At 67.1% G+C, this 57,313-nt stretch carries 51 protein-coding genes (2 of these 51 cut by a window edge); 29 read left to right on the plus strand and 22 right to left on the minus strand.

Annotated elements, in window-relative coordinates:
- The 3 genes in view from BOS5A_RS04410 to BOS5A_RS04420 are tightly spaced (at most 27 nt apart) and all read left to right on the plus strand, a layout consistent with a single transcriptional unit that may run on beyond the window.
- A protein-coding gene (locus tag BOS5A_RS04410) for a beta-glucosidase family protein (RefSeq protein ID WP_151953974.1) crosses the window boundary here: on the plus strand, window positions 1-1,735 show its 3' portion. It extends 530 nt beyond the left edge of the window; 1,735 of the gene's 2,265 nt are visible here — the last part of the coding sequence; its start codon lies off the left edge, out of view; the stop codon is at window positions 1,733-1,735.
- Window positions 1,732-3,123, plus strand: a complete 1,392-nt coding sequence (locus BOS5A_RS04415; RefSeq protein ID WP_151953975.1) for a glycoside hydrolase family 30 protein — start codon at window positions 1,732-1,734, stop codon at window positions 3,121-3,123. The genes BOS5A_RS04410 and BOS5A_RS04415 overlap by 4 nt, the downstream gene beginning before the upstream one ends.
- 27 nt (window positions 3,124-3,150) lie before the next feature.
- Window positions 3,151-3,990, plus strand: coding sequence for a glycoside hydrolase family 16 protein (locus BOS5A_RS04420; RefSeq protein ID WP_151953976.1), 840 nt, complete (start codon window positions 3,151-3,153; stop codon window positions 3,988-3,990).
- A gap of 27 nt (window positions 3,991-4,017) precedes the next feature.
- Here BOS5A_RS04420 and BOS5A_RS04425 read toward each other — a convergent pair whose 3' ends face one another.
- Window positions 4,018-5,253: an MFS transporter gene (locus BOS5A_RS04425; protein ID WP_151953977.1), complete on the minus strand. Its 1,236-nt coding sequence runs from the start codon at window positions 5,251-5,253 to the stop codon at window positions 4,018-4,020.
- 51 nt (window positions 5,254-5,304) lie between these two features.
- Window positions 5,305-7,563 carry a beta-glucosidase gene (locus BOS5A_RS04430; RefSeq protein WP_151953978.1) on the minus strand — a complete coding sequence of 753 codons (2,259 nt, stop codon included), beginning with the start codon at window positions 7,561-7,563 and terminating at the stop codon, window positions 5,305-5,307.
- A 196-nt stretch (window positions 7,564-7,759) separates the two neighbouring features.
- Between BOS5A_RS04430 and BOS5A_RS04435 the strand changes: the two genes are divergently transcribed.
- From BOS5A_RS04435 to BOS5A_RS04470, 8 genes are all read left to right on the plus strand, one after another.
- Entirely contained in the window at window positions 7,760-10,783 is a 3,024-nt protein-coding gene (locus tag BOS5A_RS04435) for a TonB-dependent receptor (protein ID WP_151953979.1), read from the plus strand.
- A gap of 86 nt (window positions 10,784-10,869) precedes the next feature.
- Window positions 10,870-12,435 carry a tryptophan halogenase family protein gene (locus BOS5A_RS04440; protein WP_234419197.1) on the plus strand — a complete coding sequence of 522 codons (1,566 nt, stop codon included), beginning with the start codon at window positions 10,870-10,872 and terminating at the stop codon, window positions 12,433-12,435.
- Window positions 12,432-13,148, plus strand: coding sequence for a SapC family protein (locus BOS5A_RS04445; protein WP_151953980.1), 717 nt, complete (start codon window positions 12,432-12,434; stop codon window positions 13,146-13,148). Before BOS5A_RS04440 ends, BOS5A_RS04445 begins: the two co-directional genes overlap by 4 nt.
- On the plus strand, window positions 13,141-14,172 hold the full coding sequence (locus BOS5A_RS04450) for a cupin-like domain-containing protein (protein WP_151953981.1): 1,032 nt from the start codon (window positions 13,141-13,143) through the stop codon (window positions 14,170-14,172). Before BOS5A_RS04445 ends, BOS5A_RS04450 begins: the two co-directional genes overlap by 8 nt.
- A complete protein-coding gene (locus BOS5A_RS04455) occupies window positions 14,169-15,659 on the plus strand; it encodes a tryptophan halogenase family protein (protein ID WP_151953982.1) in 1,491 nt (496 codons plus the stop codon). Before BOS5A_RS04450 ends, BOS5A_RS04455 begins: the two co-directional genes overlap by 4 nt.
- Window positions 15,660-15,667: 8 nt before the next feature.
- Entirely contained in the window at window positions 15,668-16,756 is a 1,089-nt protein-coding gene (locus BOS5A_RS04460) for a LacI family DNA-binding transcriptional regulator (RefSeq protein WP_151953983.1), read from the plus strand.
- Window positions 16,757-16,765: 9 nt separating this feature from the next.
- Window positions 16,766-17,248 carry a GAF domain-containing protein gene (locus BOS5A_RS04465; RefSeq protein ID WP_151953984.1) on the plus strand — a complete coding sequence of 161 codons (483 nt, stop codon included), beginning with the start codon at window positions 16,766-16,768 and terminating at the stop codon, window positions 17,246-17,248.
- Window positions 17,249-17,348: 100 nt separating this feature from the next.
- Window positions 17,349-18,113, plus strand: a complete 765-nt coding sequence (locus BOS5A_RS04470) for an RcnB family protein (RefSeq protein ID WP_151953985.1) — start codon at window positions 17,349-17,351, stop codon at window positions 18,111-18,113.
- Window positions 18,114-18,197: 84 nt separating this feature from the next.
- On the opposite strand, the gene BOS5A_RS04475 is transcribed toward BOS5A_RS04470, so the two are convergent.
- Window positions 18,198-18,359: a hypothetical protein gene (locus BOS5A_RS04475; protein WP_199857198.1), complete on the minus strand. Its 162-nt coding sequence runs from the start codon at window positions 18,357-18,359 to the stop codon at window positions 18,198-18,200.
- A gap of 18 nt (window positions 18,360-18,377) precedes the next feature.
- A complete protein-coding gene (locus tag BOS5A_RS04480; RefSeq protein ID WP_234419198.1) occupies window positions 18,378-18,791 on the minus strand; it encodes a DUF2147 domain-containing protein in 414 nt (137 codons plus the stop codon).
- 94 nt (window positions 18,792-18,885) lie between these two features.
- Here BOS5A_RS04480 and ubiA point away from each other — a divergent pair, with 94 nt between their 5' ends.
- The 3 genes from ubiA to BOS5A_RS04495 are packed head-to-tail and all read left to right on the plus strand — an operon-like array spanning window position 18,886 to window position 21,955.
- On the plus strand, window positions 18,886-19,800 hold the full coding sequence (gene ubiA, locus BOS5A_RS04485; protein ID WP_151953987.1) for a 4-hydroxybenzoate octaprenyltransferase: 915 nt from the start codon (window positions 18,886-18,888) through the stop codon (window positions 19,798-19,800).
- Between the two features lie 33 nt (window positions 19,801-19,833).
- Complete coding sequence (locus tag BOS5A_RS04490; protein WP_151953988.1) at window positions 19,834-21,180, plus strand: TldD/PmbA family protein; 1,347 nt, start codon at window positions 19,834-19,836, stop codon at window positions 21,178-21,180.
- A complete protein-coding gene (locus BOS5A_RS04495; RefSeq protein WP_151953989.1) occupies window positions 21,173-21,955 on the plus strand; it encodes a 3'(2'),5'-bisphosphate nucleotidase CysQ in 783 nt (260 codons plus the stop codon). Before BOS5A_RS04490 ends, BOS5A_RS04495 begins: the two co-directional genes overlap by 8 nt.
- Before the next feature lie 69 nt (window positions 21,956-22,024).
- Here the strand turns inward: BOS5A_RS04495 and BOS5A_RS04500 are convergent, their stop codons facing one another.
- The 5 genes from BOS5A_RS04500 to BOS5A_RS04520 form a co-directional block, all read right to left on the minus strand.
- Window positions 22,025-22,405 (minus strand): hypothetical protein, encoded by a 381-nt coding sequence (locus BOS5A_RS04500; RefSeq protein WP_151953990.1) that lies wholly within the window; start codon window positions 22,403-22,405, stop codon window positions 22,025-22,027.
- A 200-nt stretch (window positions 22,406-22,605) separates the two neighbouring features.
- Window positions 22,606-22,893: a type II toxin-antitoxin system RelE/ParE family toxin gene (locus BOS5A_RS04505; protein WP_151953991.1), complete on the minus strand. Its 288-nt coding sequence runs from the start codon at window positions 22,891-22,893 to the stop codon at window positions 22,606-22,608.
- Window positions 22,890-23,144: an antitoxin of toxin-antitoxin stability system gene (locus BOS5A_RS04510; protein ID WP_234419199.1), complete on the minus strand. Its 255-nt coding sequence runs from the start codon at window positions 23,142-23,144 to the stop codon at window positions 22,890-22,892. The genes BOS5A_RS04505 and BOS5A_RS04510 overlap by 4 nt, the downstream gene beginning before the upstream one ends.
- Window positions 23,145-23,238: 94 nt before the next feature.
- Window positions 23,239-23,958 (minus strand): hypothetical protein, encoded by a 720-nt coding sequence (locus BOS5A_RS04515; RefSeq protein WP_151953993.1) that lies wholly within the window; start codon window positions 23,956-23,958, stop codon window positions 23,239-23,241.
- A 9-nt stretch (window positions 23,959-23,967) separates the two neighbouring features.
- The gene (locus BOS5A_RS04520) at window positions 23,968-25,188 is read right to left on the minus strand and encodes a toxic anion resistance protein (RefSeq protein ID WP_151953994.1); all 1,221 of its coding nucleotides are present in this window, start codon (window positions 25,186-25,188) and stop codon (window positions 23,968-23,970) included.
- 192 nt (window positions 25,189-25,380) lie between these two features.
- Between BOS5A_RS04520 and BOS5A_RS04525 the strand changes: the two genes are divergently transcribed.
- From BOS5A_RS04525 to BOS5A_RS04545, 5 genes are all read left to right on the plus strand, one after another.
- Window positions 25,381-27,771 carry a TonB-dependent receptor gene (locus tag BOS5A_RS04525; protein ID WP_151953995.1) on the plus strand — a complete coding sequence of 797 codons (2,391 nt, stop codon included), beginning with the start codon at window positions 25,381-25,383 and terminating at the stop codon, window positions 27,769-27,771.
- A gap of 75 nt (window positions 27,772-27,846) precedes the next feature.
- Window positions 27,847-28,083 (plus strand): antitoxin, encoded by a 237-nt coding sequence (locus BOS5A_RS04530; protein ID WP_199857199.1) that lies wholly within the window; start codon window positions 27,847-27,849, stop codon window positions 28,081-28,083.
- On the plus strand, window positions 28,083-28,475 hold the full coding sequence (locus tag BOS5A_RS04535) for a type II toxin-antitoxin system VapC family toxin (RefSeq protein ID WP_151953997.1): 393 nt from the start codon (window positions 28,083-28,085) through the stop codon (window positions 28,473-28,475). The genes BOS5A_RS04530 and BOS5A_RS04535 overlap by 1 nt, the downstream gene beginning before the upstream one ends.
- A gap of 68 nt (window positions 28,476-28,543) precedes the next feature.
- Window positions 28,544-30,382 (plus strand): translational GTPase TypA, encoded by a 1,839-nt coding sequence (typA, locus tag BOS5A_RS04540; RefSeq protein ID WP_151953998.1) that lies wholly within the window; start codon window positions 28,544-28,546, stop codon window positions 30,380-30,382.
- 15 nt (window positions 30,383-30,397) lie between these two features.
- Window positions 30,398-31,345, plus strand: a complete 948-nt coding sequence (locus tag BOS5A_RS04545; protein WP_234419201.1) for an ATP-grasp fold amidoligase family protein — start codon at window positions 30,398-30,400, stop codon at window positions 31,343-31,345.
- Between the two features lie 177 nt (window positions 31,346-31,522).
- Here the strand turns inward: BOS5A_RS04545 and BOS5A_RS04550 are convergent, their stop codons facing one another.
- On the minus strand, window positions 31,523-31,924 hold the full coding sequence (locus BOS5A_RS04550) for an EVE domain-containing protein (RefSeq protein WP_151953999.1): 402 nt from the start codon (window positions 31,922-31,924) through the stop codon (window positions 31,523-31,525).
- Window positions 31,925-32,058: 134 nt separating this feature from the next.
- Between BOS5A_RS04550 and BOS5A_RS04555 the strand changes: the two genes are divergently transcribed.
- The 4 genes from BOS5A_RS04555 to BOS5A_RS04570 all read left to right on the plus strand — a co-directional run bounded on the left by BOS5A_RS04555 (window position 32,059) and on the right by BOS5A_RS04570 (window position 34,321).
- Window positions 32,059-32,418: a hypothetical protein gene (locus tag BOS5A_RS04555; protein ID WP_151954000.1), complete on the plus strand. Its 360-nt coding sequence runs from the start codon at window positions 32,059-32,061 to the stop codon at window positions 32,416-32,418.
- A 96-nt stretch (window positions 32,419-32,514) separates the two neighbouring features.
- Window positions 32,515-32,799: a DUF3297 family protein gene (locus BOS5A_RS04560; protein ID WP_151954001.1), complete on the plus strand. Its 285-nt coding sequence runs from the start codon at window positions 32,515-32,517 to the stop codon at window positions 32,797-32,799.
- Window positions 32,800-32,869: 70 nt separating this feature from the next.
- Window positions 32,870-33,226: a PilZ domain-containing protein gene (locus BOS5A_RS04565; protein ID WP_151954002.1), complete on the plus strand. Its 357-nt coding sequence runs from the start codon at window positions 32,870-32,872 to the stop codon at window positions 33,224-33,226.
- A 168-nt stretch (window positions 33,227-33,394) separates the two neighbouring features.
- Window positions 33,395-34,321, plus strand: coding sequence for an alpha/beta hydrolase family esterase (locus BOS5A_RS04570; RefSeq protein WP_199857200.1), 927 nt, complete (start codon window positions 33,395-33,397; stop codon window positions 34,319-34,321).
- A gap of 7 nt (window positions 34,322-34,328) precedes the next feature.
- Here the strand turns inward: BOS5A_RS04570 and BOS5A_RS04575 are convergent, their stop codons facing one another.
- Window positions 34,329-36,203, minus strand: a complete 1,875-nt coding sequence (locus BOS5A_RS04575) for an ABC-F family ATP-binding cassette domain-containing protein (RefSeq protein ID WP_151954003.1) — start codon at window positions 36,201-36,203, stop codon at window positions 34,329-34,331.
- A gap of 278 nt (window positions 36,204-36,481) precedes the next feature.
- On the opposite strand from BOS5A_RS04575, the gene BOS5A_RS04580 reads away from it, so the two are divergent.
- A complete protein-coding gene (locus tag BOS5A_RS04580) occupies window positions 36,482-38,821 on the plus strand; it encodes a TonB-dependent receptor (RefSeq protein ID WP_442800507.1) in 2,340 nt (779 codons plus the stop codon).
- A gap of 21 nt (window positions 38,822-38,842) precedes the next feature.
- On the opposite strand, the gene BOS5A_RS04585 is transcribed toward BOS5A_RS04580, so the two are convergent.
- Window positions 38,843-39,520, minus strand: a complete 678-nt coding sequence (locus BOS5A_RS04585; protein ID WP_234419202.1) for a hypothetical protein — start codon at window positions 39,518-39,520, stop codon at window positions 38,843-38,845.
- A 163-nt stretch (window positions 39,521-39,683) separates the two neighbouring features.
- On the opposite strand from BOS5A_RS04585, the gene chrA reads away from it, so the two are divergent.
- Window positions 39,684-41,003, plus strand: coding sequence for a chromate efflux transporter (gene chrA / locus BOS5A_RS04590; RefSeq protein ID WP_151954006.1), 1,320 nt, complete (start codon window positions 39,684-39,686; stop codon window positions 41,001-41,003).
- Here chrA and BOS5A_RS04595 read toward each other — a convergent pair.
- Genes BOS5A_RS04595 through BOS5A_RS04605 form a run of 3 tightly spaced genes read right to left on the minus strand, consistent with a single transcriptional unit; the run spans window position 40,991 to window position 43,709 of the window.
- Window positions 40,991-41,740 (minus strand): isocitrate lyase/PEP mutase family protein, encoded by a 750-nt coding sequence (locus BOS5A_RS04595; RefSeq protein WP_234419203.1) that lies wholly within the window; start codon window positions 41,738-41,740, stop codon window positions 40,991-40,993. The two genes, chrA and BOS5A_RS04595, sit on opposite strands and share 13 nt — an antisense overlap.
- Complete coding sequence (locus tag BOS5A_RS04600; protein ID WP_151954008.1) at window positions 41,737-42,537, minus strand: LytR/AlgR family response regulator transcription factor; 801 nt, start codon at window positions 42,535-42,537, stop codon at window positions 41,737-41,739. The genes BOS5A_RS04595 and BOS5A_RS04600 overlap by 4 nt, the downstream gene beginning before the upstream one ends.
- Window positions 42,534-43,709 carry a sensor histidine kinase gene (locus BOS5A_RS04605; protein WP_151954009.1) on the minus strand — a complete coding sequence of 392 codons (1,176 nt, stop codon included), beginning with the start codon at window positions 43,707-43,709 and terminating at the stop codon, window positions 42,534-42,536. Before BOS5A_RS04605 ends, BOS5A_RS04600 begins: the two co-directional genes overlap by 4 nt.
- Window positions 43,710-43,787: 78 nt before the next feature.
- Here BOS5A_RS04605 and BOS5A_RS04610 point away from each other — a divergent pair, with 78 nt between their 5' ends.
- A complete protein-coding gene (locus tag BOS5A_RS04610) occupies window positions 43,788-44,402 on the plus strand; it encodes an HD domain-containing protein (protein ID WP_151954010.1) in 615 nt (204 codons plus the stop codon).
- A 97-nt stretch (window positions 44,403-44,499) separates the two neighbouring features.
- On the opposite strand, the gene BOS5A_RS04615 is transcribed toward BOS5A_RS04610, so the two are convergent.
- Together BOS5A_RS04615 and ligA are read right to left on the minus strand one after the other, a co-directional pair.
- Window positions 44,500-47,802: a TonB-dependent receptor gene (locus tag BOS5A_RS04615; protein WP_151954011.1), complete on the minus strand. Its 3,303-nt coding sequence runs from the start codon at window positions 47,800-47,802 to the stop codon at window positions 44,500-44,502.
- 190 nt (window positions 47,803-47,992) lie between these two features.
- Window positions 47,993-50,077: an NAD-dependent DNA ligase LigA gene (ligA, locus tag BOS5A_RS04620; RefSeq protein ID WP_151954012.1), complete on the minus strand. Its 2,085-nt coding sequence runs from the start codon at window positions 50,075-50,077 to the stop codon at window positions 47,993-47,995.
- A 50-nt stretch (window positions 50,078-50,127) separates the two neighbouring features.
- Between ligA and BOS5A_RS04625 the strand changes: the two genes are divergently transcribed.
- Window positions 50,128-50,979: an endonuclease/exonuclease/phosphatase family protein gene (locus tag BOS5A_RS04625; RefSeq protein WP_151954013.1), complete on the plus strand. Its 852-nt coding sequence runs from the start codon at window positions 50,128-50,130 to the stop codon at window positions 50,977-50,979.
- 36 nt (window positions 50,980-51,015) lie between these two features.
- Here the strand turns inward: BOS5A_RS04625 and BOS5A_RS04630 are convergent, their stop codons facing one another.
- The 3 genes from BOS5A_RS04630 to BOS5A_RS04640 form a co-directional block, all read right to left on the minus strand.
- Complete coding sequence (locus tag BOS5A_RS04630; protein ID WP_151954014.1) at window positions 51,016-51,336, minus strand: hypothetical protein; 321 nt, start codon at window positions 51,334-51,336, stop codon at window positions 51,016-51,018.
- Window positions 51,333-52,997: a DNA repair protein RecN gene (gene recN / locus BOS5A_RS04635; protein WP_151954015.1), complete on the minus strand. Its 1,665-nt coding sequence runs from the start codon at window positions 52,995-52,997 to the stop codon at window positions 51,333-51,335. Before recN ends, BOS5A_RS04630 begins: the two co-directional genes overlap by 4 nt.
- 246 nt (window positions 52,998-53,243) lie before the next feature.
- A complete protein-coding gene (locus BOS5A_RS04640; protein ID WP_151954016.1) occupies window positions 53,244-54,275 on the minus strand; it encodes an outer membrane protein assembly factor BamD in 1,032 nt (343 codons plus the stop codon).
- A gap of 109 nt (window positions 54,276-54,384) precedes the next feature.
- On the opposite strand from BOS5A_RS04640, the gene BOS5A_RS04645 reads away from it, so the two are divergent.
- Window positions 54,385-55,209: a class I mannose-6-phosphate isomerase gene (locus BOS5A_RS04645; protein ID WP_151954017.1), complete on the plus strand. Its 825-nt coding sequence runs from the start codon at window positions 54,385-54,387 to the stop codon at window positions 55,207-55,209.
- Between the two features lie 36 nt (window positions 55,210-55,245).
- On the opposite strand, the gene BOS5A_RS04650 is transcribed toward BOS5A_RS04645, so the two are convergent.
- Together BOS5A_RS04650 and BOS5A_RS04655 are read right to left on the minus strand one after the other, a co-directional pair.
- The gene (locus tag BOS5A_RS04650) at window positions 55,246-55,716 is read right to left on the minus strand and encodes an OsmC family protein (RefSeq protein ID WP_151954018.1); all 471 of its coding nucleotides are present in this window, start codon (window positions 55,714-55,716) and stop codon (window positions 55,246-55,248) included.
- A gap of 40 nt (window positions 55,717-55,756) precedes the next feature.
- The gene (locus BOS5A_RS04655; RefSeq protein ID WP_151954019.1) at window positions 55,757-56,053 is read right to left on the minus strand and encodes a hypothetical protein; all 297 of its coding nucleotides are present in this window, start codon (window positions 56,051-56,053) and stop codon (window positions 55,757-55,759) included.
- Between the two features lie 131 nt (window positions 56,054-56,184).
- Here BOS5A_RS04655 and BOS5A_RS04660 point away from each other — a divergent pair, with 131 nt between their 5' ends.
- Window positions 56,185-57,313 carry the 5' portion of a glycosyltransferase gene (locus BOS5A_RS04660; RefSeq protein ID WP_151954020.1) on the plus strand. Its footprint extends 104 nt past the window's final position, so 1,129 of the gene's 1,233 nt are visible here — the first part of the coding sequence; its start codon is at window positions 56,185-56,187; its stop codon lies off the right edge, out of view.

The raw sequence follows: 57,313 nt of genomic DNA on the forward strand, positions 1-57,313 counted from the left end.
CGCCGGCATCATGGCCGGGGAGTCGATCCGCGGCGTGCAGTCCAACCACATCGTCTCGACGGTGAAGCATTTCGCGCTCAACCCGCAGGAAACGCTGCGCACCACCACCGACGCGACAATCGGCGAGGCGGATCTGCGCGAGAGCGACCTGCTCGCCTTCCAGATCGCGATCGAGCGCGGCCAGCCCGGCTCGGTCATGTGCTCCTACAACAAGGTCGATGGCGACTGGGCGTGCGAGAACGACTTCCTGCTCAACAAGGTCCTGAAGCGCGACTGGGGCTATAAGGGCTGGGTAATGTCCGACTGGGGCGCGGTTCACTCGACGGTAAAGGCCGCGAATGCCGGGCTGGATCAGCAATCGGGACGCGAGCTCGACAAGGCGATGTTCTACGGCGCGTCGCTGGCGAAGGCGCTGGCCGATGGCAGCGTATCGGCCGCACGCCTCACCGACATGAACCGCCGCATCCTGTGGGGCGTCGTCTCGACCGGGCTGATCGACAACCCCGTCCCCACCACTGCGCCGCTGCCGATCGATTACGCCGCGCACGCCAAGGTCGCGCAGGAAGTCGCCGAGAAGGGCAGCGTGCTCCTGAAGAATGACGGCAATCTCCTGCCGCTCGCGAAGACCGCGAAGCGCATCGTCCTCATCGGCGCACATGCCGATGTCGGCGTGCTGTCGGGCGGCGGATCGAGCCAGGTCCGCTCGGTCGGCGGCGCGCCGGTCGAGATTCCGCTGACCGAGGGCGCGGCCTCCTCCTTCGCGCGGGTGACCTGGCATGCCTCCTCGCCACTCGCCGCGATCAGGGCGATGGCCCCGGGCGCAGAGGTCACCTACATCGACGGCCGCGATCCTGCCGCCGCCGCGCGCGCGGCCAAGGCCGCCGACCTCGCGATCGTCTTCGCCTGGCAGTGGCGCACCGAGGCGCAGGATATCGAGACGCTGTCGCTCCCCGACAATCAGGACGCGCTCATCGACGCGGTCGCCGCCGCCAACAAGCGCGCGGTGGTGGTGCTGGAAACCGGCGGCCCGGTCCTGATGCCGTGGCTCGCGAAGGTCCCCGCGGTCCTCCAGGCCTGGTATCCCGGCCAGCGCGGCGGGCCAGCGATCGCGAACATCCTCTTCGGCGCGGTCAACCCCTCGGGCAAGCTGCCGATGACCTTCCCCGCCAGCGCCGCCCAGGCCCCGCGCGCGACCATCCCGGGCCTCGCCGACATGAAAGCGGTCGATGCGCGCCGGAAAGCGGGCAGTACCTACGGCATGGTCGATCGCGACGCCGAGGTCACCGTGCCCTACACCGAAGGCGCGGCGGTCGGTTACCGCGGCTATCTCAAATCGGGCACGAAGCCGCTCTTCCCCTTCGGCTACGGCCTCTCCTACACCAACTTCCGCTATGCCGGATTGAAGGTGGAGGGCGGCGATACGCTACGCGTCCGCTTCACCGTCACCAACACCGGCAAGGTCGCCGGCGCCGACTCGCCGCAGGTCTATGCGCTCGCGGGCAAGCGCGGCGGCGCGACGACCCGCCTTATCGGCTTCCAGCGCGTCGATCTCGCCCCCGGCGAGACGAAGGAGGTCAACGTCACCGTCGATTCCCGCGTCATCGCCGATTACGACCCGGCCCAACCCGGCTGGCACGTCGCCGCGGGCAACTACCCCATCACCGTCGGTCACTACGCCGGCGACGCCGCGCTGAAGGGCAGCGCCACGCTCACCGACATCCGGATGAAGCCATGAGGATCCTCGCCGCCGCCGCGCTCCTCGCGATCGGCGCTGCGCCCGCGCCGCGCACGGCAGAGGCGTGGCTTACCACGGGCGACGGCAAGCAGCGCCTCGCCCGCGTCGCGCTCACCCCGCCCGCCCCGAACGCACTGCGGATCGTCATCGACCCCAAGCAGCGCTTCCAGACGATGGTCGGCTTCGGCGCCGCGATCACCGACGCCTCCGGCATCCTCATCGCCAACATGAAGCCCGCCCAGCGCACCGCGCTGATGCGCGATCTGTTCGGCACCGCCCCCGGCCAGCTCGCGCTCGGCTTCACCCGCCTGACGATGGGCGCCTCGGACTTCTCGCCCACCCATTACAGCTTCGACGACATGCCCCCCGGCCAGCGCGACCCGGACCTGCGCCGCTTCTCGATTCAACCCAACCGCGCCAATGTCCTCCCCGTCGTCAAGCAAGCGCTCGCCATCAACCCCCGCCTCGTCGTCATGGCCAGCCCGTGGAGCCCGCCCGGCTGGATGAAGACCGGCGATGCGCTGATCGGCGGCACGCTGCGCCCCGACGCCTACGCCCCCTACGCCCGCTACTTCGTCCGCTACCTGCAGGCCTATGCGGCCGAGGGCGTGCCGATCCGCTACCTCACCATCCAGAACGAGCCCGATTTCTCGCCAGATAGCTATCCCGGCATGAAATGGCCCGCCGCCGACCGCGCGCGCTTCGTCGGCCGGCACCTCGGCCCCGCACTCGCCGAGGCGAAGATCGACACCGCGATCCTCGAATGGGACCATAATTGGGACCAGCCCCAGCAGCCCCTCACCGCACTCGCCGATCCCGCCGCCGCGCGTTTCCTGAAAGGCGTCGCCTGGCACTGCTACGGCGGCGATGTGTCCGCGCAAGCCAGGGTCCACGCCGCGCACCCCGACAAGGAAACGTTCTTCACCGAATGCTCCGGCGGCGGCTGGCGCCCCGGCTGGCAAGCGGGCTTCTCGGACGCGGTCCGCAACCTTATGATCGGATCGACCCGCAACTGGGCGAAGGGCGTCCTCCTCTGGAACCTCGCGCTCGACCCCGCAGGCGGACCCCACAAGGGCGGTTGCGGCAATTGCCGCGGGGTCGTCACGATCGATCCGAAGACCGGTGTGGTGACCCGCAATCTGGAATATTATGCGCTCGGCCATCTCAGCCGTTTCGTGGTGCCCGGCGCGGTGCGGATCGCGGCGACGACGGTGTCCGGCGTGGTCGAGACAGTCGCCTTCCGCAACCCGGACGGATCGACCGTGCTGCTCGCCTACAATCCCGGCAAGACGCCGCGTGCGCTTGCGGTTACGCTTGGCCGAAGCGCCGCCGGGCTGCGGCTGCCGGCGGGCGCCGCCGTGACGATCAGGATGGCGCCCGCGACCTGAGGCGGGAGAACGAACAGGAGGACGAGGATGCTGCTGATCCTGCTCGCGGCTCAGGCTGCGAACCCGCCCGCGACGCCGCCACCGACCCTGGGGGCGTCGGCGCACCATGTCGATCTGCCGATCGCGGCGCCGCGCGGTCGCCCAACCTTCGCGGACGAGTTTTCCGCGCCCACCATCGACCGCACGAAATGGCGCTTCGACACCTCACGCAATGCAACGGGGTGGGCGAACAACGAAAAGCAATATTACAGCGCCGCCAACGCGCGCACGAAGGACGGCGCGCTGGTGATCGAGGCGCGCGCGGAAGCGCTGTCCAAGGCGCGCGCGCCGGATTGGGGCGGGCAGGCCTACACGTCCGCGAAGCTCGTGAGCCGGCAGGCGCTGGGCTACGGCTTCTACGAAATCCGCGCGAAGGTGCCGTGCGGTCGCGGCACCTGGCCCGCAATCTGGATGCTGCCGTCCAGCGGCGACTGGCCGGCGATGGGCGAGATCGACATCATGGAGATGGTCGGCTGGGACCCCAACGTCGTCCACGCGACGCTGCATACCGAGGCGTTCAACCACGCCAAGGGCACCCAGCGCGGGGCGCAGGTGACGGTGCCGAGCGCGTGCACGCAGTTTCACCGCTACCAGCTCGACTGGCGACCCGACGCGATCCTGATCGGCATCGACGACCGCGCCTATATGCGCGTCGCCAACGACCAGCCCGGCGGCGCGGCGGCGTGGCCCTTCACCCGGCCGTTCCAGATGATTTTGAACGTGGCGGTCGGCGGCGACTGGGGCGGCGCGCGCGGCATCGACGACGCCGCGCTGCCGCAGCGTATGGCGGTCGACTATGTGCGGTTCTGGGAGCGGCGGGACCGGTAGCGCGGCCCGGCCGGATTCAGAGGCGCGCTACCGCCAGGCGCGCACGCCGAGCATCCCGAGCCCCCCGCATAGCGTCAGCCCGGCCAGCGCGACCATCACCGTGCCGAAGTCGCTCGGCGTCGCCAGCGTCCAGGCGAGCGCCGGGCCGACGAGCGACGGCAATGTGTTGGCGAGGTTGAACAGCCCGAGATCGCGCCCGCGCCATTCCGGGTCGGGCAGGAGCTGCATCGCGAAGGCCGAATGGAGCGCGGCGAACACCGCCGATCCCGCGGCATAGACGGTGAAGGCGATCGCCCCGCCGCGCCAGTCGGTCGCGACCGCCATGCCGATCAGCCCGGTCGCGGCGATCCCTGCGGCCAGCAGCAGGAACGGCTTGCGCCGCCCCGTGCGATCGGACAGCCGCCCCATCAGCAACGCGAGGGGCAGCGGGACGATGAAGGCGATGGTCAGCAGCTGCCCGACCTGCGCCGGCAGCGCGCGCCGGTCCGCAGCCGGCAGGATGCTTTCGAAATAATAGAGCAGATAGCCCTGCGCGACGACGCCAGCGATCTGGACGAGCAGGCGGGCGCACCCTGCGATGACGAGGTCGCGGCGCGGCGGCATGGGTGCGACGGCGAGCGGATCGGCGGCGACCGATCCGGCCACGATCGTGCGCCGCCGCGACAGGATCAGCGGCGTCACGCACACGCTCGCGATCAGCGCGACGATGGCGAAGCGCGACGCGTCGGGCAGGAAGGTCGCGGTGACGAGCGTGGCGGAGACGGCGGAGGCGGCGGGGCTTGCGAGCGCCAGAAGCCCTCCGGCGAGCCCCTTTTGCGCATCGGGAATTTCCTCCGCCATGATCGGCATCATAGGGGCAAGGAGCGCGTTGACCGCGAACTGGAACAGGACGACCGCGGCGACGATCTCGACCGGGGTGCGCGCGAGCTCGACGCCGGCGTAGCTGATTGCGGTCAGCACGACGCCGGCCGCCATCCAGCCGCGCCGCCCGCCGCCGCTGCGCACCGACCGGTCGCTCAGCCAGCCGAACAGGATATTGGACAGGCTCGCCGCCACCGCGCCCGCCGTCACGCATGCGCTGATGACACCGATGCGTGCGTCGCCGCTCAGCGCCTCGATGCGCAACGGCAGCAGCAGGGTCAGGAGCGGCATATAGGCGATGACCCCGCCGACATTGGCGAGTGCGAAGATCATCAGGAACGCGCCCGAGCGCAGCGACGGTCGTGCGGTCGGCGGGATGGAGGCGAGGGGGGCAAGGGTCATCGGCGCGCAGACCCTGCCCGCGATCCTCCCGCCCGGCAACCGCCCCTGCGATCAGGGCTTCATCGTCGTCCCGTCGAGCGTGACGTCCGACACCATCGTCCGGTCGGTCGCGTCGCGCGCGACTGCCACGCGGTAGCGACCGGGCGTGATGCGCCAGCCGGGCAGCTTCGCGTCATAATCGGCGACGATGCGCGGTTCGGCGGTCAGCGTCACACGCCGCGCTTCGCCGGGGTTCAGCGTCACGCGGGTGAAGGCGGCGAGCCGCATCGGCGCATCGCTCCCTTCGCGCGTGACGTAGATCTGCGGCACGTCGGTGCCGGCGCGCTTGCCGGTGTTCACCACCTCGACGCTGACGGTCAGGGACGCGCCTCCGGTGACGACCGGGTTGCGATAAGCAAAGTCGGTGTAGCTGAGGCCGTGGCCGAAGGCGAAGAGCGGCGTCTGGTGCTGGCGCTCGTACCAGCGATAGCCGACATCGGCGCCCTCGACATAGTCGATCGGGAAGCTCTTGAGTTCGAAGCTCGACGCATTGGCCGGGTTCGCCGCCGCCTGCACCTCCAGGCTGTTCAGCGTGTCGAGGCCGACCGGCGCGGCGCGCGGCGCCTGGCGGCGGTCGGCGGGGAAGGTGATCGGCAGGCGTCCCGAGGGATTGATCCGGCCGGTGAGCACGCCCGCGATCGCCTCGCCGCCGCGCTGCCCTGGGTACCAGGCCTGGACGACCGCCGGCACCTGCGACAGCCACGGCATGAGCACCGGCCCGCCGGTCTCGAGGACGACCGCGCTGTTGGGCTGCGCCGCCGCGACTGCCGCGATCAGCGCATCCTGATGATAGGGTAGCGAAAGATCAGCGACGTCCTGCGCCTCGGTCGTCCACTGGGTGGCGAAGACGATCGCCATGTCCGCGCCGCGCGCCGCGGCGGCTGCCTTTGCCGGGTCGAGCCCGTCGACGAAGGTGATCCGCGCCTTCGGCAGCGCCGCGCGCAGAGCCTTGAGCGGCGAGGAGGCGTGGTAGGTGATCCGCGCGAAGGACGAGGCCGCGCCGGTCGCGAGCGGAATCTCGACCGGCGCGCCGCCGACCGAGCGGACCTGGCTCGATCCACCGCCCGACAGCACGCCGACATCGGCGCGCCCGCCGATCACGACGATGCGTTTCGCCGAGGCCGCGAGCGGCAGGACGTTGCGGTCGTTCTTCAGCAGGACGATGCCGGCCTCGGCCGCGCGCTCGGCGACCTCGGCATGGCGCGCATAGGGAATCGCCGCGGGCGTGGCTGGCGTCGGCGTGTCATAGGCGCCGGTCGCGATGAGCCCCGTAAGATAGCGCGCGACCATGTCGTCGAGCCGCGCTTTCGACACCTGCCCGGCTTCGACCGCGGCCTTCAGCGGCGCGGCGAAATACATCGCCTTGTCGAGCTCCTGCCCCGATTGCTGGTCGAGCCCGGCATTCGCGGCCTTGGCGGTGGAATGCACCGCGCCCCAGTCGCTCATGACCCAGCCGGGATAGCCCCAGTCGCGTTTCAGCACGTCGTTCAGCAGATGGTCGTTCTCACACGCCCAGTCGCCGTTCACCTTGTTGTAGGCGCACATGACGGACGCGGGGTGTCCGCGCTCGATCGCGATCTGGAAGGCGAGCAGGTCGCTCATCCGAAGCGCCGCCTCGCCGATCCGCGCATCCGCGACCATCCGCCCGGTTTCCTGCGAATTGAGCGCGAAATGCTTGATCGTGGAGACGATGCGGTTCGACTGGACGCCGGCGATATGCGCGCCCGCGAGGGTGCCGGCGAGAAGCGGATCCTCGCCCAGATATTCGAAGTTGCGCCCATTCCACGGATCGCGCGTCAGGTTCACGCCGCCGGCGAGCAGCACGTTGAAGCGTTTCGCACGCGCTTCCGCGCCGATCATCGCGCCGCCCGCGCGCGCGATCTCGGGATCGAAGGTCGCCGCGGTCGCGAGGCTGGAAGGCAGCGCGGTCGCGACGTCGCCCTTGCGCTGCTCGATCTGGTTGGCGACGCCGAGCGAGGCATCGCTTTCGCGCACCAGCGGCACGCCGAGCCGGGGGATGCCGTCGATATGGCCCGCGGACGGGATGAGCGTGTTCGCGGTCTTGCCCTTCGCCATCGGCGGGAACAGGCCGTGGAGAAGCGCGATCTTCTCGTCGAGAGTCATCCGTGCGACGATCGCGTCGGCGCGGGCACGGGCGCCATCTTGGGCGGCGCTGCTGGTGGGCGACGCGGTCTGCGCCACGCCAACGCCCGACGCCCAGCCGACGATCAGGCTCGCGGTCGCCAATGCTGCCATGACCCGCTTCTTCATCCCATCCTCCCCTTGGTGTGCCGACGGTTTGCGCCGCGCGTTTCTCGGGGAAGGTCAAAGCATACTCAGGGAACGTTCACAACCGCGGAATTCCAGCGATTATCTCCCTTGACAGAATCGCCGAAATCGAAGAAGTGAACGTTCTCAATGAGCGCGGGGCAGCTGCGCCTGACAGGGATTCGAAGGGGAGGATTTTATGCGCAGCGTCCACGCTCGCCTGCTTTCGCAACTGGCCATCGGCGTTTCCACCTTCGCGCTTGTCGCGGCGCCCGGCATTGCCGCCGCGCAGGATGCCGCCGCCACAGTCGGCAATCCCGGCCCCTCGCAGACCGATCCGCAGACCCCTACGGATCAGGCAGGCGACGACATCGTCGTTACCGGCATCCGTGCCTCGCTGCGCGAATCGATCAATCTGAAGCGCAACGCGCAGGGCGTCGTCGATGCGATCTCGGCCGAAGATATCGGCAAGTTTCCGGACACGAACCTCGCCGAGTCGCTCCAGCGCATCACCGGCGTGTCGATCGATCGTTCCAACGGCGAGGGGCAGTTCGTCACCGTCCGCGGCTTCGGCCCCGAATATAACCTCGTCGTGTTGAACGGCCGCCAGATGCCGACATCGGTCATCGGCGACGGCAACAGCGCGCCGGTCTCGCGCTCGTTCGATTTCGCAAACCTGGCATCTGAAGGCGTCGCCGCGCTCGAGGTCTACAAGTCCGGCCGCGCGACCGTGCCCTCGGGCGGCATCGGTTCGACCATCAACATCCGCACGCCGCGCCCGTTCGACAAGATGGGGCTGCGCGGCTCGCTGTCGGCGCGCGGCGTCGTGGATACGTCGCAGAACGGCAAGAACGATATCACGCCGGAAGTCTCAGGGATCTTTTCCGACACCTTCGCCGACGACCGGATCGGTGTGCTCATCACGGGCGCGTATCAGAAGCGTCATTTCAGCGTGAACCAGGCGAATGTCGGCTGGCGCGACGGCTATCTGGGGTCGGAAAACAACTGGGGTTCGCTCGCGCAGCCCGGCGATCCGCGCTATGCCAACATCACCAACCGGCCCGACGCGACCGACGTCTATCAGGTGCCGCAGAATGCTGGCTATGACGTGGTCAATGGCCGGCGGGAGCGGATCAACGGCCAGGCGGTGCTGCAATTCCGCCCCACCGACAGCCTGACCGCGACGGTCGACTACACCTATTCGCGCAACACCGTCGACATTCGCGATAACAGCGTCGGCATCTGGTACAACCATAACGACACGTCGAGCGCATGGACCGACGGGCCGGTCGCGGGGCCGATCTTCTACACCGAGCGCTTCACCGCTGCCGAGGCCAAGGACCTCGCCTATTCGGCCGCGCAGACGTCTGCGCGCAGCGAGAACAAGTCGATCGGCGGCAATCTGGAATGGAAGGCGCCGGGCGGCGTGACGATGACGCTCGACGCGCATCACTCGACCGCGGAGTCGAAGCCGAACAACAAATACGGCAACAGCAACTCGGTCGGCACCGCGATCTTCGGGGTCCAGAACCAGACGATCAATTTCGATCACGACCTGCCGGTCATCTCGTTCAACATGTATCCGGGGATCGATCCGCTCAACAAGGCGCTGATCGTCCCAACCGGCAACGCGTTCCGCAATTCCTATTTCCGCGACGAGATCAACCAGGTCCGCGTGAGCGGCCATTACGACCACGATCAGGGTTTTCTCGACAGCCTCGACTGGGGATTCGAGTTCACCGACAACAAGGTGCGCTCGGCCTACGGCGTCCTGCAGAACGATACCTGGGGCGGCACCGGCGGCGACAGCGCGGCGCAGCGTGCGGCGGCGGCGGCACTCGTGCCGGACGATATCTTCCAGCTCGTCAGCATCCCGGACAAGTTCTCCGGCATCAGCGGCGCGAACGATCCGTCGATCGTCCAGTCCTTCTATTCGTTCAATCTGCCGCGCATGGTGTCGATCCTCGACGCGGCCTACGGCATCTGCGGCGGCGATAACGACTGCCGCACACCCTATACGACCGACAGGCGTATCCACGAAAAGACGATCTCGCCCTATTTCCAGTTCAACGGCAAGTTCGACATGTTCTCGCGGCCCGGGCATCTGATCGCCGGGGTTCGGTGGGAAGACACGGTCATCAATTCGTCGGCCCTGGTGCCGACCCCGGTCGGCACGCGCCAGAATTCGCAGAATGAATTCAACGTCCTGTACTCGGGCAGCGGCTTCACGACCTTCAAGGGGCATTACCAGAACTGGCTGCCCTCGGTCGATTTCGACATCGAGCCGCTCGACGGCGTCAAGCTGCGCGCATCGTACAGCCATACGATCACCCGCGCCGATTACGGCAGCCTGCAGGGCGGGCGTACGCTCGACACACTGTTCCGCGTCGGCGGAGGCACGGGCCAGCAGGGCAATCCGGGCCTCATCCCCTACAAATCGAAGAATATCGATCTGTCGGCGGAATGGTATTACGGCAACGAAAGCTACATTTCGGTCGGCTATTTCCACAAGAACGTGTCGAACTATATCGGCGTGACACAGGTGAACACGCCGGCGTTCGGGCTGACGACGCCGGTGGGTGGCCCGCGCTATCAGGCTGCGCTTGCGGCACTGGGCGCGAATGCCACCTTCGCCCAGATCCGCGATTATATCGGGGTGAATTTCCCGAACACGGTGACGCGTGACGCACAGGGCAATCCGGTCACGATCCTCGGCCAGCCGAACGATCCGCTGGTCAACTTCGTGATCTCGACGCCGTTCAACAGCGATCAGACTGCGGCGGTCGACGGCTTCGAATTCGCCATCCAGCACAATTTCTGGAACACCGGCTTCGGCACGATCCTCAATTACACGATCGTCAACGGCAACCGGAAATACGACAACACCCTGCCGGCCAGTATCTCGCAGTTCGCGATCACCGGCCTGTCGGACAGCGCCAACGCGGTGCTGTTCTTCGACAAATACGGCATTCAGGCGCGCGCGGCGTATAACTGGCGCGCGGAGTATCTCTCGGGGTCGGGGATCAACCCCTATTATATCGAGAGCTACGGCCAGCTCGATGCGAGCGCGAGCTACGCGATCACCCCCAATGTCGCGGTGTTCGCGGAAGGCATCAACCTGACCGGCACCGACCGCCGCGGCCATTTGCGCTCCGACCGCAACGTCTTCTTCTCCACGAAGCAGGATGCGCGGTATTCGGCGGGCGTGCGTTTCACTTTCTGAGTCCCCTATGAGCCAGCTTCCCATCGGGAGGCTGGCTTTTTTTTGGCCGGGGCGACAGGATCGAGGGCAGGGTCAAGGGTCGAACCGTGGTTGACGCAGCAATCGAGAGGGTCGTGATCGTCGGCGGTGGCACCGCCGGCTGGCTCGCCGCCTGTCGCATCGCTGCCGCGGCCGATCCTGCGGCCGAGCGCCCCGTCTCGGTCACGCTGGTCGAATCGCCCGATATCGCGACGATCGGGGTGGGCGAGGGGACGTGGCCGACGATGCGCCGCACCATGGCGCGGATCGGGATCGACGAAGCCGAACTGCTGATCGCCTGCGATGCGTCGTTCAAGCAGGGCTCGCGCTTCGACGGATGGGTGACGGGCGAGGCGGGTGACAGCTACCACCATCCCTTCACCCCGCCGATCGCCGGCGACCCGCGCGAAGCGGCGCGGCTGCGCCCCGGCGACGCCTTTGCCGATCGCCTGTGTGCCCAGCCGCAAATCTGCGCGCTCGATCTCGCGCCGCGCCAGCGATCGATGCCTGGCTATGCCGGCGCGCTGAACTACGCCTATCACCTCGATGCCGCGAAGCTCGCGGCGCTGCTGAAGCGGCACGCGACCGGGCGGCTCGGGGTGCGGCACGTCCGCGACCACGTGCTCGATGTGGAGGCGGCCGAGGGCGGGGATATCGCGTCGGTGCGGACGCGCGACAATGGGGCGATCGCCGGCGATCTGTTCATCGATTGCACCGGCCACGCCGCGCTGCTGATCGGCGAGCATTGCGGCATCGACGTTGTCGATCGCAGCGACGAGCTGTTCAACGACCGTGCGCTGGCCGTGCAGGTGCCGGTCGCCCCCGGCAGCGCAATCGCCGCGCAGACCAACGCGACCGCGCATGCGGGCGGATGGATCTGGGATATCGGGCTGCCGACGCGGCGCGGGGTCGGTTGCGTCTACGCCTCCACCTTCATGGATGACGCCGCGGCGGAGGCGACGCTGAAAGCGTATCTGCGCCGCACCACGCCCGATTGCGATGCCGATGCGCTGAACATCCGCCTGCTCACCTTCCGATCGGCGCACCGTGAGCGGTTTTGGGCCGGCAACTGCCTTGCGATCGGGCAATCGGCGGGGTTCCTCGAACCGCTCGAGGCCTCGGCGATCGTGATGATCGAGCTGGCGCTCGATGCGCTCATTGACGACTTTCCCGCCAACCGCGCGGTCATGGCGGTGCAGGCGGAGCGCTTCAACGCGCAGTTTCGCTATCGCTGGGACCGGATCGTCGAGTTCCTGAAGCTCCATTATGTACTGAGCCGGCGCACCGAACCTTATTGGCGGGCGCACCGCGATGCTGGCTCGATCCCGTCGCGGCTCGCCCAATCGCTCGAACTGTGGCGCCACCGCGCGCCGGCCGCGATCGACTTTCCGGCGAAGGACGAGGTTTTCCCTGGCGCCAGCTACCAGTTCGTTCTCTACGGCATGGGCTTCCTGCTGCCTTCGGGCGTGGCGGTTGCGGAGCGCGAGGGGGGCGATATGGCCGCTGCGATACGCCAGGTCGAACAGCGCGGGCGCGCGCTTGCCGCGAGCCTTCCGACGAACCGCGCCTATCTCGATGCGCTGCGTGCCGAGCACGCGGGCACCGACCCGATCCTCGAAAGATATGCCGAATGACGACCCACGCCATCCTGACCGCAGAAGCGCACCGCGACCTCCGGGTGCGGCAGGAGCGCGGCGCGCATCTCGGCGACGCGCTGATGTGCGCGGTCGCGATGCCCGCGGAGTTTCGCCAGCTTCAGGCCGAATATGCAATCCTGTTCCGCCTCAATCCCGAACGCGACCAGTTCAGCGCGGTCGCGATGTTCGGGTTCGAGAATGGCGAGAACCTGTATCTGGACGGCGACCGCTGGGACGCGCGCTACCGCCCGCTCGCGATCGACATCCAGCCGTTCCTCATCGGCGGCAAGCCCGAGGAGGACGGCGACAAGCAGGTCCATGTCGACATGGCGTCGCCGCGGATCGGCGGCGAGGAGGGCGTGCGGGTGTTCGACCGGCAGGGGCTGCCGACCCCGTATCTGGAACGCGTTGCGGAAAATCTCGGCGCGCTCGACGCGGGCTTTCGCGATGCCCCCGGATTCTTCACCGCGCTCGAACGCCATGCGCTGCTCGAACCGTTCACGCTCGAGGTGACGCTGGACGACGGCAGCACCAACAGGCTCGTCGGCTTCCACACCATCAATGAGGATCGGCTGGAGCAGCTCGACGCGCAGGCGCTCGGCGAGCTGCATGCCGCCGGCCATCTGATGCCGATCTTCATGGCGGTTGCTTCGCTTTCCAACCTTTCCGCGCTGATCGCGCGCAAGAATCGCCGGATGTTCGGTGGCTGAAGCCGATCCCGGCCTGCTCGCCGGCCTGAAACCGGTGGAGGAGATCGCGGTGGCGGATGCCGCCGATCTCGATGCGCGGCTGCTGGCGTCGGACACGCCGTTCATCGTGCGCGGGCTGGTGGCGGACTGGCCGCTGGTGAAGGCGGGGCGGCAATCGGCGGGCGCAGCGCGCGACTATCTGCTCGGCCATCACCGCGACCGGCAGTTCGTCGTCTCGGTCGGGCAGACCGGCAGCGACGGGCGGCTGTTCTACGACGACGCGATGGCGATGAACTTCCGCACGCTGAACGCGCGGCTGCCCGAAATCTTTGCGCGGATCGCCGACATGGCCGGGCACGCGGACGCCCCACCCGTCTATCTCGCGTCGATCGACATGCACGAATTCTTCGACGGGCTGCACGAGGCGAACCATGTCGATCTGGGCGACCGCACCCCGCTCGCCAGCATCTGGATGGGCACCCGCACGCGGATCGCGGCGCATAACGACATGCCCGACAATCTCGCCTGCGTCGCGGTCGGCGCGCGGCGCTTCACGCTGTTTCCCCCCGACCAGTTCCGCAACCTGTATCTCGGCCCGCTCGACAACACGCCGGCCGGCCGCGCGGTGAGCATGGTCGATTTCCATGCGCCCGACGCCGCGCGCTTCCCGCGTTTTGCGGACGCGCTAGCGCATGCGCAGGTCGCGGAGCTCAAGGCAGGCGACGCGCTCTACATCCCCGCCTTGTGGTGGCACCATGTCGAGGGGCTCGCCGCGTTCAACGTGCTGGTGAATTACTGGTGGCGCGATTCCCCGCGCTGGATGGGACAGCCGCAGGACGTGCTCAACCATGCGCTCATGGCGATCCGCGACCTCCCGCCGGCGCAGAAGGACTATTGGCGCGACATGTTCGATTACTACGTCTTTGCGAACGACGACGCGGTCACCGCGCATATCCCCGCCGGCGGACGCGGCATCCTCGATCCGATGACGCCGACGCTCGCCGGGCGAATCCGCGCCTTCCTGCTGCGGGCGCTGAGCCGATGACGCCGCGCCGGATCGTCATCGCGGGCGGCGGCACCGCGGGCTGGATGGCGGCGGCGGCCATCATGCGCACGATGGGGCGCACGGCGGAGGTCACGCTCATCGAATCGGACGCGATCGGCACGGTCGGCGTCGGGGAATCGACGATCCCGCCGCTCATCACCTTCAACCGGCTGCTCGGCATCAACGAGGCAGAGTTCATGGCCGCCACCCAGGCGACCTTCAAGCTCGGCATCGCGTTCGACGGGTGGAAGGCGCCGGGGCACGGCTATTTCCATTCCTTCGGCCTGACCGGCAAGGATCACTGGGCGGCCGGTTTCCAGCATTTCTGGCTCAATGCGCAGACCCGCGGGCAGACCCAGTCCTATGACGACTATTGCCTGGAACTGATCGCCGCGCGCGAGGGGAAGTTCGCGCATCTGCCGAACGATCGGATGAACTACGCCTACCAGCTCGATTCGACGCTCTACGGCCGCTTCCTGCGCCGCATGGCGGAAGGCGACGGCGTGACGCGGGTCGAGGGCAAGATCGCGCAGGTCGATCTGGACGGGACAAGCGGTCATATCGCGGCGCTGTTGCTCGAATCGGGCGTGCGGATCGAAGGCGACCTGTTCGTCGACTGTACCGGCTTTCGCGCGCTGCTGATCGAACAGGCGCTCCACACCGGCTTCGACGACTGGACCAACTGGTTGCCGTGCGACGCGGCGATCGCGGTGCAGACCGAAAGCGTGGCGGCGGCCGTGCCCTACACGCGCGCGATGGCGCATGATGCGGGCTGGCAGTGGCGCATCCCGCTGCAGCACCGGGTCGGCAACGGCATCGTCTATTGCCGGCGCTATCTGGACGACGATGCCGCGCTCGACCGGCTGCTGAATAATGTCGAGGGGCGCGTGCTGACGACCCCGAACAAGCTCCGATTTGTGACCGGCGCGCGGCGCAAGCAGTGGCACCGCAACTGCATCGCGATGGGGCTGTCGGGCGGGTTCATGGAGCCGCTGGAATCGACGAGCATCCATCTGATCCAGCGCGCGATCCTGCGGCTCATACGAATGATGCCGCATGGCGAGATCAGCGCGCGCGACATCGATGAGTTCAACGAGCAGCAGCATCTCGACATGCTGCAGATCCGCGATTTCCTGATCCTCCACTACAAGGCGACCGACCGGCGCGACAGCGGCTTCTGGCGGCAATGCGCGGCGATGGACGTGCCCGACAGCCTGGCCCACCGGATCGCGCTGTTCCGCGAAACGGGGCGCGTTTTCCGCAAGAACGAGGAGCTTTTCGCGGAAAACAGCTGGGTGCAGGTGATGATGGGGCAGGGAATCATGCCGCGGACCTGGCACCCGATCGCGGAAAAGTTGAGCGATGACGATCTTGCCAAGTTCATGGCGGGCTTGCGCGACGGCGTGACCGCGACGGTGCGCAGCCTTCCCGACCATGCGAGCTATGTCGCCAGTTTCTGCGGCACGCCGCGCAGCGACGCGGCCTGAACCGCCTCATGGGTCGCCGTCGCCAGTCCGTTACCATTCGCCATGTCGCGGCCGATGCCGGGGTGTCGCTGCAGACGGTCAGCCGAGTCATCAACAAGGAGCCGAACGTCCGGCCCGAGATGATGGCGCGCGTCCAGGCGTCGATCGAGAAGCTGGGCTATGTGCCCTCGATTGCCGCGCAGCGCATGGGCGGCTCGCGCTCCTATCTGATCGTCGCGCTCAACGACCGCGAGCGCACCATCGCCGACTGGCGCAGCCGGCAGGGTACCGACTGGGTCGATCAGATGCTGCTCGGCGGGATGCTGACCTGCGCCGAGCACGGCTACCGCCTGATCGTCGAGCTGGTCGATACGCATAGCGACCATATCGAGCGCGAGCTGATGGGCGCGGTCGCGGCGCTCCAGCCGGACGGCGTGATCCTGACGCCGCCGCATTCGGAGAATGTGCTCATCACCCGGCTGCTCGATCACCACGGGATCAGCTTTGCGCGGATCGGATCGCTCAAGGACGGCAGCGGCTTTGCGCTGACGATGGACGACGAGCGCGCCGCGCGGCTCGCGACCGAGCATCTGGCGGAACTCGGTCACCGGCGCATCGGGTTCATCGCCGGATCGACCGAATATGAACTGAGCGGCTGGCGTGTGGCGGGGTGGCGGGCGGCGATGGCGGCCTTGGGGCTGGGCGTCGACGGGCTGCTCGCGCAGGGCGATTTCAGCTACGAATCGGGCAGGCGCGCGGCGGCGACGCTGCTGTCGAGCGAAGACCCGCCGACCGCGATCATCGGCAGCAACGACCAGATGACGCTCGCGACGCTCGAGGTCGCGCGCGAACGCGGGCTGGACATTCCGGCCGACCTTTCGCTGGTCAGCTTCGACGACACCCCGATCGTCCGCTTCACGCACCCGCCGCTGACCGCGATCGTCCAGCCGATCGCGGAGGTGGCGGCACGTGCGGTCGAACTCATCATCGCGCAGAAAGCGGGGCGACCGACGCCGGGCGAGCCGATCGTGGTGCCGGCAAGCCTCGTCGCGCGCGGATCGAGCGCACCGGCGCGCACGCTGGCAGACCAGCCTTCCAAATCGCTGTTGCGTCCCTAGATGGGCGCGATGTTTCAGTTCGATATCGCCGCCGGCTCGAAGGCCGATCTTTACCACGACCTCACGGCTGCGCTCGACGCGCTGACGGCGGACGAGCCCGATGCCATCGCCAACATGGCGAACGCGGCCGCGCTGATCTGGCAATATCTGCCCGACCTCAACTGGGCGGGATTCTACCGGGCGGTGGACGGAGAACTTGTCCTCGGCCCGTTCCAGGGCAAGCCGGCGTGCATCCGCATCGCGCTGGGCAGCGGAGTCTGCGGCACCGCGGCCGCGACGCGCGAGACGCAGCTCGTCGCCGACGTCCACGCCTTTCCCGGCCACATCGCCTGCGACGCGGCGAGCGCTTCGGAAATCGTCGTGCCGATCGTTCATGAGGGGCGACTGGTCGGGGTGCTCGACCTCGACAGCCCGAGCGCCGGCCGTTTCGATGCGGACGATCGCAAGGGCTGCGAAGCGCTCGTCGCAATCCTCGCCCCCCGGGTCGCCTGATCCATATCGGGACTCGCTCGCGCGTGGAGCGTGGGCGCTGCCGGTGGTAAGCAACCCGGTAATCCGGCGTGCGTTGGCCGCGCGGAACAGGGAGACCGGTATGCGGATGCTGATCGCGGCAGCGGCGCTGACTTCAATCGCGGGGCTTGCCGGCACGGCGCAGGCGCAGGGGATGGCCGGGCGCGGCCACTCCGGCGGACCCGGCATGCATGCGTCGCCCACTGGCGGCCGGATGCATGGCCGCTGGTGGGGCGGATCGCGCGCGCCGGGCGGCTGGGCGGCCTACCGCGCGCCGGTGCGCGGGTGGGTTCTCCCCCGCTATTGGGTCGCGCCGCAATTTTACGTCGTCGACTGGCGCGGCTACGGCCTGCCGCAGCCGCCGGTCGGCTATCGCTGGTCGCGCTATTACGACGATGCGGTGCTGATCGACGACCGCGGATCGGTTTACGATACGATGGACGGCATCGATTGGGACCGCGCCGCGATGCCGGGCCCCGACTATGCCTATGACGAACCCGGCTTTGGGCCCCCGCCGGACGGTCCCGGCGCGGGCTTTGCGCCACCGCCGTCGCGCGGTCCCGGCGGCTATCCGCCGCCGCCATCGATGGGCCCCGGCCCGGTCGTGACCGCGACCGGCGGCGGGCGCGTGCATAGCGAAACCCACGTAACCGGTGGCGGCTATTACGCAGCGGGCTATTACTACCCGCCAGCGACCGTCACCACGATCACCATCGACAACCCCGATTGTGGTGAGACGACGCATACCGAATATGTGACCGAGCGCGTCGTGCGCCCGCGCGCGCCGCGTCGCCCTGCGCCCACCAAGCTGTTGCGGCGGACGCCGACCAAGGCCTTGCGCCGGTAAGATTAACTCCCTCACCGGTGCCTGCGGGGGGGCGCTGCGTCTTCGCTCAGGCGGGAGACGCAGCGCCCCTTTTGCGTTGAAGGATCAGCGCTTGCCGCGCGACAGCATCCAGCGCGCCGCCATGAACAGCAGGAAGCCGGCGAACGCCGTGCCGACAACGGCGATCGTGACGACGCCGGCGACACGCAGGATCGCGTAGAACAGCGCCTCGACAAAGCGGCCGATCGCGACCGACAAGTGGATCATCGGGCGCTCAAATGTCGATCAGCGCACGCGCTTCCACGTTTGCGTCTTGCACGCGATGTTGCCGAGCAGGCAGCCCTTGCCGACCAGCGTGTTGCGATCGACGAGCTCGATCGTGCCGTCGAACGTCTTGTCGATGTCGGGAACATAGACCTGGCCGTACCACAGCCCGTCATCGTCGCGGCGGAAATCGTGGAAGAGCTCTGTGCCGACAAGCCGGGCGGTGCCGCCGCGGGCCGCGTCGTCCTGCGCCTTCGGGCTGGCCCACACGACACGCCCGCACATGCCCGATCCTTGGCCCGCCCCGCACCGTGCCGCCTTGATCCGGACGCTGTTCGATCCGTTGCGCCAGATGCCTTCCCATGACGGCGCGCGCTGCGCGGACGCGGGGATCGGGCCGGCGAGCAGGGCAAGGGCGGCAATCGTGCGGATCATCGGCATATCCTTGGGGCTGGTTTGCGGCGAAGATAGGGCGCTGCGCGGCGGATGGAAGCTGGCGTCGCTGTGCCGCGCGCGTTAGGCCGGCATCGTGACTGCGACCCCCGATATCGTCCCGGACAGCGAACATCGCGGCCTCGTCGCCGCGCTGCCGCCGCGGGTGCGCGCCTTCGCGCTGCTGGCGCGGTTCGATCGGCCGATCGGGTGGTGGCTGCTGTTCTGGCCGGGCGCCTGGGGCGTGGCGCTGGCGGGTGGCGCGGTGGAGCGCTGGCCTTTGATCCTGTGGCTGCTCGTCGGCAGCATCGCGATGCGCGGGGCGGGGTGCGTCTATAACGACATCGTCGACCGCGACCTCGATCGAAGGGTGGAGCGGACCCGCAGCCGGCCGCTGGCGAGCGGGACAGTGTCGCTGAAGGCGGCGTGGGTCTGGCTCGCGCTGCTGTGCCTCGTCGGGCTGGTCGTGCTGCTCCAGTTGCATGTCTATGCTGCGGTGGTCGCGGTGCTGAGTCTCGGCGCGGTCGCCGCCTATCCGTTCATGAAGCGGATCACCTGGTGGCCGCAGGCGTGGCTGGGGATCGTCTTTTCCTGGGCCGCGCTCGTCGGGTTCAGTGAGGCGTGGGGCGTGCTCGCGGCGCCGGGGGTGCTGCTCTATGCCGGCTCGATTGCGTGGGTCATCGGCTATGACACCATCTATGCGCTGCAGGACCGGGAAGACGATGCGCTGATCGGGGTGCGGTCCTCCGCGCTCAGGATGGGGGCGCATGTAAAGGGCGGAGTGGCGCTGTTCTATGCGCTCGCGCTCGCGCTCTGGGCGAGTGCGGTGTGGGCGGTGCGGCCCGATCCGCTGGCGTTGGTCGCGCTGGTGCCGGTGGCGCTGCACCTCGCGTGGCAGGCCGCGACGCTGCGCCCCGACGACGGCGCCGGGGCGCTCGCGCGGTTCCGGTCGAACCGGTTCGCGGGGTTGCTGATGTTCCTCGCCTGCGCGGTCGTGGCGACGCCGCTCTAGCAACGTGGGCGCGGCGCGCCTAAGTCGGCGGCGATGCTGACTCCCGATCAAGCCGCCGCCCACGCCCAGGATATCGTCGCGCGCGCCCGCGCTGCCGGTGCCGATGCCGCCGATGCCGTCTTCGCCGCCGATGCCGCGACCGAGATTTCGGTGCGGCTCGGCAAGCTGGAGGATGTCGGGCGATCGGAGAATGAGGAGCTTGGCCTGCGCGTGTTCGTCGGCAAGCGCACCGCGAGCGTGTCCACCTCCGACCTGTCGCGCGAAGCGATGGACGCGCTGGTCGAGCGGGCGGTGGCGATGGCGAAGGAAGCGCCCGAGGACAAATGGGCGGGACTCGCGCCCGAGGAACGGCTGCTCCGGGGTGCGCCGCCGATGCTCGATCTCGACGATGGCGGAGAGATCGCGCCGACCGAATTGCGCGCGATGGCCGAAACCGCCGAAGATGCTGCGCGCGCCGTGCCGGGCGTCACCAACAGCGAGGGTGGCGGGGCGAGCGCCTCGCGCAGCGTCGGCGCGTTCGCGACGAGCCACGGCTTTGCGGGCGCCTATTCGGGCACGAGCTACGGCGTGTCGGCCAGCGTCGTCGCGGGCACCGGCGGCGGGATGCAGCGCGACTACGACTATTCCTCCACCCGCCACCGCGCGCATCTGAGCGCGCCCGAGGAGATCGGACGCAGCGCCGGCGAACGCGCGGTCGCGCGGCTGAACCCCGGCAGGATGACGAGCGGCGCGGTGCCCGTGGTGTTCGAGCCGCGCGTCGGGGCGAGCCTGATCGGTCACCTCATCGGCGCGATTTCGGGCCAGGCGATCACCCGCAAGACGAGCTTCCTGCTCGACGCGCTGGGGAGCCAGGTGTTCGCGGACGGGGTAAGCGTGCAGGACGATCCACACCGCCCGCACGGGCTGCGCTCGCGGCCGTTCGATGGCGAGGGGCTGCCGGTGTCGCCGACGACGATCGTCGAAAACGGCGTGCTGGAGACGTGGCTGCTCGATTCCGCCTCGGCGCGGCAATTGGGCTTGGAGCCGACCGGTCACGCTGCGCGCGGCGTCGGCGGCGGGGTCGGCGTGACGACGAGTAACCTGTTCATGGCCGCGGGGCATGTGCCGGTCGCAACGCTGATCGCCGACATCGCCCGCGGCGTGTTCGTGACCGAGCTGATCGGGCAGGGCGTCAACGGCGTGACCGGCGATTACAGCCGCGGTGCTGCGGGGTTCCTGATCGAGAATGGCGAGATCGCCGGCCCGGTTGCCGAATTCACGATCGCGGGCAATCTGAAGGACATGTATCGCCAGCTGACGCCTGCGAACGATCTCGTCTTCCGCTATGGCACCAACGTGCCGACGCTCAGGATCGACGGGATGACGGTCGCGGGTGGCTGAGGCCGGTCTTGCGCGCGCGGTCGCATCGGTCGCGGCGGAGGCGGCGCAGATGGCGCTCGCGCGGTGGCGCACGGATTTCCGGCGCTGGGAGAAGGAGCCGGGCAGCCCGGTGTGCGAGGTCGATCTCGACGTCGACCGGATGCTGCGCGCGCGGCTCGCCGGGTTGTTGCCCGAGGCCGGGTGGCTGTCCGAGGAGACGGCGGACGACGCCGACCGGCTGGCGCGCCAACATGTGTGGGTGGTCGATCCGATCGACGGAACGCGCGACTATATCCGCGGGCGCGAAGGCTGGGCGATCTCGATCGCGCTGATCGAGGGCGGGCGCCCGGTGATCGGTGTGCTGGATGCGCCCGCGCGGCGCGAGGCCTGGGCGGCGGTGGCGGGCAAGGGCGCGTGGCGCAACGGCGTCGCGCTGGCGGCGGGGACGCGAACCGCGCTGGCCGGCGCGCGGGTGCCGACCGACAGCCTGCCCAAGGTCGACAGCGATCTGATAGCGGTCGCCAAGCCGAACTCGATCGCGCTGCGCATTGCAATGGTCGCCGCCGACGAGGCCGACCTGCTCGCGACGCTGCGCTGGGGCCACGAATGGGACATTGCGGCGGCGGTCCTGATCGCGAGCGAAGCAGGCGCCGCGACGAGCGACGCGCTGGGCCAGCCGCTGGCGTTCAACAAGCCCGACCCGCAGGCGTTCGGAGTGCTGGTGACGGCGCCGGGGATACACGCGGCGGCGGTGGAGCGGTTGAGCGAGCGGGCGGCGGCGATCGTTGGGCGATGACGGTTTCCGCCCCAGATCACGCCGTTAACGTCCCGAATTATGAATCCCGAAACCTGCCGTCGTTTCGGCCTAGATAGTGAATTCGGTGACGGTGAGATGCGCCTGTGGTCGAGCGAGGGCGTGAAGCACGATCCAGCATAGGGCCGTCGTCAGACCATAGAAGCTGCCAATCGCAGTATTCTTCCCGTCGCCGCTGGAGATGAAACCGAGCATCAGGCCGCCACCAACAACGCCGATTGCGATAAGCGCGGCATAGCGCCAAATCATCGGTCGGCCTTGTTCTGCGAGGGCTCCATATGCGGTCGCAAGGAGAAAAAGCGAACCGGGCAAAACGAACATCAGAGGAATGAAGCTTGCCCGTTCGATGTTTCCGAAGAGGATCAGCGACGCGATGGCACAAGCTGCAACAGCAGCAAGAATGCTCACGAGCATGATGCGCAGGAAGGCCATGGCTGAGGCTACATCAAGTCGTTGCTTTCGCGAAAGAGCCGAGTGTGATTCAGCCATTGGGAGGACCCGATCTACCGCGTCCGCTAAAGCCATCGCGCTGCCGAAAACAGCCGGGGGGCTACTCACCTGCAATCTTGCCGTTCGCTACCAAGATCGGCGCTGTTTGCTTGGAACCCATGCCTTCCCTGATCCGGTCTTTTTCAAGAACCAGGTGGCGAGGGCCATTGGCGGGCGGTGTGGATCAGAACGAGAATCCATATCGTGTCCTCGACAACCTCGTAAACGAGGCGATAGCTGCGATGCGGGGTCAGTTCGCGCGTGCCGGGGACTTCCCCTTCATGTCCAAGCATCGGGAAGTCGGCCAGCCCGACGACCGCATCGCTGAACAGGCGGTCGATCCGTAGCGCGGCATCGGGATCGCGTGCCGCCAGATATTCCCAGATCGCCGCGCGGTCCTGCTCGGCCTCCGGCGTCCAGACGATCTTCACGCCTGATCGGCGACCCGTTTGCGGCGGGCTGCGAAGTCGGTTTCCACCGCTTCGTTAGAGCGGCCACGCGCCTCCTGAACCGAAGCGCGTGCCGCACCGACCTTGCGGTGGAGAAAGGCGCTATGGTCGCGCAGGTCCTGCTGGCGCTGGACGAACTCCCGCATCATTTCACGGACCACTTGAGACGCTGGACGGTGGCTCGCCTCGGCCGCGGCCATGAACTCGGCGCGCAGATCGGGTTCGAGCTTCATCGTGAATATGGCGGCTTTCGACATAGCATCCTCGCAAGCGGTACTGACGAGGTATATACCAACATCGCCAATACGGGGCAATCGCCGCTTCCGGCTACGCGCCCTCGTCCCCCTTGTACTTCATCTCCAGATACCGTCCGCGCGTTGACAGGCTGTCGAGGTCGCCCTGCGCGAGCCTTGCAGTCATATCGGCGATTTCCTGTTCGATCACCTTCAGCCCGGACACCAGTTCCGCATCCGGGGTGCGGCCGTTGCGTTCGGTGGTGCGTAGGCTTGCGGGGACCTTGCCGTAGTCGCGGATGAAGTCGGGGAGCTGCTCGCCCACCAGGCGGCGGATTTCCAGCGCGTCTTCGGTGCCGTCGTCGAGCGTCGCAAGCTGGGGCGTGAGCGCATCGAGGCGCACGCCGATCTGGTCGACGAGCGTACGCGCCGGCGCGGGGAGCGCGGGGCGTTGCGCGGACAGCCAGCGTTCGGTTTTTGTTGGGAGCGCCTTCAGGTCGCTCGTCCTGAGCACCTGCGGGTCGGGCGCACGGGCGGCGGGGGCGAAGGCGATCGCCAGCGTGATCGCAGCCATCAGCAACAGCACGAGCAGCGCGCCGAAGATGCCGATCGGAAGCACCATCCCAACGATGACGGCGGCGATCAGCAGGACGGCGTTCGCGCCGCCGATCAGCGCGAGCCGCTTGGCCAACGTCGCGCCGCGCTGCGACCGGCGCAGCGGCGGCAAGGGCGCGCCGCCGCCGCGATAGTCCTCGGCGACGCGCTGCATGGTCGCGCGGGCGCGCTCGATCGTGATGTCGGTTTCGGTGGACATGGGGCGGACTTACAACGCCTCCAGCTTGAACTGATCGGGGGTGGAGGTGACCCGGTTCTGCGCCGCACCCTCCGCGCGCGCGATGTATCCTCGCGACTTCTCGACTTCGGTGGTCAGCGCGCCGACCGTCGTCTTCATGCTGTCGAGCGCCTTCAGCTTGAACACGTCGATCGCGTCCATCGTGTCATAGACGTTCTGGAACGCGCGCTGGAGCACTTCGATCGGGATCGTCGAGCTTGCCGCCTGCTCGTGGATGCGCGCGGTGTTTTCCTTCAACAGCTTGCCAGTCGAATCGATGATGTTCGCGGTCGTGGTGTTCAGCTGGGTGATCTGTTCCAGCACCAGCTTCTGGTTGGTCAGCGCCTGCGCGACGGTGACCGCGGTGCGCAGCGCCGAGACGGTGGTGGTCGACGCGCGGTCGACGCCCTTCACCAGCTCGACATTGTTCTTCTTGACGAGATCGAGCGCGAGATAGCCCTGCACTGTAACCGCCATCTGGGTCAGCAAGTCCTGCGTGCGCTGGCGGGTGTAGAACAAGGCGGTTTCGCGGATCGCCTTGGCCTTGGCGGGGTCGGTCGCGTCGAGCTCGTTGGCCTTGTCCTCCAGCTTGCCGTCCATCGTCTTCGATAGGTGGATCATCTGCTCGAGCCGTCCCATCGCGCTCCACAGATTCGCGCGCTCGGTATCGATCGCGGCATTGTCCATGAGGAGCTCGTCCTTGCCCGACGAGAGGCTTTTCAGGATCGAGGAGATGTGGGTCTGCGACGAGCGGTAGCTGTCGAAATAGTCGCGCATCTTCGACCCGAACGGGATGATGCCGAAAATCTTCTTCGGCCCCGACAGCGCGCCTTTCTTCCCTGGATCGAGGTCCTCGATGAGGCGGCGCAGCTGGGCGAGGTCGGCGCCGACCCCGGTGTCCTTGTCCATCGCGCGGATCGGGCGGTCGAGGAAGCGGTTCGACTGGCCGGCGGCGTCGCGGATTTCCTTCTGCCCCATCGCGGTGATCGCATCGACGCGCTTGCCGAATTCGGGGCTGTTGACGTCCTGCGCGACAAGCTGATCGACGAAACCGTCGACGCGCTCCTCCAGCTGCGACCGCGTGCGGGCATCGACGGGAACGAGCCCTGCGGCCTTTTCCGGCGTGACGCTTGGCACCGGATCGGGCGGGGTCAGGACGAGATCCTTTTCCGCAATCCCGGTCATTGCCGCAGTCTCGGGCGTGGTCGCCATGTTGTCTCTCCATTCGGGCCGGACCAGACCCTGACGCCGAAGCGACAGGGGTTCAAGCGTGTTATGAAGATAATACGGCGCCGCGCGGGCGCAAGTAAATCCCCTGACGCCAAACTGTCCCGCAACCGACACGGGTCCGTCACGGGACTTTTCTAGCGCGAGGCCAAGACTGGCGAAAAGGGGACCTTCATCATGCACCGCGCTCTCGGCGGCGGCTTTGCCGCGCTGCTGCTCACCGTCTCGCCCGCAGCGATCGCGCAAGCGGTGCAGGATACGCCCTCGGCGGAGCCTGCCGGCGACGACATCATCGTCACCGCCCAGAAGCGCGACGAAAAGATCAGCGACGTGCCGGTCACCGTCAGCGCCGTGTCGGGCGAGCGGATGGCCGATATCGGGGTCAACTCGCTGAGCGAGGTAGCGATGTATGTGCCGGGGCTGCGCATCCAGGAGCAAAGCGCCAACAACCCCGGCTTCGTCATCCGCGGCATAACCTCCGATTCGGGATCGGCGCAGCAGGGCGCGCGGGTGACGCTCTATTACAACGGTATCGACATCTCGCGGTCGCGCGGCGCGTATCAGGACCTTTACGATATCCAGCGCGTCGAGGTGGTGAAGGGGCCGCAGGCGACGCTGTTCGGGACCGCTGCCGCGATCGGCGCGGTTTCGATCATTTCTAACCCGGCGGAGGCGGGCACGTCGGCGGGGCTGACCGCCACTTACGGCAACTACAACCGCACGCAGGTGCAGGGCTTTCTGAACGCCGGCAACGACGTGATCGCCGGACGGCTGGCCTTCGCCTACAAATACCGCGACGGCTATGTCCGCAACATCGCGGGCGACCCGAATGTGCCCAACCAGAACCAGGGCAAGGTCGATCAGGATGATCTCTATGGGCAGGACCAGCGCGGCATCCGCGGATCGCTTCGCTTCACGCCTTCAGATCGGGTGAGCGCTGACCTCGTCCTCACCTATGACGGCCAGCGCAATACGGGCACCCCGTTCAAGAGCCGCGCCTTCGCGCCGACCGGCGGGCAGACCGGCAACTATGGCTATGCCGAACTCTCGGGGTCGCCGTTCAGCCAGCAGGTGCTCGGCGACCGCAAGCTTGGCCTGAAGCGCAATGTCTATGACGCGAACGTGACGCTGACCTGGGACGTGGCGCCGGGCGTCACCTTCACCACCGTCAACGGCTATCGCCGGTTCGACAGCAACGAGGTGTTCGACGCCGATGGCGGCCCTGCCTGGTATCTGGAATTCGCCGAGGACGCGCGCGGCGACCAGTGGAGCCACGAAGGCCGTTTCCAGTTCACCGGCGACACCTACCGCGCATCGTTCGGATGGAACGGCTTTTTCGAAAACGGATCGCAGCGCGTGCCGTTCTCGACCGAGGAGGGGACGTATCTCGCCTGTTCGGTGACGCCGTCCTTCGCCGCGATCCGCGCGGCGCTGAACGGGGCGGGCATCCCGACCGGCCCGGCCTGCGTCGCGGCGAACGGCACGATTCCCGCCACGCGCGCGACCGCGGTGCTGACCCGCGGCGCGGCGACGCAGATTCCCTACGCCTCGGTCTTCACCAACTTCGGCAACAACGATGCCTATTCGGTCTTCGCCGACGGCACCTGGATTCCGACCCCGAAGCTGGAACTGACAGCCGGCGCGCGCGTCCTGATCGAGGATCGGCAGTCGGGCTACAGCAGCGTGCAGCCGAATTCGACGATTCTCGCCGCGCTCGGCGTGCGGTCGAGCCTGCTCGGCACGGTCAGCACCGGCGGCGCGAAGTTCGTGGCGGAGAAGAGCTACTCGGCGATCCTGCCGCGCTTCAACGCGCTTTACCGGCTGAGCGGAACGCTCAACGCCTATGCGACGGTCAGCAAGGGGCGGCGGTCGCCGGTGGTCCAGCTCGACGGACAAAGCGTCGCCGGCGTCGTCGTGCCGCGGCTCCAGCTGGTGCCCGAGGAGAACACCTGGAACTACGAGATCGGGCTGAAGGCCGGCGGCGGCAGGCTCACGGGCACGCTTTCGGCCTTCTACCAGACCTATAACGGCTTCCAGGTATCGGTGATCGATTCGGCGGGCGTCGCGCGGACGCAAAGCGCCGGATCGGCGAAGAACCCCGGTGTCGAGGTCGAGGCGACGTGGCGGCCGACATCGTTGCTCTCGCTGTTCGGCAGCTTCGCCTATATCGACGGCAAGATCGACAAGGGCGGCAACGTCGCGCCTGCCTATGCCGGCGCCCGCTTCCGGCTCCAGCCGAAATATACGGCATCGGGCGGCGCGTCATTGCGGCTGCCGCTCGGCGGGGGCGCGGTCTTCTACGCGACGCCGTCCGTGACCTATCAGAGCAAGGTGTTCTTCGAATTGCCCAATTCGGAGGCGATCAGCCAGGGCAGCTATGCGCTGGTCAACCTGCGTGCCGGGGTGGAACTGGCCGACGGACGCTACCGGATCGGCGGCTTCGCCCGCAACCTGCTCGACCGCCGCTATCTGATCGACGCGGGCAATACCGGCGGCGGGTTCGGCGTGCCAACCTACATCGCCGGTGAGCCGCGCTTCTACGGCGTGGAGGTCTCGGGGCGGTTCTGACCTACATTGCACCGGCGCCGACGCTGCTATATAGCATTGCTATATAGCAGTGGTGGACGATCTTCGATGAATGACATGGCCAGGATTTTCTGGAGCGGACGTAGCCAGGCAGTACGCTTGCCCAAGGAATATCGCTTCGAAGGGCAGCAAGTCCGGATCAGTCGCGACGGTGACAAGGTGATTCTGGAACCGGCTGTAGAGGACGGCTGGTCCTGGCTCGCGCGCCTGCAGCCGATGGACGATGACGCCGTTGTTGCTGTGCTTGAACGCCCAGGCCCCGAAATCATGCCGGAAGGTCCCTCCTTCGACTGATGCTGTATTCGTTTGACAGCAATATCGTGATCGCGCTCATGGCCCAGCACCCCGCGGTGGTTAAGAGGACGATGCAACAAGCGCCGGGCGACGTCGTGATGTCGAGCATCGTCCTCCACGAACTGACATTCGGTGCGTTCAACAGTCATCGGGCGGCAACGAACCTCGATCGCCTGGCCGCTCTGAACTTTCCGGCGATCTCCTTCGATATCGACGACGCGCGCATGGCCGGTGAGATACGAGCGCGGCTGAAGCGTGCAGGCACGCCGATCGGGCCATATGATCTGCTGATCGCGGGGCAAGCGCTCGCCCGCGACCTCACGCTGGTGACCGCCAATACGCGAGAATTCACGCGGGTCGACGGCCTGCGCATCGAAAACTGGATTGGCTGACCCTTTCCGCGGCGCAACAAATGCGCTAGGGGCGCGGGAACTTTTCACCCCCACCCGAAAGCAGTTCCATGAGCCTCCGCAACGTGGCGATCATCGCGCACGTCGATCACGGCAAGACGACCCTGGTCGACCAGCTCTTCCGCCAGTCGGGCACCTTCCGCGACAATCAGCGCGTCGAAGAGCGCGCGATGGATTCGAACGATCTGGAAAAGGAGCGCGGGATCACGATCCTCGCCAAGCCGACCTCGATCGAATGGGACGATCACAAGGGGCACAAGACCCGCATCAACATCGTCGACACCCCCGGCCACGCCGATTTCGGCGGCGAGGTGGAGCGCATCCTGTCGATGGTCGACGGCGTCATCCTGCTGGTCGATTCGGCCGAAGGCGCGATGCCGCAGACCAAGTTCGTGACCGGCAAGGCGCTCGCGCTAGGGCTGCGTCCGATCGTCGTCGTCAACAAGGTCGATCGCAGCGATGCGCGCATCCAGGAAGTGCTGGACGAGGTGTTCGACCTGTTCGTGTCGCTGGAGGCGACCGACGAGCAGCTCGATTTCCCCGTGCTCTACGCAAGCGGCCGCAACGGCTACGCCTCGACCGACGCGGACGCGCGCGAGGGCACGCTGACGCCCATGTTCGAGACGATCGTCAACCATATCCCGGCGCCCAGCGTCGATGTCGATGCGCCGTTCACGTTCCTGGTGACGCTGCTCGACCGCGACAATTTCCTCGGCCGCATCCTCACCGGCCGCGTGAACTCCGGAACGGTGAAGCTCAACCAGCCGATCCACGCGCTCGACAATGACGGGAAGGTGGTCGAGACGGGCCGCGCCTCCAAGATCATGGCGTTCCGCGGGCTGGACCGCGTGCCGGTCGACGAGGCGAAGGCGGGCGACATCATCTCGATGGCGGGGCTGACCGTCGCGACCGTGTCGAACACGATCGCGGACACCTCGGTCAGCGAGCCGCTCCATGCGCAGCCGATCGATCCGCCGACGCTGTCGATGCGCTTTGCGGTGAACGACAGCCCGATGGCGGGGCGCGAGGGCAGCAAGGTGACGTCGCGCATGATCCGCGACCGGCTGTTTCGCGAAGCCGAATCGAACGTCGCGATCAAGGTGACCGAGGCCGCGGACCGCGACAGCTACGAGGTCGCCGGCCGCGGCGAGCTCCAGCTCGGCGTGCTGATCGAGACGATGCGCCGCGAGGGCTTCGAGCTCGGCATCAGCCGCCCGCGCGTGCTCTTCGGTGAAGACGAGACCGGCGCCAGGACCGAGCCGTATGAGACCGTCATTATCGACGTGGACGAGGAATATTCGGGCACGGTCGTCGAGAAGATGAACATCCGCAAGGCCGAGATGACCGATATGCGTCCCTCGGGCGGCGGCAAGACGCGCATCACCTTCTCCGCCCCTAGCCGCGGGATGATCGGCTATCACGGCGAGTTCCTGTCGGATACGCGCGGCACCGGGATCATGAACCGACTGTTCGAGAAATACGGCCCCCACAAGGGCAACATCGAAGGCCGCAAGAACGGCGTGTTGATCTCGAACGGCGCCGGCGAGGCGAACAGCTACGCGCTCGGCCCGCTCGAGGATCGCGGGATTCTTTTCGTCGGCCACGGCGAGGCGCTGTATGAAGGCATGGTGATCGGCGAGAACGCCAAGACGGACGACCTTGAGGTCAACCCGATGAAGGCCAAGCAGCTGACGAACTTCCGCGCGAGCGGCGGCAAGGACGATGCGATCCGGCTGACCCCGCCCAGGAAGATGACTCTGGAACAGGCCATCGCCTATATCGACGACGATGAGATGGTCGAAGTCACGCCGAAGTCGATCCGGCTGCGCAAGCGTCACCTCGATCCGCACGAGCGCAAGAAGGCCTCGCGCGCCAAGATCGCGGCCTGATCCTTGCCGGCGGCGGTGACCCGGCCTGGGCCGCCGCCGACGCAGCCCGCCACCGCGATCCCGGACCGCGCCGCGTCGGCGTGGCGCATCCGGCTCGCTTATTACTGGCGGCATGGGTGTATGCCCGATCTTGCACGGCCGACGCGCTTCACGGAACTCGTCCAGCGCCGCAAGCTGATCGATCGCGACCCGCGAATGCCGCTGCTGGCGGACAAGGTCGCGGTGAAGGCGTGGGTCGCGGATCGGTTGGGTAGCGACTGGGTCACGCCGACCTGGTGGGAAGGGCGCGCGCTGCCTCCGACACCGCGCTGGACTGCGCCGTTCGTCGTCAAATCGCGTCACGGCTGCAACCAGAACGCCTTCGTCCTTGATGCCTCTGCCGACTGGCAGGCGATCCGCGCGCGCTCGGCGCGGTGGATGGCGATGCGCTATGGAACGTGGCTCGACGAATGGGCCTATGCCGACATCCCGCGCGGGTTGTTGATCGAACCGTTCGTCGGCACACCGCCGGCGTTGCCGATCGACTACAAAATCTACGTTTTCGGCGGGCGCGCGGAGTATATCCAGGTCCATCTCGGTCGCGGGCGGGTGCACCGGTGGATGCTGTTCGATCGCGACTGGCGTCGCGTCTCATCCTCCACCGGCGACGCCGATCCGCCGCGGCCGCAATCGCTGACCGCGATGATCGCCGCAGCGCAAACGCTGGCGAAGATCTTCGATTTCGTTCGCGTCGATCTGTACGAGATCGGCGGTCGGCCGCGCTTCGGGGAAATGACCTTCTATCCTGGCTCGGGCCTCGATCCGTTCGATCCGCCGTCTCTCGATCTCGCGATCGGCGCGAAGTGGCTGGCGGCGATCTGCGATCCATCGTTGCGCGATACGAAAAGCAGCACGCGGATCAACGCCCCGAGCACGATCATCAGCCCGGCGAAGAACAGCGATAGTCCCAGCATCAGGCCATAGAGCAGCGGTTGCGCACCGCCGATAGCCCGGGCTGTCAGGACGAGGACGGTCACGAACGCAGCCACCGCAAGCCCGGCAATAATCCAATGCCCGTCGCACGCCGCCCAGATGAAGGCGCCGACGACGAAGAGCACGCCAAGCGCGAGGGTCAGGATAGGGATCACCACCGCGCGCGGTTCATCCCTTTGCCATTGCCAGAATGGCGTTCCACTCCGCTTCGCTGACCGGTGAGACCGACAGGCGGGACTGGCGGAGCATCACCATATCGGCAAGACGCGCGTCGGCCTTCATTGCTTTCAGGGTCACCGGCGTCGGCAACGCCTCGACCGCACGGATCGCGATCGAGACCCAGTTACCCTCGTCGCCATCCTTCTTCGGCCCGCGCGTGACCTCGGCGATGCCGACCGCAGCCTTTTCCTCGCCCGAGTGATAAATAAGCGCGCGGTCGCCGACTTTCGCGGCACGCAGGTGCGCCGCCGCGGCATTGTTGCGCACGCCGTCCCATTCGGTCCCCTGGTCGCGCACGAGATCGTCCCAGCTGTAGCTGTGCGGTTCCGATTTCAGCAGCCAATGCGCCAAATCCCGTCTCCTAAACCCACAATTAACGCCGCATTCCGCGCCGGTTCAGCGCGACTCGGGCAAAGACTGCAACACGCTCGCACCCTTATGCGTTTGATCCAAGCGGACCGGGCGTATCTGTTGAGGAGGTTCGAATGAACAGTCTGTTGAAAAAGGCGGGTCTGGGCATCGCCCTTGCCGCCACTGCCATCACCGCATCGGCGCCGGCCGAGGCGCAGCGCTGGGGCGGCTATCGCCACTATCACCGCGGCGGCGATACCGCTGGCGCGGCCATCCTGGGCGGCATCGTCGGTCTCGGTGTCGGCGCCGCGATCGCGAGCAGCAACAACAACCGCTATTATGATCGGGGCTATTACGACCGCGGCTATTATGCGCCGCCGCCGCGCGCCTATTATTACGACGATTATCGCTACAACTACCGGCCGCGGTGCTGGAACCAGTGGCGCTGGGACCCCTATTATGGCCGTGACGTCCGGGTTCGCGTCTGCAACTGATGCCGAACCTCCGGGAGTAATCGGCGGCGCGCGGGAGCGATCTCGCGCGCCGCTTTTTCTTTGGCATGGCCCCGCACCCGCGCTAGACGCTCGCGCATGACCGACACCCCGCCCGACCGCCTTTCGATCAACCCGCGCAGCCCCTATTTCGAGCAGGCGCTGCTGGAACGCGGCGTCGGCATCCGCTTCAAGGGCGTGGAGCGTAAGGATGTCGAAGAATATTCGATCTCCGAAGGCTGGATTCGCGTCGCGCTCGGCAAGAAGGTCGATCGCAAGGGCAATCCGCTCACGTTGAAGCTGACCGGCCCGGTCGAGGCCTGGTTCGAGCGTTCGGCGGAGGGCGACAGCGCGAACGCCGGCGAGGCCGCCGCCGACAGCTGAGCGCCGAACGCTAACGGCGCCTTAACCATCGCAGTCGCAGGATGCGGCGTGGTGCAAGGCGGAGTTGGCGATGTTTTCGGCAGAATTGAGGGTCGAATCGGACCCGCGGGTCGCGCGCCGGATCGCGCTCAGTGTTCCCGGACGCATCGAGAGCGGCGATTCCCCGCGCTGTGTGTGCCGTGTGACCAACCTGTCGAAATCGGGTGCGCGGCTGATGCTGTTCTCCGATATCGACCTTGGCGCGACGGTGGAGCTGACGCTGCCCGGCAGCATCACCAGACGGGCGCGCGTCGCCTGGGTCGGCGATTTCGAGGCGGGCTGTGCGTTCGAGGAAGCGCTGGACGAGACGTTCGTCGAGGAACTGGCGCGGGTCTATCATTTCGATGACGAGGACGACCGTCCGCCGCTGCCGCGCGTCAAGCACTAAGGGTGGCGGGGGGCCATCTACGCCACCCCGGACTTGATCCGGGGTCCAGCTTCGTCTGACGGTGACGCGCAGGCCATCCTCTCTCCATTCTGTCGGCGGTCATGTGCCCCCCGAGGCGCGTTGCCCTCGCGATTGCCAGCCGGTTCGCGGCTGCCTACCCTTTCCGCCATGACGCGACTTGTCCGCCGCCTTCATGCGCTTGCCGCCGGGTTTGTCGTTGCAACCGCGATCCTCCTCGCGCCCGGCGCGCTGGCCGAGACGCGCTGCGGTCTGGGTGCGGCAGGCGCGACGGCCCGCATCATGATCGGTGACACCGGCCGGACGATGCTTCTGCACTTGCCGATCGGCTTCGACCCGGCAAAGCGCGCACCGCTCGTCATCCTGCTCCACGGCAGCACCAGCAACGGCGCGCAGATGCTGCACGATTCCGGGCTGGAGGCGACGGCGGATCGACACGGTTTCATCGTCGCCGCACCCGATGGCGGGATCGCCGTGGGTTCCGGTTTCGTCTGGAACATCCCCGGCGTTCCGACGGTCGAGGGGACAGTGCCTGGGCCGGAGGCAGCGGACGATGTTGCATGGCTGGGCAAGTCGATCGACTGGCTGGCGGCGCACGGCTGCATCGATCGGACCCGCGTCTACGCGACCGGGCTTTCCGGCGGAGGTCGGATGACCTCGTGGCTCGGCTGCGTCGCCGCGGCGCGCTTTGCGGCGATTGCGCCCGTGGTCGGTTTGCGTGCCGGCAATCCGGACGCGCTCGATCGCACGCGGCCCGATCCCGCCACCTGTCGCCCGGCGCGCGCGGTGCCGGTCATCGCCTTTGCCGGCGACGCTGACAGGACCAATCCGATCACCGGCGGCGGCGCGGGGTATTGGCAATATTCCATGCACGTCGCCGAACAGCGCTGGGCGCAATTGAACGGCTGCGCTGCCGCGCCCGTCACGCGCTGGGTCGCAGACGGCGTGTATGAGGAGCGCTACGAAGCCTGCCGTGACGGGGCGGCAGTCGTCGGGCGGATCACCGTCGGCGGCACGCACCGCTGGGTCGTCGACAACGAAGCGCTTTGGGCGTTCCTGTCACGCTTCCACCGCTGACACAGGGTCAGGCGGCGACGTTTTCCAGCGCTTCGTTCGCCTCCAGCCACTTCGCTTCCGCCGACTCGATCCGGTCCGACAGGCTGGCGCGGCGGATGCCGAGATCGCCCATCGACAGCTTCGCCAGCGACGGATCGGCCCCGGCGGGATCGAACATCGCATGCTCGACGCGGGTGCGTTCGGCGGTGAGCTTCGCGACCTCGGCCTCGGCATCCTTTGCGACCTTGCGCCAGGTCTTTTCCGCCTCGCGCGCAGCAGCGGCTGCGGCCTTGTCCTTCTTCGCCGCCTTGCCCCCGGTCCTGCCTTCCGCCTTGTCGGCCCCGTCGCCTTTCAGGACGAGCGCGATATAATCGTCGATCGATCCGTCATATTCGCGCGCGGTGCCGCCATCGACCAGCACCAGCCGGTCGGCGGTCGTCTCGATCATGTGGCGGTCGTGGCTGACGATCAGTACCGCGCCGGTATAGGCGTTGAGCGCCTGCACCAGCGCCTCGCGTGCATCGACATCCAGGTGGTTGGTCGGCTCGTCGAGGATCAGCAGATGCGGCGCGTCACGGGTAATGAGCGCGAGCGCGAGCCGCGCGCGCTCGCCGCCGGAGAGTTTGCCGACCTTGGTCGTCGCCTTGTCCCCGGAGAAGCCGAACCGTCCGAGCTGCGCGCGCACCGCAGACGGAGTCGCGCCCTTCATCACGCGGGTCATATGCTCCAGCGGCGTGTCGTCGGTGTCCAGTTCCTCGACCTGATACTGGGTGAAATAGCCGACGGTCATCTTGCCGGTCGCCGCCTTCTCGCCCTCCATCGGTGTCAGCTGCGCCGCGAGCAGCCGCGCGAGCGTCGTCTTGCCGTTGCCGTTGCGGCCGAGCAGCGCGACACGGTCGTCGGGATCGATCCGCAGGTTCAGCTTTCGCAGGATCGGCTTGCCGTCATAGCCGACCGCAGCGTGATCGAGCGTGATGAGCGGCGGGCGGAGTTCGGTCGGGTTGGGGAAGCCGAACGCGAGCGACGGGTCCTCATACGCCTCGGCGATCGGCTGCATCTTGGCGAGCGCCTTGGCGCGGCTCTGCGCCTGCTTGGCGGTGGAGGCGCGCGCCGAATTGCGCGCGATATAGTCCTGCAGTTTGGCGCGCTGGACGTCCTGGTTGGCCTTGGCCGCCGCCAGCTGCGCCAGCCGCTCGGCGCGCTGCCGCTCGAACGCGTCGTAGCCGCCCGGGTAAAGCGTGATCTTGCCGCCCGCGAGGTGCAGGATGTGATCGACGACATTGTTCAGGAAATCACGCTCGTGGCTGACGACGACGATCGTCGCCTTGTAGCTCTGCAGGAAATCCTCCAGCCACATCACCGCCTCGAGATCGAGGTGGTTCGATGGCTCGTCGAGCAGCAGCAGGTCGGGCTGCGAGAACAGCAAGGCGGCGAGCGCGACGCGCATCTTCCATCCGCCAGAGAAGCTGTCGAGCGGACGCGCCTGCATCGCGTCGTCGAAGCCGAGACCCAAGAGGATGCGCGCGGCCCGCGCCGGCGCGGTGTAGGCGTCGATCGCGATGAGGCGTTCGTAGATGTCGCCGAGCTTTTCCGGATCGGTCTCGGTCTCGCTGGCGTGCATCAGCGTCGCGCGCTCGATATCGGCCTCCAGCACCGTGTCGAACGGCGTCTTCTCGCCCGACGGCGCCTCCTGCGCGATATAGCCGACACGAGCGCCGCGCGGCATGTCGGCCGAGCCTTCGTCCGGATCGAGCAGCCCGGCGATGACCTTCACCATCGTCGATTTGCCCGCGCCGTTTCGTCCGATCAGCCCGACACGGCTGCCCGGCGGCAGCGACGCCGTGGCGCGGTCGAGGATCGTGCGGCCGCCGAGCCGGACGGTGATGCCGTTGAGATTGAGCATGATGGCGGGCGCGTTAGCAGATGCAGCACGGATTGTCATTGGAGATGCCGCGCCATGATCTACCCCCGCGAAGGCGGGGTCCAGTCTGGACTCCCGCCTCCGCGGAAGCACATCCCTGGCGGGGCGACGTTGTCACGATCTCGTCGCAATTCGGGCCTAGCGGCGCGAGCGGGGAGGGCTGACACGCAGCCATGGCGACGAATCGCCGAACCGTGACGACCGGGCGTCGCGGGAAAAGGCAGGCGTGCGGGCCGACCGAATACTCGTCAAAGGGGACCATCTTGACCAACTTCGTTTCGCGTCGCGCCTTGCTCGCGACCGCCGCCTTCGGTGCGCTCGTCACCGCCAACGCCGCCCACGCCCAGGACGCCGCCCCCGCACAGGCTGCCCAAGGGTCGACCGAGGCCGCACCCGACGGCACGCTCGACGAGATCGTGGTGACCGCGGAGCGCCGCAGCGAGAACATCCAGAAGGTGCCGCTCTCCGTCACCGCCGTGAAGGGCGACGACCTGCGCGCGTTCCAGGGCGGCGGCGAGGACATTCTCTCGCTCGCGGGCCGCGTTCCCGGCTTGTATGCCGAAACGACGACCGGCCGCATCTTCCCGCGCTTCTACATTCGCGGGCTCGGCAACATCGATTTCTACCTCGGCGCTTCGCAGCCGGTGTCGATCATCCAGGACGATGTCGTGCTCGAGCATGTCGTGCTGAAGTCGAATCCCGTGTTCGACGTGGCGCAGATCGAGGTGCTGCGCGGCCCGCAGGGTTCGCTGTTCGGCCGCAACACGACCGCAGGCATCATCAAGTTCGACACGATCCGCCCGTCGAACGAAACGCAAGGTCGCCTCAACATCTCGGGCGGCAGCTACGATACGCTGTCGATCGACGCTGGCGTCGGCGGGCCGATCATTCCTGACGTGCTGTCCTACCGCGTGTCGGGCCTCGTCCAGCGCCGCAGCGACTGGATCGACAACACCTATCGCGGGCCTTCTGCGGACGGCACGATCAGCCCGGTCAAGGACGTGATGGGCGGCTTCCTGGAGCGTGATGCGCGTGCGCAACTGCTCTTCACGCCCGGCTCGGCGGTGTCGCTCCTGCTCTCGGGCCATGTCCGCGATTATGAAGGCACCTCGACGATCTTCCACCGTGGGGCGCTGAAGAAGGGCTCGAACGATATCTCGGCCGAACCCCGCGACCGCATCGCGCTCGACGAGGCGCAGAACAATCCGCAGGCGTACAAGATGCAAGGGGGCTCGGCGAACCTCAGCATCGATCTCGGGGCGGCGACGCTGACCTCGATCACCGCCTACGAGCACGCATCGGGCTACAGCCGCGGCGACACGGATGGCGGCGCTGCGGCCAACTTCCCGGTGAACGGCGTCGCCAACGGCTATGGCGAGAGCCAGGGCAATCTGCGCGATCTCGATCAGTGGACGCAGGAGCTGCGCGTCGCGTCGAACGGCTCGGGCCCGTTCAAATACCAGTTCGGCGGCATGATCTTCGACAGCCGCGACCTGACCGATTTCTACCAGCGCGCCTATTTCCTGACGACCGCCGCGCGCAACCCGAACAACTGGGTGCGCCTGCGTAACAGCAACACGTCCTATGCGGTCTTCGGCCAGGCGAGCTACGCGCTGACGCCCAAGCTGACGATCACCGCCGGCGGCCGCATCACCGAGGACAACAAGCGCACGCGGCTGCTCAAGACCGCCGACACCGCGGCGGGCGTCGTGACCTACAGGGGTCGCAAGGACGTGAGCCTTTCGGACACCCAGCCGAGCTGGGACCTGTCGGCGCTCTATACGGTCAACCCCGATCTGAACCTCTATGCGCGCGTCGCGCGCGGCTTCCGTGGTCCGACGATCCAGGGGCGCTCGGCGGTGTTCAACTCCGACTTCACCACCGCGAATTCGGAAACCAATGTGTCCTGGGAAGCCGGCTTCAAGAGCAACCTGTTCGGCAACACGCTGCGCTTCAACGCGTCGGCTTTCTATTACACCGTCAGCGATATCCAGCTGAACGGTAACGATTCGAACGGCAACGGCGTTCTGTTCAACGCCGACAAGGCACGGGCTTACGGTGCCGAAGCCGAACTCGACTGGCGCCCGATCCGCAACCTGTCGATCGGGCTGGGTGTCAGCGCGCTGCACAGCGAGATCAAGGACAAGCGCGTCTATGCGCAGGTCTGTGCGCTCAACGGCGCCGTCGTCTGCACCGTCGAGGACCCGACGATCGTCCGTCCGGTTTTCGGCGCGCCCGCGACCTTCGCGCAGATCGACGGCAACCCGCTGCCCAACGCGCCGGAATACAATGTCGATCTCACCGCGCAGTATGACCAGCCGCTGTCGAACGGCGGCACCGCCTTCGTCGCGACCGACTGGAACCTGCAGGGCTATACGAACCTCGTCCTCTACAAGACGAAGGAGTTCTACGCGAACGGCAACTTCGAGGGCGGGCTGAAGATCGGCTACCGGACGCCGGGCGACCGGTTCGAGATCGCGGCGTTCGCGCGCAACATCACGAACGAGAAGAACCTGAAGGGCGTGATCGAGAACTACATGGCCGCGGTGTTCAACGAACCGCGGGTCATCGGCCTGTCGATCAGCGCGAAGACGCGGTAATCGGCGTCGCTGGACGGCGTGTCAGTTCGCGCCGTCCAGCGCTCCGAACGGCAGCAGCCGCGCGGCGAGCTTGCCGGTCGCGTCGGTATCGCCCGCGTGCACCGGCACCAGCACCGCTACCGCCGCGCGCTTCATGATCTGGTCGAGCGGGGTCGATGCGTTCAGCCGCGCGGTCGTCTCGGCAAGCGCGCGGCCCTTCGCATCGGCCGGATCGAGCTCCAGCCGCAGCAGCGCAGCCAGCCCCGTCACCGACGCCCGCCCCGCCGACAGGGCGACCGCGCGGTCGATTGCGGTCAGAGCCTCGCCCTTTTGCGCGCCAAGCACGGCGCGCGCCATCAGCCGCCCGAGCTTGAAGATCGCGCCGGTATGCCACGCGCCGAGCGCAAGCTGGCGTTCGGGATCGCGCGGGTCCTGCGCCACCAACTGCTCGAACTGGCGCCGCGCGGCGATCGCGCCCGTCCGGCTGCCGGTCAGCTTCGCGCGGTAGCCGAACGCCATCGCAGCGACGAGCGCGGCCTCCTTGTCTCCGGGCACGCGGCGAAGCGTGCCGGCCGCAAGCGTCTGTGCCGAATCGATTCGCGCAAGTGCCGCAGGCACGCTGTGCTCGCTGAAGGCGGCATGGATCAGCATGTCGCGCGGCGTTTCCGCGAGGGCAGGGGCGCTTGCGCAGACGAGTGCGGCAAGGGCGGCGATCCGCACATGGCGAAGGGGTACGCAAACCATTGAAATCCAGTCTGCGCCGCGATTTCGGCCGGCGTCAACTCGGATAAGGTCGCGCGGCTCTTTAGGGTATGCCAACCAAATATCGTTGCGATCCCGATGCGCGCGCTGCCACGCTGCTGCCGCCACACGGAGCATCGTCATGGCCGATACCCCTGAGTCCGCCCAACCGTCGTTCGGAGCGCTGGTGCGCGTCTCGGCCGAAGTCGGTGCGCTGAGCTTTGGCGGCCCGGCCGGGCAGATCGCGCTGATGCACGGCGAGTTCGTCGAGAAGCGCGGCTGGATCGAGGAGGCCGAGTTCCTCCACGCGCTGAACCTCTGCCATCTGCTGCCGGGACCTGAGGCGCAGCAGCTCGCGACCTATCTCGGCTGGCGGCTCCACGGCTGGCGCGGCGGCCTGGTCAGCGGATTGCTGTTCGTGCTGCCCGGTGCGTTCGTCATCCTCGCGCTGTCGATCCTCTACGTCCATGCCGCCGGGCTAGGCTGGTTCGCGGCACTGTTCCTCGGCATCAAGGCCGCGGTGCTGGCGGTGGTCGTCCAGGCGCTGGTGCGGATCGCCGGGCGGACGCTCGATACCGCGTTCAAGCGCGTGCTGGCTGGGGTCGCCTTCGTCGCGCTGTTCCTGTTCGCGGTGCCTTTCCCGGTGGTCGTGCTCGGCGCGGGCGCGCTTGGCATGGTGATCGCCGGCCGCCGGCCCGAATGGCTCCGAGCGCATGCTGCCGATGGCGATCCGGCGGGGCCGGTCCCGCGCATTGGCGCAACCGTGCGGACGGTCGCGATCGGCATCGCGATCTGGGCGGCGCCGCTAGCGCTGGTCCTCGTGACGCTCGGCAATCAGCATGTCCTCTGGCGCATCGGCCTGTTCTTCTCGCAGCTCGCGGTGGTCACGTTCGGCGGCGCCTACGCAGTCCTCGCCTATATGGCGCAGCAGGCGGTGCAGTCGATGCACTGGCTGAGCGCGGGGGAAATGGCGGACGGACTTGGGCTGGCCGAGACGACGCCGGGGCCGCTGATCATGGTCACGCAGTTCGTCGGTTTCCTCGCCGGCACGCGCGCCGCGGCGCCGTTCTCGCCGCTCGTCGGAGGGATCGCGGCGGCGGCGCTCACCACCTGGGTGACCTTCGTGCCTTGCTTTTTGTGGATCTTCGCGCTCGCCCCGTGGATGGAACGACTGCGCCGCGCGAAGCGGCTCGCCGGCGGGCTTGCCGCGGTGACGGCGGCGGTCGTCGGGGTCATCGCGAACCTGGCGCTGTGGTTCGCGGTCCATGTGATCTTTACCCGAAGCGTTCGGGTGAACGCCGGGCCGATCGCGATCGACATGCCGCTGGCGGCGAGCTTCGACTGGCGCGCGGCGCTGATCGCGGTTGTGGCCGCAGTCCTGTTGTTCCGATTCAGGCTGGCGGTGTGGAAGGTCTTGCCGATCGCCGCGCTGGCTGGGGTCGCGCTGGGTCAGGCCGCGTAGGCGGTCCGCGCGGCGTCTTCGAGCGCCGCCATCGCGATCCGGTAGGGCCCGGGTCCGTGGCTGATCCGCGCGACGCCGGCGCGCGCGAATGCGTCTGCAGACGGCGCGCCGGGAAAGGCCATCGCATTTACCGGCAACGGCACCTCGCGGCAGACCTGGCCCAGCAGATCGAGATCGACGAGGCCGGGTACGAAGAACCCGCTCGCGCCGACCCCGGCATAGGCGCGCCCGCGGGCGACAGCCTCCGCGACCTTGGCGGCGTCGTGGGCGTCGGGTGCAGCCTGCAGGAAGATGTCGGTGCGCGCGTTGATGAAGAAATCGGTCCCTACCGCGTTGCGCATGGCGGCGATACGCGTGCCTTGCGCTTCGATGCCGTGAAGCCCTTCGCCGCCGACGACCTGATCCTCGAAATTGCACCCGATCGCGCCGGTGCCCTTCAGTCGCGCCACATTGGCCGCGAGATCGCCCGGCGACACCGCATAACCGCCCTCGAAATCGATCGAGACGGGCAGATCGACGCTCGCGACGATCCGCCGCGCGGTTTCCAGCAGGACAGCGATCGGCAGCGCCTCGCCGTCGTCATGGCCATTGGCCGCGGCGACCGACCAGCTTCCGGTTGCAATGGCTGTGGCGCCCGCCTTCGCCACCACCTTCGCCGATCCGGCATCCCATGCGTTGAACAGGATGACCGGCGTGCCGCGCACATGCAGCGCGGCGAAGGTGGCGAAGCGGCTCAATGGACGAAGCGCGCCACGACGTCGCGGTAGCTGCGGCTCACCTTCACGCTCGCGCCCGAATCGAGCACCAGGAAGCATTCGCCATTGGTGTGCGGCTTGACCTGCTTGACGAGATCGAGGTTGACGATGGTCGAGCGGTGGACGCGCTGGAACCGGCGCGGGTCGAGCCGCTTTTCCAGGTCCTTCATCGTCTCGCGCAGGATCAGCGTGTTGTCGCCGGTGTAGATGCACATGTAGTCGCCCGCCGCGTCGATCCGCTCGATCGTGTCGACATCGACGCGGAAGATCTGCCCGCGATCCTTGATGTTGATGAGCTTCTCGAACCGGCTCGCCGCCATCTGGTCGCCACCGTCCGCCAGTTCCTCGGCGGCCTCCGGCGCGACTTCGGCCAGCACTTCCTTCAGCTTCTCGACTTCCTCGACGCCGCGCTTTTCGTTGAGCCGCTGGCGGATGCGATCGAGCGTGTCGGCAAGCCGGGATTCCTCAACCGGCTTCATCAGATAATCCACCGCCTGCGCCTCGAACGCGCGCAGCGCGTGGTCCGAATAGGCGGTGACGAAGACGAAGAGCGGCGGCTCGACCTCCATGAGGCCCTGCACGACCGAGAATCCGTCGAACCCCGGCATCTGGATGTCGAGAAACACCAGATCGGGCTTGTGAGTCTTGATCGCTGAAATCGCCTCGCGGCCGTTCTGGCACTTGGCGATGATCTCGACGTCATCATGCGCCTGGAGGCGGAGCTCGAGCCCCTGGATCGCGAGCGGCTCGTCGTCGACGAGGATAGTACGAATGGTCATTGCGCCTCTCTATTCGGTTCCTCGAGCTGGAACGGGAATTCGATCTCGACCCCGAACCCGCCCAGCGGCATGGCGCGCACCCGGAAACTATGGTCCGGCCCGTAAGCCTGCGCCAGTCGTTCCCTGATATTGGCAATGCCAACCCCGGTTGAAAGGGATGGCCTGCTTTTCGTCGCCTGTAATCCCGGCCCGGTATCGGATACGCCGATCTGCACGCGTTCCCCGGCGAGCCGTGCGGAAACGCAGATTTCGGCGCCTTCCTCCATCGGCGTCACCGCATATTTAATCGCATTCTCGACCAGCGGCTGGAGCAGAAGCGAGGGCAGTCGCGCCTTTTCGACGCGCGGATCGATATCGAATTTCGGGCGCAGCCGGTCCTCGAAGCGCATCTTCTCGATCTCGAGATAGAGTTTCAGGGTCTCGATCTCCTGCGCGACCGTCACATGCGCGGTCGGCTCGTTCGCCAGCGTATAGCGCAGGAACGAGGACAGCCGGCTGAGCATCGCGTTCGCACGCTCGGTCTGCTTCAGCAGCACCAGCGTCGAGATCGAATTGAGCGTGTTGAACAGGAAATGCGGATTGAGCTGATAGCGCAGCATCGCGAGCTGCGCGGACGACGCCTGCGTCTCCAGCCGCTGCATCTGGTCGATCTGATCCTCGACGATCAGGTAGAAATTGATCCCGAAATAGAGCGCGGACCAGCCCGCCAGGACGGTGAAGTTCAAAAAGACCGCCGCGAAGAGCTTCGACATCTCGATCCCCGGTGCGGGGCTGTTGATGAAGCTGAACGCGAAGGTATCGAGCAGCGCGTAGAAAAAGGTCGCGGCGCCCAGCGTGAAGACGGTGAGCGGCAGCCCGGTCAGCCGCGGCAGCTGGCGGTAATAGCCGTAGAGCGCGGAGAGCAGCAGCGTCAGGCAGTAGCCGACGATCGTTTCGATCAGAACCGGCGCGATCGCCTGGAGCGAAAAGCCGCCCGACACGATCGAGACCGAGCGCAGGATGAGATAGCCCGACCAGCCGACCGCCTGCAGGATCCAGAAGGCGCGCGCCTTGTCCTCGAAGAAGGGGCGCACGAAGACCGTCGGCGTCGGGCGCGCGGCGGCTGCTGCAGCCGGGGGCGGGGCCGAAATCGGAGTCGCGCCCTGCGGCGCCTGGGCTGGAACAGTGGCCATTGCGGGCCTGCCCCTACACCAAGGTGACGCGTGGCTGCAAAAACGATAGCTTGGCACGCAAACACGAGAGGATCAGCCATGACCGATCAGGCGCCGACGCACGACCATGCCCAGTTCACCGCGATGACCGAGGGAACGCAGGGGGATTGGGCGATCATCGCGGGGCATTTTCGGGACTTTTCGAAGGGGCTGCCGGAGCGGGTTCTGGCGCATCTGAAGCTACTCGACGGCGATTATGGCGGTTTCCCGGTCGATCGTTTGGAGCACTCGCTGCAGACCGCGACTCGCGCGCACCGCGACGGGCGGGGTGAGGATTACGTCGTGATGGCGCTGCTCCACGACATCGGCGACACGCTGGGTAGCTTCAACCACCCCGAGATCGCCGCCGCCATGCTGCGCCCGTTCGTCAGCGAGGAGCTGCACTGGATCGCCAACACCCACGGTGTCTTCCAGGGCTATTACTACTTCCACCACCTCGGCATGGACCGCGACCTGCGCGAGAATTACCGCGGTCATCCGCATTTCGAGGCGTGTGCGGAATTCTGCGAGAAATACGACCAGTCGGCGTTCGATCCCGGATACGAGAGCGCGAAGCTCGATTTCTTCGTCCCCATGGTCCAGCGCGTCTTCGCGAGGCCGATCAATTCGATCTACGCAAAAGCGGTTGGCGAAGGGGCGAAGGAGGCGGCCTGACGGGCGCCCATTCTGACGCCGCCGTCCCCGAAAACAAGAAGGCCGCCGCTCCGTATTCGGAACGGCGGCCTTTTTTTGTGGCCCGTGGGCTACGCGCTTAGAAGGTGAAGCGCGCGCCGATGCGGATCAGGTAGAGCGACTGCGCAGCAAAGATGTTCTTCTCGCGCGGCTCGACGTAGCTCGAGTAACGATACTGGACGCAGGGCTGGGTCGGCGACGTGTTGATCTGCGCCGCCGTTGGCGTCGTTCCAGTCGCGACCGCCGAGCTAAGGCACTGCACGCGCACTGCGTCGGCCGTGCCCGGGAAGCTTGCCTGGCGGACGCCACCCCAATCCTTGTTCAGCAGATTGGGCAGGTTCTCGATGTCGCCGAAGATCGAAACGCGCGATCCGCCTATGAAGGTCGGCAGTTCCTGCTCGAGGTGGAGGTCGATGCGGGTGAAGGCGCGCGCGCGCGCGATGTTCTTCGCCGCGATCGTCCCGCGATAGTCCTTCAGCTTGCTGTTGTTAATCAGCGTTTCGAGCGACGTCTGGGTCGCCGTGCTGTCGTAGCTGACGATCGGGTCGGTTGTCCCGGTCGGCACGTAGAGCAGGTAACGGTTGTTGTTCAGGAGCGTGCCGAACACGACCGACCGGTTGGTCGTGTTGTCCTGCATCGTGAAGCTGTACGGACGGCCCGCGCGGGTTTCGCCGAACAGCTGGAACGTGGTCTTGTAGTCGCCGAAGAACGCATGGTCGTAGCCGAGGCTATACTTGAACTGCCATGCCGCCTGATCGCTCGACGTGCCATAGGCGGGGAAGTTCGGGTCCGACATCGCCTGGTTGGCGTAGTTGGAGTTGATGGTCGACGAAGTCGCCGCGGCGACGTCCTTGACGTTCTGGTAGGTGTAGCTGCCGCCCAGCGAAAGACCCCAGTCGAAGGTCTTGTCGAAGCGGACGACCGCGATGTGTGCGCGACCCTTCGAGGTGTTCGTCAGCAGGATGTCGTAGTTGTTGTCGGTGGTGATCCGGGTGCCGCCGATCGTCTGGCCGATGGTGACCGCATTGTAGCGCGGGCGACCGTCAGGCAGGGTGCCGACGCGTTGCGAACGGATGTCCGTAAAGGCCAGACCCTGGAGCGTGTCGGTGTAGACATAATCCGCGCCGAAATCGATCCCGAAGAACCGGTAATCAGCCGAGAACGTCGCCTTCAGCACCGACGGAAGGCGGAAGTCCTGGTCAAGCGCACCGGTGCTGCTGAGCGGCAGGGTGGACGCATTGTTGACCGCATACTGCTGGACAGAAGCCGGGATCGTCTTGCCGTTCACATTGTTCAGTGCGTCGGTGCAGATGTTCGCCGCTACGCCGCCGGTGCACGTGTCGGTTGTGCCGTTGCGCGAAATCGTGACGCGGTTCGACAGGATCGTGTTCGAGAAGCTGTTCGACAGATAGATGTCGGGCGAACCGCCGCCGAAGACGCCGACGCCGCCGCGCAGCTTCAGGTTGCGGGCCGGCTTGTAATCGAAGCTGATGCGCGGCTGGAAGTTGTCGAGGCCCTTGTATGTCTGCGTGTTCGGGAAGCCGTAGCGGCTGAGGAAATACGGGTTGAGCGTCGGCGTGCTGCGCATCCCGTACAGATCGTAACGGATGCCGTACGTGAAGGTCAGATTGTCGAGGATCCGCCAGTCGTCCTGGAAGCCGAAGGTATACTGACTGTATTTGAACTCTGCAGCGGCACCGTCATACTGGCCGTTGAGCGGGCTGGCGTAAATGAGCTGGCTGGCGCGTCCGGCGTTATAGTCTGCCAGCGAGTCGAAGTAATAGCCACCGGCGCTATACTGCAGGAAGTTGTTCGAGGTCCGGTTTTCAGAGAACTCGCCGAGCAGCTTGATCTCGTGATCGCCCGCATTGTAGCGCGCGAGCAGCGACCCCGCCCAGGTATCAAAGAACAGCGTGTTCGTCTGGCGGCTGATATCCGGGCCGTAGAAGACGCGCGGTGTGCCGGTCGAGCAGGCCGAGTTGTTCGACGTGTTGGCGGCTCCCGAAGGAGTCGTCGCGCCGGTGGGATCAAGGCAGACGCCGAACTGCGCGAAGCCGCGGCCCAGCAGCGGCTCCTGGCCACGCTTCGTGCTGCGATAGATGAACCGGCCTTCGGTCGACAGGTTGTCGGTCCAGTCCGAGTTCAGCTGGAGAATGCCGGCGCGCAGCAATTCGGTGGTGGCGTAAGCATTGGACTCGAGCCCGAGCGAGGGGCTGCTGCCCGACGCCGTGGTGTTCTGCAGCGCGGTGAAGGTGTCGTAAGCGTTGACATAGGACAACGACAGACGCTGACCATCCGTAATGTTCCAGTCGATCCGCCCGACGATCTTCTCGTCCTTGTTGGGGTTGATCGCCAGAACAGTGCCGGGGTTGTAGCCATAACGGCTGTTCGCCGTCGCGACGACGCCCGCCACTGCCGCATCGGTCAGGTTCTGCACGCCCGACGCCGACGACGGCGAGAACGGCCGCGGGTCGGTGTTCCGCTCGGCCGAAACCATGAAGAACAGCTTGTCCGGGATGATCGGCCCACGCAGCGTCGCGCCGTAGGTCTCGCTCTTGTATTTCGGCAGGACGAGAGTCGTCGAACCGATTTCCTTGCCCTGAATATCGTCGCGGCTCTGCGAATAGAAACCAGTGCCGTGGAACGTGTTGTCGCCGGACAGCAGGACGGTATCGATCGCGCCACCCTGGAAACCGCCCTGGCGGATGTCGTAAGGGGCGATCGAGATCGAAACCTGGCCGATCGCATCGAACGGAATCGGGCCGCGACCGGTCGGGCTCGCATCAGGATTCAGGCCGAAGCTGTCGCCGACCTGCACGCCGTTGATAGTGAACCGGTTGAAGCGCGGATTGACGCCCGCAAAGCTGACCGCGCGGCTGTTGGTGAGATCGAGCGAAGCGAAGGGGCTGCGACGCTCGATGTCACGAATGTCACGGTTGACCGAGGCCACCTTGCGAACGTCGGCCTGTGTCAGCACCGTCTGGGGACCATCGGAGGTCACGCCTGCGCCCTTGATCGACGATGCGGTGACAACGATGTCGCCACCCTGCTCGGTCGCTGCCAGCTCGATCGGCAGATCATAGGACTGCTGAACAACGGTATAGATATCGGTGACCGAGGTGTTGCCCTGCGCGCTCGTCACATCAACGGTGTACGGACCGCCGGCGCGAAGGCCGTTGGCGGTGAAGCCGCCGGTTGCGTCGGTCGTGGTGGTCGATTTCGTGCCCGAAGGGACGTTCGTGATCGTGACCTGCGCTCCCGCTACCGGCGCACCGTTGGCAGTGACCGAGCCGCGAATCGACGAGGTGGTGTCCTGCGCCATTGCGGCTGCCGGAATCACGAGCGCAGCGACGGCCACGCCCAGAAAAAGGTTGTTTCGCATGAATTTCATTCCCCTTGGCGCGACGCGCTACCGGCCGATGACTGATCGGTCCGCCACATGCGCCCCCTGAACGCTGATTATTTCGATTCGATGACAGGTTCCACCGGAGTCTGAATCGCCGATGACTCGGTCATGCCGCGTTGCAAAAAGGCGACAGTTCGCGCCGCTTTTCGGCCATATTCCTTGATGGTCAGTCGGCCGCCGCGACGATGTTCGCCCACCCGGCCTCATCCACCACGCGCACGCCCAGATCGGCCGCCTTTTTCAGCTTCGATCCCGCGCCCGGCCCGGCGACGACGAGGTCGGTCCTGGCCGATACCGAGCCGGCGACTCGCGCGCCAAGCGCTTCGGCCTGCGCCTTCGCCTCGTCGCGGCTCATCGTCTCCAGCGTGCCGGTGAAAACCACGGTCTTGCCCGAGACTTCGGACGCGCGCGTTTCGTGGACATAGGCGGGCGGGGAAACCTGCGCGAGCAGATCGTCCCACAGGCGCTGGTTGTGGGGCTCGTGGAAGAAATCGCCGAGCGCTGCGACGACCGCGGGGCCGACGCCCTCGATCAGGCCGAACTGCCCGAGCGCCTGCTCGTCGCCGCCGCGCGCCGCCTCCGACGCCGCGCGCAGCGCTGGGAGGGTGGCGAACATCTTCATCAGATCGCGCGCGGTGACCTGCCCGACATGCCGGATGCCGAGCGCGAACAGCAGCCGCGCGGCATCGGGCTCGCGCTTCGCCGCGATCGCGGCGAGGAGCGCATCGACCGAGGTCGGCTTCCAGCCCTTCATCGCGAGCAGTTCCTCGCGGTGCGCGGCAAGGCGGAAGATATCGGCGGGCTCTGCGATCCAGCCGAGATCGAGGAACAGCTTCAGCCGTTCGACGCCGAGCGAGTCGATATCGAGCGCGGCGCGGCCGACGAAATGGCGCAGCCGCTCGAGCCGCTGTGCCGGGCAGACCAGCCCGCCGGTGCACCGCACGTCCACTTCGCCCGCCTCGGCCACGGCTTCCGATCCGCAGCGCGGGCAGTGATCGGGAAAGACGAAGGCGGGGCGGGGGTCGTCCCGCGTCAGCACCTCGACGATCTGCGGGATGACGTCGCCCGCGCGCTGCACCACCACGCGGTCGCCGGGCCGCGCGCCCAGCCGCGCGATCTCGTCGGCATTGTGCAGCGTCGCGTTGCGCACGACGACGCCGCCGACCGTGACCGGCTCCAGCTTCGCGACGGGGGTGAGCTTGCCGGTGCGCCCGACCTGGATGTCGATATCGAGCAGCGTCGTCTGCGCGCGCTCTGCCGGAAACTTGTGCGCGATCGCCCAGCGCGGGGCCTTCGCCACCTGGCCGAGCCGCACCTGCCAGTCGAGCCGATCGACCTTGTAGACCACCCCGTCGATATCGAACGGCAGGTCGGCGCGCGCCGCCTCGATCCGCGCATAGACGGCAAGCGCGTCCGGGATCGTTTGGCACCGCGTGAAGCCATCTGCGACGGGCAGCCCCCAGCCCTCGATCGCGCGGATGACCGCGGTCTGCGTGTCGCCCGGCAGCGCGGAGGCCTCGCCCCAGCCATGGACGAGAAAGCGCAACGGCCGCGTCGCGGTTACCGCCGCGTCCTTCTGGCGCAGCGATCCGGCGGCGGCGTTGCGCGGGTTGGCGAACTGGCGCGCGTCCTTTCCCGTCCCTTCCGCCTCGGCAAGAAGGCGCGCGTTGAGCGCGGTGAAATCGGCCTTCGCCATGTAGATTTCGCCGCGAATCTCGAAGACCGCTGGCGCGTCGCCGGCCAGCGTTTCGGGGATGTCGGCGATGGTGCGGGCGTTCGCGGTCACATCCTCGCCTGTGGTCCCGTCGCCGCGTGTCAATGCCTGGACGAGCCGCCCCTTTTCGTAGCGCAGAGAGCAGGAGAGGCCGTCGATCTTGGGTTCGGCAGTGAGCGCGACCGGGATATCGTCGTCGAGCTTCAGGAACCGCCGCACGCGCCCGACGAACTCCGCGACATCCTCGTCCGAAAAGGCGTTGTCGAGGCTCATCATCGCCCTCGCATGCGCGACCTTGGCGAGGTGCCCCGACGGTGCCGCGCCCACAAGCGTGCTGGGCGAATCGGCGCGGATCAGCTGCGGGAAAGCCGCCTCGACCGCGCTGTTGCGGCGGACCAGCGCGTCATATTCGGCGTCCGAAATCTCCGGCGCATCCTCGCCGTGATAGAGCGCATTGTGGCGCGCGATCTCGGTCGCCAGGCGGGCGAGCTCGGTGCTGGCCTCGGCTTCGTCACGGGGAAGTTTTGGGTCGGTCACCTCGCTGGGCTAGGAGGGGCTGCGACGACGATCAAGAGCGAGGATGGACGATGCGGGCGATCCGGTGGCTGATGGCGATGCTCGGGCTTGTCCTGGGACTGACGACGCTGGCGGGCGCGGCGTGTGCGCGCGACGCCGCACCGCTTCGGGTGATGACTTTCAACGTCCGCGTCGCGGTTGCCAGCGACGGCGCGAACGACTGGCCGCACCGCCGCGATCTGTTCGCGCAGACGATCCGCGCCGCCGACCCCGACCTGTTCGGCACGCAGGAGCTGAAGCAGGAACAGGCCGACGATATCGCCACGCGCCTGCCCGCCTATCGCTGGTTCGGGATCGATCGCCGCGGCGGGAATGGCGACGAGCATATGGGGATCTTCTACCGCCCGGATCGGCTGAAGGTGATCGAATCGGGCAATTTCTGGCTTTCCGATACGCCCGATGTTCCCGGGAGCATCACCTGGGGTCACCCGCTGCCCCGCATGGTCACCTGGGCGCTGTTCGAGCGCAAGGACGGCCGTCGTTTCTACCATTTCAACACCCATTTCCCCTACCGCGACGAGGACGAAGCCGCGCGTACGAAGGGCGCGGCGCTGATCCTGAAGCGGATCGAGGCGCTGCCGAAGGACGTGCCGGTGGTGCTGACTGGCGACTTCAACACGGTCGCGTCGAGCGAGGCGCACAAGCTGCTTGCCGGTCCGCTGACCGATGCGCGGATTGCGGCACCGCGCAAGGCCGGTCCCGATCCGACCTTCCACGATTTCACTGGCAACGCCGACAAGCGGATCGACTGGATCCTTGTCCGCGGCTTCCGCCCAATGTCGGTCGAGACGGTAACGACGCACCGTGGAGCCCTGTATCCGTCTGATCACTTCCCGGTGTTCGCCACGCTGGCTTGGAAGTAGTTCCCGGCACGCCGCACCGCCATCGGCGCCTGCCGCTCAATCCAGGATGTGCGGCAGGTTCCGGTGGATGCCGTCGAGACGATCCTCGAAGCCGCCCGCACCATAGTCCTTGCTGTAGCGCCTGATCTTTTCGACCTGCTCGGACGTCAGAACGATTTCGTTCTTTTTCGGGTCGAACGCCTTTTGAAGGGACCGAAGGAGGCTTTGAAATCCCCCCGACCCGTTGACCGGCCGCATCAGCGCGCTCGCTTCTTCGGCGTTCAATGTCGCATGATAGATCGACGTCATGGGGTTTGCCTGCGTTGCCGAATTTCCGGGCTGTGCTTGTAAGGCCAGGATCAGGGCGTATCGAATCATCCCACCCATAATGGTTCAATCAGTCGCTCGGCCTGCGCGCGTGCTTCGTCGGTGATCGTCGCGCCCGACAGCATCCGTGCGATCTCCTCGCGGCGCTCGCCATCGCCGAGCGCGCGGACGCCGGTGCGGGTGACGGTGCCGTCATGGCTCTTGGCGATCAGCAGGTGCGCCGCGCCCCGCGCGGCGACCTGCGGGCTGTGCGTGACCACCAGCAACTGCGTGCGCTCGGCGAGCCGCGCCAGCCGGTCGCCGATCGCGGAGGCGACCGCGCCGCCGACCCCGCGGTCGATCTCGTCGAACACCATCGTCGTCGCGGAGCCTTCCTCGGCCAGCGCGACCTTGAGGGCGAGGATGAAGCGCGAGAGTTCGCCGCCGCTTGCGATCTTGATGAGCGGGGCAAAGGGCGCGCCGGGGTTCGTCGCGATCTCGAACTCGACGCGGTCCTTGCCTGCGGCGGACCAGTTTTCCTCGCTCGCGGGGGCAACGACGGTGCGGAAGCGTGCGGCGTCGAGCTTGAGCGGTGCAAGCTCGCCCGCGACCGCTTTGTCGAGACGCGTCGCGGCCGCCTCGCGCGCCGCCGTCAGCGCCGCTGCGGCATCGCCATAACCGCGCTGTGCCTTCGCAAGCGCCGCACGCAATTGCGCGACGCCGCCTTCGCCGGCATCGAGCCGATCGAGCCGTGTGCGCAGGTCTGCGGCCAGCGCCGCGAGATCGTCGGGCTGAACCCGGTGCTTGCGCGCCATGCCGCGCAGGTCGAACAGCCGCGCCTCATCGTCTTCCAGTGCGCGTTCGTCATAGATGAAGGCGGAGCGCGCCTCGCGCAGCCGGTCCTCGGCCACCGCGCCTTCGATCACCGCGCGGTCGATGGCGGCGAGCGCGTCGGCGAGCGCGGGATGATCGGTAGCGATCCGTTCGAGCACCCGTGCGGCCTGGCGAAGCTGGGCAAGCCCGCCGTCCGAGCCTTCGAGAAAACCTTCCGTCGCGCGCAGATCGTCGGTGACCTTTTCGGCGCGCTGCATCGCGCGGCGCTTGTCGGCGAGCGTCTCCTCCTCGCCGGGTTCGGGAGCGAGCCGCTCCAGCTCGGCCACCGCATGTTCCAGCCATTCGCGGTCGCGGGCTGCGGTTTCGATCTCTGCCTCGGCGGCGGCAAGCGCGCCCTCCGCCGCGCGCAGCGTCGCCCAGGCATCGGCAACGCCGCGTGTATCGATCCGCCCAAACGCGTCGAGCAGCGCGCGGTGGCCGCGCGGGTTCAGCAGGCCGCGCTCGTCATGCTGGCCGTGGATTTCGACAAGCAGCGCGCCGAGTTCACGCAGCAGCGCCGCCGAGGCCGGCTGGTCGTTGACGAAGCCGCGGCTGCCGCCATCGGCCTTTACCACGCGGCGCACGATCAGCGGCTCGCCCGCCTCGACCTCCATGGCGCCGTCGGAGAGAAAGGCGGCGGCCGAGGGTGTCATGTCGAACGTCGCGGTCACGCTTGCCTGCGCGGCGCCGTGCCGGACGAGCGCGCTGTCGCCACGTCCACCGAGCGCGAGGCCGAGCGCATCGAGCAGGATCGACTTGCCGGCGCCGGTTTCGCCCGTCAGCACACCGAGTCCCGTGGTGAAATCGAGGTCGAGCGCCTCGATCAGCACCACGTCGCGGATGGATAGTGCGGTCAGCATCGCGGCGTCATAGCGGCTTTTCGCGCACGCCGTGACCCCTTTTGTTCCGCGCCCTGCCGGCGATCCTCCCGCTTGGAACAAACCGACATTCAGCGGCCGTTCTTAAAATCCTCCCCCGCCAGGGGGAGGTGGGCCGCGCAGCGGCTCGGAGGGGGCGGTAAGCGATCACGATCGTTTCGTGTCCTCCCCCTCCGTCAGCTTCGCTGCCCCCCTGGCGGGGGGGCCAAGCATGAATGTCGATACGTGTTAGTTGCCGGGCGTGTTGTCGGGTTCGGGCGCGGGCGTGGGTTCCGGCGCAGGCGCGGTGGGGTTGCTCGTCTGGCCGCCGGTCGTCGCGGGCGTCGGCGCGGACGGCGCCTGCGCTTCGGGGGTCTTGTTCGTGTCGCCGGTATTGTCGGGCAGCACCTCGACCTCGCGGCGCCTGGGCGGTGCGGCTTGCGTCTTGATGTCGATCACCGCCTGGCCCGGAGCGAGCGGGGCGATCGGCTGGACGGGGTTCTCGCCAAGCAGATCATAGGCGCGCTTGTACCAGAAGGTGCCGGGATAGTTCGCGCCGAGAACGGCGGCCGACTTCTTCGCCTCCTCGCGCGTGCCGAGCGCCAGATAGGTTTCGGTCAGCCGCATCAGCGCCTCGGGCGCATGGGTGGTCGTCTGGTAATCGTCGATGACCTTGCGGAAGCGCAGCGTCGCAGCAAGCCACTGGCGGCGGCGTTCGTAGAAGCGGCCGACCTCCATCTCCTTGCCCGCCAGGTGATCGCGCACGAGATCGATCTTCAGCCGCGCGTCGGCGGCGTAGCGGGTGTTCGGGTAACGACGGACGAGTTCGCCGAGCGCGTCCTGCGCCTGCTGGGTGATCTTCTGGTCACGCGTGACGTCGCTGATCTGTTCGTAATAGCACAAAGCGACGAGATAATAGGCATAGGGCGCGTCGCGGCTGCCCGGATGGATCGACAGGAAGCGCTGCGCGGACTGGATCGCCTGGGTGTAGTCGGTGTTCAGATAATAGCTGAACGCGCCCATCAGCTGCGCGCGACGCGCCCAGACCGAATAGGGGTGCTGGCGCTCCACCTCGTCGAACAGCGCGGCGGCTTCCTTGTAGCGGTGCTGATCGAGCCGCAGCTTCGCGCTGGAATACAGCGTACCGACATCGCGCGCGACATAGGGCAGGTCGCCCTTCGAACGATTGCGCGCGCAGCCGGCGATGGGAAGCGCGACGAGCGCGATGAGCGCGAGCGCGAGCGGGCGATGTGCCATGGAGCGGGTGGGGGTGATACGCATCTGTGAGCGCTCCTTAGCGCAAGGCCGCGCCGCCTAACAATCCCTCCCACATGCAACGCGTGCGCATGCTAGGGCGTTCGACGACCGGACACTGTTTCGAGGGACGAACATGACTGCAACCTTGCTGGCCACCAAGCGCGTCGAGAAGCCATGGGGCAGCCATCATCTGTGGCCGGGTTTCCCCGATCCGGCGCCGGGGGGCGAGAAGATCGGTGAGGTCTGGTTCCAGTCGCCGCATCCGGAAGGGCCCGAGCTGCTCATCAAATATCTCTTCACCAGCGAGAAACTATCTGTGCAGGATCACCCGTCCGATGCCGAGGCGCAGAAGCGGGGCCTGCCGCGTGGGAAGGACGAATGCTGGCTGATCCTGAAGGCGGAACCCGATTCGACGATCGCGATCGGCCCCAAGGCGCCGATGACCGCGGACGAGCTGCGCGAATCGGCGCTCGACGGGTCGATCGAGGACAAGCTCGACTGGAAGCCGGTGAAGGCGGGCGACTTCTACTATTCGCATTCGGGGGTGATCCACGCGATCGGCAGCGGGCTGACGCTGATCGAGATCCAGCAGAACAGCGACACGACCTACCGCCTCTATGATTATGGGCGCCCGCGCGAACTCCACCTCGACGACGGCGTTGCGGTCGCAGAACTAACCCCGTACGTCGCGCCGCCCGCGCCGGGAGAGGTCGCGGTTGGGCGCACGATTCTGGTCGAGGGGCCGAAATTCGTCCTCGAACGCTGGACCGGCGGCACCCGCGACATTGCGCTGCCCGAGGGGACGCAGGGCTGGCTGGTGCCGGTGACGGGCAGCGGCACAATCGGCGGCATCGACTTCAAGGCGGGCGAGTGCGTGCTGGTCGAAGGCGAGGAGACGCTGCACGCCCAGGCGGGGAGCGACTTGCTGTTCGCCTATCCGGGGACGGCACGGATGTAGCCTGGCCTGTTATCCCCGCCTGCGCAGGGGCGACGGTCAAGCATCTATATAGATCGCCTCATACCGCACCGGGAAGTTCACCGACCGCGCGATGAAGCACACCCGGTGGATGTCCGCATGGATCGCATCCGCCTTTGCCCTGTCGTTGCCGGCCGCGAGCGCAATCGTCGGCCGCAGAGTCGCCCCGACATACCGCCCGGCGCCGTCGGGGGTGCTTTCGGCATGACCGACGGGTGTGTCGCGATAGGAATGGACGACGATCCCTGCCTCCGACGCGCGGTGGAGATACCAGAGCATGTGACAGGCCGAGAGCGCGGAGAGCAACAGGTCCTCGGGATTGGCGAGCGCCGGATCGCCGCCGAGCAGCGGGTCGTTTGAGCAATGGATCACGGCGCGGCCCGGCACCGCGATATCCCATGACCGGTCGTAGCCACGATACGACGCTGTTCCCGTGCCGCGGTTGCCTGTCCAGATGATCGTGCTGATGAAGTCGTGCTGCCTGGCCACAGTTTGTCCCAGTAAATGCGCGCGTCGCCCCAGAGGAATGTCAGAGCAGGAAGAACCAGCGTCTCTGATCTTCATTGTGTTTTTCCGGGTGTCTGGTGCAATACCACAGCGGGATCTCATCCGCCGGACGAACGATCGGCTGTGAATCCCAAGGGCATTTGTCTTCGGCCAACTTATCGAACCAACGTCGCTTCTTCGCATCGTTTCGGTTGGCGATGAAATACCCCAGCGCGAGTCCCGCAGCCACCAGGCCAAAATCCACTGCGAGCTTTTGAAGCTCGCGCGGTTCACCCTGTCCGGGCATCAGGCTGGGCGCGGGTTCAGGGTCAACGGTCATTGGCGTCTCCCAATCCAGTATGCACGGCAAACACTATGCCGATGATGTCCTGTGCATGCCAGCGCGACGGGCGGCGCGCCCGTTTGAGGACAGCCGGGATTTAACCATTCTTGGGTAAGGGTCGCGGCAACATGCTCCGCGTCCTCACCCTCTCCACGCTATTTCCTGATGCGACCCGGCCCAATTTCGGTGTCTTCGTGGAGCGGCAGACGCTTGGGCTCGCGGCGCATCCCGACGTCGCGCTGCGCGTCGTCGCGCCGATCGGCCTGCCACCCTGGCCATTGACGCGGCTCGATCGCTTTAGGGCGCTGGCTGAACTTCCGCATGCGGAGGCGTGGAAGGGGCTTTCCGTCCACCGCCCGCGCTTCACCGCGATGCCACTGACGCATGGCCGCCGCTTCGTCCCTGCCCTCAACCGCGCGCTGATCCCGCTGCTCGACCGGTTGCGCGACGAAGCGCCTTTCGACGTGATTGATGCGTCCTTCTTCTTCCCTGACGGCCCCGCCGCGGTCGCGATGAGGCGGCGTTACGGCGTGCCCGTGTCGATCAAGGCGCGCGGCGCCGATATCCACCATTGGGGACATGCGCCGTCGACGGCGCGGCAGGTGCGCGATGCCGGGCGCGCGGCGGAGGGGTTGCTCGCGGTGTCCGAAACGATGCGCGCGGACATGGCGGCGATCGGTATCCCGGCGGAGCGGGTTCGGGTGCATCGCACCGGCGTCGATCTGGCGCGGTTCGCACCGTGCGACCGCCTGGCGGGGAAGGCGGCGCTCGGTGTGGACGGGCCGCTGGTCGTGTCGGTCGGGGCGCTGATCCCGCGCAAGGGGCACGAGATTGTCATCCGCGCGATAGCGGGGCTGCCCGGCGCCACGCTGCTGATCGCTGGCGACGGGCCGGAGCGGGGCAATCTCGAATCGCTGATCGCGGCGCTTGGCATCGGCGACCGCGTGCACCTGCTCGGCAGCGTCGCGCACTGTCATCTCCCGCCGCTGCTCGCCGCCGCCGACGTGATGGCGCTCGCGTCCTCGTCGGAAGGACTGGCGAATGCCTGGGTCGAGGCGCTGGCGAGCGGGACGCCGGTCGTCATTTCCGACGCAGGCGGCGCGCGGGAACTGGTGACGGGCGACGACGCGGGCCGGATCGTGGCGCGGACGCCCCACGCGTTTGCGGCGGGCATCGCGGCTATGCTCGCCGCGGCGCCGCCCGCCGATGCGGTGCGGCGGTTTGCGCAAGATTATACCTGGGAGGCGAATGCCGAGG

This window comes from Sphingomonas sp. EC-HK361 (genome assembly GCF_902498785.1).
Taxonomy (GTDB): domain Bacteria; phylum Pseudomonadota; class Alphaproteobacteria; order Sphingomonadales; family Sphingomonadaceae; genus Sphingomonas.

Coding starts and splice junctions, on each gene's coding strand:
- typA (WP_151953998.1), top strand. CDS start 28,544: ATGAGCCTCCGCAACGTGGCGATCATCGCGCACGTCGATCACGGCAAG.
- BOS5A_RS04655 (WP_151954019.1), bottom strand. CDS start 56,053: ATGACCGTTGACCCTGAACCCGCGCCCAGCCTGATGCCCGGACAGGGT.
- BOS5A_RS04480 (WP_234419198.1), bottom strand. CDS start 18,791: ATGATCCGCACGATTGCCGCCCTTGCCCTGCTCGCCGGCCCGATCCCC.
- BOS5A_RS04470 (WP_151953985.1), top strand. CDS start 17,349: ATGCGGATGCTGATCGCGGCAGCGGCGCTGACTTCAATCGCGGGGCTT.
- BOS5A_RS04445 (WP_151953980.1), top strand. CDS start 12,432: ATGACGACCCACGCCATCCTGACCGCAGAAGCGCACCGCGACCTCCGG.
- BOS5A_RS04530 (WP_199857199.1), top strand. CDS start 27,847: ATGGCCAGGATTTTCTGGAGCGGACGTAGCCAGGCAGTACGCTTGCCC.
- BOS5A_RS04555 (WP_151954000.1), top strand. CDS start 32,059: ATGAACAGTCTGTTGAAAAAGGCGGGTCTGGGCATCGCCCTTGCCGCC.
- BOS5A_RS04490 (WP_151953988.1), top strand. CDS start 19,834: ATGCTGACTCCCGATCAAGCCGCCGCCCACGCCCAGGATATCGTCGCG.
- BOS5A_RS04465 (WP_151953984.1), top strand. CDS start 16,766: ATGTTTCAGTTCGATATCGCCGCCGGCTCGAAGGCCGATCTTTACCAC.
- BOS5A_RS04430 (WP_151953978.1), bottom strand. CDS start 7,563: ATGAAGAAGCGGGTCATGGCAGCATTGGCGACCGCGAGCCTGATCGTC.
- BOS5A_RS04420 (WP_151953976.1), top strand. CDS start 3,151: ATGCTGCTGATCCTGCTCGCGGCTCAGGCTGCGAACCCGCCCGCGACG.
- BOS5A_RS04425 (WP_151953977.1), bottom strand. CDS start 5,253: ATGACCCTTGCCCCCCTCGCCTCCATCCCGCCGACCGCACGACCGTCG.
- BOS5A_RS04640 (WP_151954016.1), bottom strand. CDS start 54,275: ATGCGTATCACCCCCACCCGCTCCATGGCACATCGCCCGCTCGCGCTC.
- BOS5A_RS04570 (WP_199857200.1), top strand. CDS start 33,395: ATGACGCGACTTGTCCGCCGCCTTCATGCGCTTGCCGCCGGGTTTGTC.
- chrA (WP_151954006.1), top strand. CDS start 39,684: ATGGCCGATACCCCTGAGTCCGCCCAACCGTCGTTCGGAGCGCTGGTG.
- BOS5A_RS04565 (WP_151954002.1), top strand. CDS start 32,870: ATGTTTTCGGCAGAATTGAGGGTCGAATCGGACCCGCGGGTCGCGCGC.
- BOS5A_RS04610 (WP_151954010.1), top strand. CDS start 43,788: ATGACCGATCAGGCGCCGACGCACGACCATGCCCAGTTCACCGCGATG.
- BOS5A_RS04560 (WP_151954001.1), top strand. CDS start 32,515: ATGACCGACACCCCGCCCGACCGCCTTTCGATCAACCCGCGCAGCCCC.
- BOS5A_RS04625 (WP_151954013.1), top strand. CDS start 50,128: ATGCGGGCGATCCGGTGGCTGATGGCGATGCTCGGGCTTGTCCTGGGA.
- BOS5A_RS04520 (WP_151953994.1), bottom strand. CDS start 25,188: ATGGCGACCACGCCCGAGACTGCGGCAATGACCGGGATTGCGGAAAAG.
- BOS5A_RS04630 (WP_151954014.1), bottom strand. CDS start 51,336: ATGATTCGATACGCCCTGATCCTGGCCTTACAAGCACAGCCCGGAAAT.
- BOS5A_RS04600 (WP_151954008.1), bottom strand. CDS start 42,537: ATGACCATTCGTACTATCCTCGTCGACGACGAGCCGCTCGCGATCCAG.
- BOS5A_RS04615 (WP_151954011.1), bottom strand. CDS start 47,802: ATGCGAAACAACCTTTTTCTGGGCGTGGCCGTCGCTGCGCTCGTGATT.
- BOS5A_RS04525 (WP_151953995.1), top strand. CDS start 25,381: ATGCACCGCGCTCTCGGCGGCGGCTTTGCCGCGCTGCTGCTCACCGTC.
- BOS5A_RS04605 (WP_151954009.1), bottom strand. CDS start 43,709: ATGGCCACTGTTCCAGCCCAGGCGCCGCAGGGCGCGACTCCGATTTCG.
- BOS5A_RS04515 (WP_151953993.1), bottom strand. CDS start 23,958: ATGTCCACCGAAACCGACATCACGATCGAGCGCGCCCGCGCGACCATG.
- BOS5A_RS04500 (WP_151953990.1), bottom strand. CDS start 22,405: ATGGCCTTCCTGCGCATCATGCTCGTGAGCATTCTTGCTGCTGTTGCA.
- BOS5A_RS04535 (WP_151953997.1), top strand. CDS start 28,083: ATGCTGTATTCGTTTGACAGCAATATCGTGATCGCGCTCATGGCCCAG.
- BOS5A_RS04435 (WP_151953979.1), top strand. CDS start 7,760: ATGCGCAGCGTCCACGCTCGCCTGCTTTCGCAACTGGCCATCGGCGTT.
- BOS5A_RS04510 (WP_234419199.1), bottom strand. CDS start 23,144: ATGAAGCTCGAACCCGATCTGCGCGCCGAGTTCATGGCCGCGGCCGAG.
- BOS5A_RS04415 (WP_151953975.1), top strand. CDS start 1,732: ATGAGGATCCTCGCCGCCGCCGCGCTCCTCGCGATCGGCGCTGCGCCC.
- recN (WP_151954015.1), bottom strand. CDS start 52,997: ATGCTGACCGCACTATCCATCCGCGACGTGGTGCTGATCGAGGCGCTC.
- BOS5A_RS04455 (WP_151953982.1), top strand. CDS start 14,169: ATGACGCCGCGCCGGATCGTCATCGCGGGCGGCGGCACCGCGGGCTGG.
- BOS5A_RS04475 (WP_199857198.1), bottom strand. CDS start 18,359: ATGATCCACTTGTCGGTCGCGATCGGCCGCTTTGTCGAGGCGCTGTTC.
- BOS5A_RS04645 (WP_151954017.1), top strand. CDS start 54,385: ATGACTGCAACCTTGCTGGCCACCAAGCGCGTCGAGAAGCCATGGGGC.
- BOS5A_RS04460 (WP_151953983.1), top strand. CDS start 15,668: ATGGGTCGCCGTCGCCAGTCCGTTACCATTCGCCATGTCGCGGCCGAT.
- BOS5A_RS04575 (WP_151954003.1), bottom strand. CDS start 36,203: ATGCTCAATCTCAACGGCATCACCGTCCGGCTCGGCGGCCGCACGATC.